Origin of the sequence: Hypericibacter sp., from assembly GCF_050729195.1 — a bacterium.
Taxonomy (GTDB): Bacteria; Pseudomonadota; Alphaproteobacteria; order Dongiales; family Dongiaceae; genus Hypericibacter.
Map to the genome: position 1 here is coordinate 1 of NZ_JBOHKS010000131.1, position 57165 is coordinate 57165.

The 57165-nt window shown below is 65.0% G+C and carries 50 protein-coding genes and 1 tRNA gene (1 of these 51 only partly in view); 41 read left to right on the forward strand and 10 right to left on the reverse strand.

Annotation, left to right across the window (positions count from 1 at the left end; all coding sequences use genetic code 11):
- On the forward strand, nt 1–243 hold a 243-nt coding region (locus ACREE8_RS09910; protein ID WP_431572824.1), incomplete at its 5' end, for a hypothetical protein.
- A 15-nt stretch (nt 244–258) separates the two neighbouring features.
- Here the strand turns inward: ACREE8_RS09910 and ACREE8_RS09915 are convergent.
- Nucleotides 259–999, reverse strand: coding sequence for an SDR family NAD(P)-dependent oxidoreductase (locus ACREE8_RS09915; protein WP_431572825.1), 741 nt, complete (start codon nt 997–999; stop codon nt 259–261).
- Nucleotides 1000–1212: 213 nt separating this feature from the next.
- Between ACREE8_RS09915 and ACREE8_RS09920 the strand changes: the two genes are divergently transcribed.
- The 9 genes from ACREE8_RS09920 to ACREE8_RS09960 all read left to right on the forward strand — a co-directional run bounded on the left by ACREE8_RS09920 (nt 1213) and on the right by ACREE8_RS09960 (nt 9549).
- Nucleotides 1213–2010: an SDR family NAD(P)-dependent oxidoreductase gene (locus tag ACREE8_RS09920; protein ID WP_431572826.1), complete on the forward strand. Its 798-nt coding sequence runs from the start codon at nt 1213–1215 to the stop codon at nt 2008–2010.
- 83 nt (nt 2011–2093) lie between these two features.
- The gene (locus tag ACREE8_RS09925) at nt 2094–3248 is read left to right on the forward strand and encodes an ABC transporter substrate-binding protein (protein WP_431572827.1); all 1155 of its coding nucleotides are present in this window, start codon (nt 2094–2096) and stop codon (nt 3246–3248) included.
- 3 nt (nt 3249–3251) lie between these two features.
- Nucleotides 3252–4379, forward strand: a complete 1128-nt coding sequence (locus tag ACREE8_RS09930; protein WP_431572828.1) for an ABC transporter ATP-binding protein — start codon at nt 3252–3254, stop codon at nt 4377–4379.
- The gene (locus tag ACREE8_RS09935) at nt 4372–5229 is read left to right on the forward strand and encodes an ABC transporter permease (RefSeq protein WP_431572829.1); all 858 of its coding nucleotides are present in this window, start codon (nt 4372–4374) and stop codon (nt 5227–5229) included. The genes ACREE8_RS09930 and ACREE8_RS09935 overlap by 8 nt, the downstream gene beginning before the upstream one ends.
- Nucleotides 5226–6005: an ABC transporter permease gene (locus ACREE8_RS09940; RefSeq protein ID WP_431572830.1), complete on the forward strand. Its 780-nt coding sequence runs from the start codon at nt 5226–5228 to the stop codon at nt 6003–6005. The genes ACREE8_RS09935 and ACREE8_RS09940 overlap by 4 nt, the downstream gene beginning before the upstream one ends.
- A 3-nt stretch (nt 6006–6008) precedes the next feature.
- Complete coding sequence (locus ACREE8_RS09945; protein ID WP_431572831.1) at nt 6009–6917, forward strand: response regulator transcription factor; 909 nt, start codon at nt 6009–6011, stop codon at nt 6915–6917.
- A 160-nt stretch (nt 6918–7077) separates the two neighbouring features.
- The gene (locus ACREE8_RS09950) at nt 7078–7965 is read left to right on the forward strand and encodes a polysaccharide deacetylase family protein (protein ID WP_431572832.1); all 888 of its coding nucleotides are present in this window, start codon (nt 7078–7080) and stop codon (nt 7963–7965) included.
- A gap of 49 nt (nt 7966–8014) precedes the next feature.
- Nucleotides 8015–9142: a C45 family autoproteolytic acyltransferase/hydolase gene (locus ACREE8_RS09955; RefSeq protein WP_431572833.1), complete on the forward strand. Its 1128-nt coding sequence runs from the start codon at nt 8015–8017 to the stop codon at nt 9140–9142.
- A complete protein-coding gene (locus ACREE8_RS09960) occupies nt 9136–9549 on the forward strand; it encodes a VOC family protein (protein WP_431572834.1) in 414 nt (137 codons plus the stop codon). The genes ACREE8_RS09955 and ACREE8_RS09960 overlap by 7 nt, the downstream gene beginning before the upstream one ends.
- 83 nt (nt 9550–9632) lie before the next feature.
- Here the strand turns inward: ACREE8_RS09960 and tam are convergent, their stop codons facing one another.
- The 3 genes from tam to ACREE8_RS09975 form a co-directional block, all read right to left on the reverse strand.
- Nucleotides 9633–10439 carry a trans-aconitate 2-methyltransferase gene (gene tam, locus ACREE8_RS09965; protein WP_431572835.1) on the reverse strand — a complete coding sequence of 269 codons (807 nt, stop codon included), beginning with the start codon at nt 10437–10439 and terminating at the stop codon, nt 9633–9635.
- Nucleotides 10440–10446: 7 nt separating this feature from the next.
- Nucleotides 10447–11118 (reverse strand): Fe2+-dependent dioxygenase, encoded by a 672-nt coding sequence (locus tag ACREE8_RS09970; protein WP_431572836.1) that lies wholly within the window; start codon nt 11116–11118, stop codon nt 10447–10449.
- Nucleotides 11119–11223: 105 nt separating this feature from the next.
- On the reverse strand, nt 11224–13917 hold the full coding sequence (locus ACREE8_RS09975) for a bifunctional acetate--CoA ligase family protein/GNAT family N-acetyltransferase (protein ID WP_431572837.1): 2694 nt from the start codon (nt 13915–13917) through the stop codon (nt 11224–11226).
- A gap of 195 nt (nt 13918–14112) precedes the next feature.
- On the opposite strand from ACREE8_RS09975, the gene ACREE8_RS09980 reads away from it, so the two are divergent.
- The 9 genes from ACREE8_RS09980 to ACREE8_RS10020 all read left to right on the forward strand — a co-directional run bounded on the left by ACREE8_RS09980 (nt 14113) and on the right by ACREE8_RS10020 (nt 24049).
- On the forward strand, nt 14113–14706 hold the full coding sequence (locus tag ACREE8_RS09980) for a 2OG-Fe(II) oxygenase (protein ID WP_431572838.1): 594 nt from the start codon (nt 14113–14115) through the stop codon (nt 14704–14706).
- A gap of 316 nt (nt 14707–15022) precedes the next feature.
- Nucleotides 15023–16099 (forward strand): ABC transporter substrate-binding protein, encoded by a 1077-nt coding sequence (locus ACREE8_RS09985; RefSeq protein ID WP_431572839.1) that lies wholly within the window; start codon nt 15023–15025, stop codon nt 16097–16099.
- A gap of 76 nt (nt 16100–16175) precedes the next feature.
- On the forward strand, nt 16176–17039 hold the full coding sequence (locus ACREE8_RS09990; RefSeq protein WP_431572840.1) for an ABC transporter permease: 864 nt from the start codon (nt 16176–16178) through the stop codon (nt 17037–17039).
- Nucleotides 17040–17047: 8 nt separating this feature from the next.
- Nucleotides 17048–17830, forward strand: coding sequence for an ABC transporter permease (locus tag ACREE8_RS09995; protein WP_431572841.1), 783 nt, complete (start codon nt 17048–17050; stop codon nt 17828–17830).
- A 10-nt stretch (nt 17831–17840) separates the two neighbouring features.
- Complete coding sequence (locus tag ACREE8_RS10000) at nt 17841–18905, forward strand: ABC transporter ATP-binding protein (RefSeq protein WP_431572842.1); 1065 nt, start codon at nt 17841–17843, stop codon at nt 18903–18905.
- Complete coding sequence (locus tag ACREE8_RS10005) at nt 18902–19519, forward strand: cysteine hydrolase family protein (RefSeq protein ID WP_431572843.1); 618 nt, start codon at nt 18902–18904, stop codon at nt 19517–19519. The genes ACREE8_RS10000 and ACREE8_RS10005 overlap by 4 nt, the downstream gene beginning before the upstream one ends.
- Nucleotides 19516–21783 carry an MGH1-like glycoside hydrolase domain-containing protein gene (locus ACREE8_RS10010; RefSeq protein WP_431572844.1) on the forward strand — a complete coding sequence of 756 codons (2268 nt, stop codon included), beginning with the start codon at nt 19516–19518 and terminating at the stop codon, nt 21781–21783. The genes ACREE8_RS10005 and ACREE8_RS10010 overlap by 4 nt, the downstream gene beginning before the upstream one ends.
- Nucleotides 21780–22712 carry a ribokinase gene (locus ACREE8_RS10015; RefSeq protein WP_431572845.1) on the forward strand — a complete coding sequence of 311 codons (933 nt, stop codon included), beginning with the start codon at nt 21780–21782 and terminating at the stop codon, nt 22710–22712. Before ACREE8_RS10010 ends, ACREE8_RS10015 begins: the two co-directional genes overlap by 4 nt.
- Nucleotides 22713–22879: 167 nt before the next feature.
- Complete coding sequence (locus tag ACREE8_RS10020) at nt 22880–24049, forward strand: DegT/DnrJ/EryC1/StrS family aminotransferase (RefSeq protein ID WP_431572846.1); 1170 nt, start codon at nt 22880–22882, stop codon at nt 24047–24049.
- Between the two features lie 28 nt (nt 24050–24077).
- Here the strand turns inward: ACREE8_RS10020 and ACREE8_RS10025 are convergent, their stop codons facing one another.
- Nucleotides 24078–24359 carry a hypothetical protein gene (locus tag ACREE8_RS10025; RefSeq protein WP_431572847.1) on the reverse strand — a complete coding sequence of 94 codons (282 nt, stop codon included), beginning with the start codon at nt 24357–24359 and terminating at the stop codon, nt 24078–24080.
- Nucleotides 24360–24536: 177 nt separating this feature from the next.
- Between ACREE8_RS10025 and ACREE8_RS10030 the strand changes: the two genes are divergently transcribed.
- The 8 genes from ACREE8_RS10030 to ACREE8_RS10065 all read left to right on the forward strand — a co-directional run bounded on the left by ACREE8_RS10030 (nt 24537) and on the right by ACREE8_RS10065 (nt 35582).
- Nucleotides 24537–25136, forward strand: coding sequence for a ribbon-helix-helix domain-containing protein (locus tag ACREE8_RS10030; RefSeq protein ID WP_431572848.1), 600 nt, complete (start codon nt 24537–24539; stop codon nt 25134–25136).
- A 188-nt stretch (nt 25137–25324) separates the two neighbouring features.
- A complete protein-coding gene (locus ACREE8_RS10035) occupies nt 25325–25651 on the forward strand; it encodes a hypothetical protein (RefSeq protein ID WP_431572849.1) in 327 nt (108 codons plus the stop codon).
- Between the two features lie 429 nt (nt 25652–26080).
- A complete protein-coding gene (locus tag ACREE8_RS10040; protein WP_431572850.1) occupies nt 26081–28258 on the forward strand; it encodes a type I secretion system permease/ATPase in 2178 nt (725 codons plus the stop codon).
- A 24-nt stretch (nt 28259–28282) separates the two neighbouring features.
- Nucleotides 28283–29611 (forward strand): HlyD family type I secretion periplasmic adaptor subunit, encoded by a 1329-nt coding sequence (locus ACREE8_RS10045; RefSeq protein ID WP_431572851.1) that lies wholly within the window; start codon nt 28283–28285, stop codon nt 29609–29611.
- A gap of 553 nt (nt 29612–30164) precedes the next feature.
- Entirely contained in the window at nt 30165–31499 is a 1335-nt protein-coding gene (locus tag ACREE8_RS10050; RefSeq protein WP_431572852.1) for a TolC family outer membrane protein, read from the forward strand.
- A gap of 477 nt (nt 31500–31976) precedes the next feature.
- Entirely contained in the window at nt 31977–33296 is a 1320-nt protein-coding gene (locus ACREE8_RS10055) for an ATP-binding protein (protein WP_431572853.1), read from the forward strand.
- Between the two features lie 263 nt (nt 33297–33559).
- Entirely contained in the window at nt 33560–34342 is a 783-nt protein-coding gene (locus ACREE8_RS10060; protein WP_431572854.1) for a M48 family metalloprotease, read from the forward strand.
- Between the two features lie 196 nt (nt 34343–34538).
- Nucleotides 34539–35582, forward strand: coding sequence for a glycosyltransferase family 2 protein (locus tag ACREE8_RS10065; RefSeq protein ID WP_431572855.1), 1044 nt, complete (start codon nt 34539–34541; stop codon nt 35580–35582).
- Here the strand turns inward: ACREE8_RS10065 and ACREE8_RS10070 are convergent.
- The 3 genes from ACREE8_RS10070 to ACREE8_RS10080 form a co-directional block, all read right to left on the reverse strand.
- Nucleotides 35576–36988, reverse strand: coding sequence for an O-antigen ligase family protein (locus ACREE8_RS10070; RefSeq protein ID WP_431572856.1), 1413 nt, complete (start codon nt 36986–36988; stop codon nt 35576–35578). The genes ACREE8_RS10065 and ACREE8_RS10070 overlap by 7 nt on opposite strands.
- Nucleotides 36985–38088 carry a glycosyltransferase family 4 protein gene (locus tag ACREE8_RS10075; protein WP_431572857.1) on the reverse strand — a complete coding sequence of 368 codons (1104 nt, stop codon included), beginning with the start codon at nt 38086–38088 and terminating at the stop codon, nt 36985–36987. The genes ACREE8_RS10070 and ACREE8_RS10075 overlap by 4 nt, the downstream gene beginning before the upstream one ends.
- A gap of 60 nt (nt 38089–38148) precedes the next feature.
- Nucleotides 38149–38222: transfer RNA gene (locus ACREE8_RS10080), tRNA-Cys, on the reverse strand.
- A gap of 229 nt (nt 38223–38451) precedes the next feature.
- Between ACREE8_RS10080 and ACREE8_RS10085 the strand changes: the two genes are divergently transcribed.
- The 3 genes from ACREE8_RS10085 to ACREE8_RS10095 all read left to right on the forward strand — a co-directional run bounded on the left by ACREE8_RS10085 (nt 38452) and on the right by ACREE8_RS10095 (nt 43027).
- Nucleotides 38452–39102, forward strand: coding sequence for a protein-L-isoaspartate O-methyltransferase family protein (locus ACREE8_RS10085; RefSeq protein WP_431572858.1), 651 nt, complete (start codon nt 38452–38454; stop codon nt 39100–39102).
- A 194-nt stretch (nt 39103–39296) separates the two neighbouring features.
- On the forward strand, nt 39297–40187 hold the full coding sequence (locus ACREE8_RS10090; protein WP_431572859.1) for a DUF2497 domain-containing protein: 891 nt from the start codon (nt 39297–39299) through the stop codon (nt 40185–40187).
- A 194-nt stretch (nt 40188–40381) separates the two neighbouring features.
- Nucleotides 40382–43027 carry a valine--tRNA ligase gene (locus ACREE8_RS10095; protein ID WP_431572860.1) on the forward strand — a complete coding sequence of 882 codons (2646 nt, stop codon included), beginning with the start codon at nt 40382–40384 and terminating at the stop codon, nt 43025–43027.
- A gap of 169 nt (nt 43028–43196) precedes the next feature.
- Here ACREE8_RS10095 and ACREE8_RS10100 read toward each other — a convergent pair whose 3' ends face one another.
- Nucleotides 43197–44438 carry an aminotransferase class V-fold PLP-dependent enzyme gene (locus tag ACREE8_RS10100; RefSeq protein WP_431572861.1) on the reverse strand — a complete coding sequence of 414 codons (1242 nt, stop codon included), beginning with the start codon at nt 44436–44438 and terminating at the stop codon, nt 43197–43199.
- Nucleotides 44439–44566: 128 nt separating this feature from the next.
- On the opposite strand from ACREE8_RS10100, the gene ACREE8_RS10105 reads away from it, so the two are divergent.
- The 7 genes from ACREE8_RS10105 to ACREE8_RS10135 all read left to right on the forward strand — a co-directional run bounded on the left by ACREE8_RS10105 (nt 44567) and on the right by ACREE8_RS10135 (nt 51673).
- A complete protein-coding gene (locus tag ACREE8_RS10105) occupies nt 44567–45217 on the forward strand; it encodes a hypothetical protein (protein ID WP_431572862.1) in 651 nt (216 codons plus the stop codon).
- A gap of 120 nt (nt 45218–45337) precedes the next feature.
- Nucleotides 45338–47059, forward strand: a complete 1722-nt coding sequence (ilvD, locus tag ACREE8_RS10110) for a dihydroxy-acid dehydratase (RefSeq protein WP_431572863.1) — start codon at nt 45338–45340, stop codon at nt 47057–47059.
- A gap of 59 nt (nt 47060–47118) precedes the next feature.
- Nucleotides 47119–48012, forward strand: coding sequence for a DMT family transporter (locus ACREE8_RS10115; RefSeq protein WP_431572864.1), 894 nt, complete (start codon nt 47119–47121; stop codon nt 48010–48012).
- 6 nt (nt 48013–48018) lie between these two features.
- Nucleotides 48019–48684, forward strand: coding sequence for a LemA family protein (locus ACREE8_RS10120; RefSeq protein WP_431572865.1), 666 nt, complete (start codon nt 48019–48021; stop codon nt 48682–48684).
- On the forward strand, nt 48684–49499 hold the full coding sequence (locus ACREE8_RS10125) for a TPM domain-containing protein (protein ID WP_431572866.1): 816 nt from the start codon (nt 48684–48686) through the stop codon (nt 49497–49499). Before ACREE8_RS10120 ends, ACREE8_RS10125 begins: the two co-directional genes overlap by 1 nt.
- 22 nt (nt 49500–49521) lie before the next feature.
- Nucleotides 49522–50145 (forward strand): TPM domain-containing protein, encoded by a 624-nt coding sequence (locus ACREE8_RS10130; protein WP_431572867.1) that lies wholly within the window; start codon nt 49522–49524, stop codon nt 50143–50145.
- Nucleotides 50146–50164: 19 nt separating this feature from the next.
- Nucleotides 50165–51673 (forward strand): M81 family metallopeptidase, encoded by a 1509-nt coding sequence (locus ACREE8_RS10135; RefSeq protein WP_431572868.1) that lies wholly within the window; start codon nt 50165–50167, stop codon nt 51671–51673.
- 9 nt (nt 51674–51682) lie between these two features.
- Here the strand turns inward: ACREE8_RS10135 and ACREE8_RS10140 are convergent, their stop codons facing one another.
- The gene (locus ACREE8_RS10140) at nt 51683–52147 is read right to left on the reverse strand and encodes an SgcJ/EcaC family oxidoreductase (RefSeq protein WP_431572869.1); all 465 of its coding nucleotides are present in this window, start codon (nt 52145–52147) and stop codon (nt 51683–51685) included.
- Nucleotides 52148–52521: 374 nt separating this feature from the next.
- Between ACREE8_RS10140 and ACREE8_RS10145 the strand changes: the two genes are divergently transcribed.
- The 4 genes from ACREE8_RS10145 to ACREE8_RS10160 all read left to right on the forward strand — a co-directional run.
- Complete coding sequence (locus tag ACREE8_RS10145; RefSeq protein ID WP_431572870.1) at nt 52522–53421, forward strand: proline iminopeptidase-family hydrolase; 900 nt, start codon at nt 52522–52524, stop codon at nt 53419–53421.
- Between the two features lie 49 nt (nt 53422–53470).
- Nucleotides 53471–55192 carry an ABC transporter substrate-binding protein gene (locus ACREE8_RS10150; RefSeq protein WP_431572871.1) on the forward strand — a complete coding sequence of 574 codons (1722 nt, stop codon included), beginning with the start codon at nt 53471–53473 and terminating at the stop codon, nt 55190–55192.
- Between the two features lie 78 nt (nt 55193–55270).
- Complete coding sequence (locus ACREE8_RS10155; RefSeq protein WP_431572872.1) at nt 55271–56320, forward strand: ABC transporter permease; 1050 nt, start codon at nt 55271–55273, stop codon at nt 56318–56320.
- Nucleotides 56320–57165, forward strand: partial view of an ABC transporter permease gene (locus ACREE8_RS10160; RefSeq protein WP_431572873.1) — the 5' portion only. The gene runs 126 nt beyond the window's last position; only the first 846 of its 972 coding nucleotides appear in the window; the start codon lies at nt 56320–56322; the stop codon falls past the right edge of the window. Before ACREE8_RS10155 ends, ACREE8_RS10160 begins: the two co-directional genes overlap by 1 nt.

A 57165-nucleotide genomic window follows, 5' to 3' on the forward strand; every position in this document is an offset into this window, starting at 1 on the left:
TATCTCTATGACCGCATCGGCCACGGCATCTTCACGCCCACCATGCATCCGCAGGTGATCGGCCGGGGCCATCGCCTCACGGTCCTCGAGGGGCTGATCGAGCATGTCCTGAGCAAGCCGGGCGCGCGCTTCACCACGGTGGGCGACTATTGCCGGCAATGGCGCAAGGGCAAGACGCCGAGCCTGCCGGCGGATGCGGTGCAACCAGGTTATCTCGAAGAGAAGATCAAGCGGCGCGCCTGACCTTCGGCAGCGGTTTCAGATATCGGTCCAGCCGCCATCGACGCGCAGATTGGCACCGGTGATGTAGGAGGCGGCGTCGCTGGCGAGGAAGGCGATCGCGCGTCCGACTTCCTCCGGCGCGCCCATGCGCTTCAAGAGCGTGATGTTCGCCTCGTCGACACGGAGCTTCTCCGTGTCGGCCGGCGACAGGCCGATCTTCTCATAGATCGGCGTGTCGATCGGCCCCGGGGCCACGCTGTTGACCCGGATCCCGCGCGGCGCCAGCTCGGTCGCCAGGGTGCGCACCAGCGACCGGATGGCGGCCTTGGTCGCCGAATAGATCCCCATCGTCGCGACACCCTTGGCGTCATAGGCGCTCGCCAGCATGACGATGCTGCTGCCAGGATTCATGAACGGCAGGCAATGCTGGACGATGAAGAAGTTGCCCTTGAGGTTGATCGCGAACTGGCCGTCGAACTCGTCCTCGGTGACTGCTTCCAGAGGCCCCGCCCAGGTGACGCCCGCATTGGGAACCAGGATGGAAAGGCTTCCGAACTGCTGTTCGACCGCCTCGGCCAGCCGCGCGATGTCGGCCATGGACCGGTTGTCGGCGACCATACCGGTCGCCTCAGGGCCCAGCTGCTCGGCGGCGACCTTGACCCGGTCGGGATTCTGTCCGGTGATGATCACCCTGGCGCCAGCCTCCAGAAGCGCTTTGGCCGAGGCAAATCCGATGCCCGTGGTGCCGCCGGTGATCAGTGCTGTCTTATCGGTCAATTCAAGATTCATCTCGGGGGTCCGATCTCGTGATGGCGATGGGGGATGGTTCAGCGAACGGCAAAGCCGCAGTCATTGGTTCATGAGCGCGCCGATATTGCGATGATCACAGGCTTTTCTGCCTAGTCCAGTAACCCGGTCGGGGTATTGGCGGATGGGCATCGGGCAGAGAGCATGCAAGGCGTGCTTGAAGCGGGAGGCGACGCGAGGACGATGGGTGGTTCGCGGGGTTGGGTCAGCGATAAAGTCGCCATCGTCACCGGTGCTGGCGGCGGCATCGGCAGTGCCACCGCACGGCTGCTCGCGCAAGAGGGCGCCACTGTCGTCCTGACCGACATCGACGAGACCTCGGGGAACGCTGCTGCCGCCGCGATCCGCGACGCGGGTGCCGCCGCCGAGTTCATGCGACAGGATGCGACCGATCCGAAGCGCTGGAACGAGGTCGTCGCGGAAGTCACGCGCCGTCATGGGCGGCTCGATATCCTCGTGAACAATGCCGGCATCCAGATCACGCGCGGATTGCTCGAGACCTCGCTCGAGGATTGGCGCCGCGTCCTGTCGATCAATGCCGAGGCCGCGTTCCTCGGGACCCAGGCCGCCATCAAGGCGATGCTGCCGCAGGGCACCGGCTCGATCGTCAATCTCTCCTCGAATTACGGCATCATCGCCGACGCGTTGAACGCGGCTTACTGCGCCTCGAAGGCCGCGGTCCGTCATTTCACCAAGGCGGCCGCCCTCGACTGCGCCGCGCGCGGCACCCGCATCCGGGTCAATTCGATCCATCCGGGCTGCATCGATACCGCCATGCTCGAGCGCGAGATCGTCGATGTCGCGGCCAAACGCGGCCCCGGCACGATCGACGCCGTACGCGAGGAGTGGCGCCGGATGGCGCCGCTGGGGATCGGCACGCCCGAGGATATCGGCTGGGCCGTCGTCTATCTCGCCTCGGACCGTTCCGGTTACGTCACCGGAGCCGAGCTGGTCGTCGACGGAGGACAGATCATCCGCTGAGCGCAAAGCGTTCTGGCAGCGGATCGGATTCAACAAGAGCGCGCCAGCGCCGTTGCTTCACAACAGATGGGAGGAGACTGACAATGAGTGACTTCAACAAAAGCACACTGCTTTCGGCGTTGGCCGCGAAGACGAGCTCGCTGAGGCTGTCGCGCCGCTACTTCATGGCGGGTGCTGCCACCCTGTCGCTCGGGGCCACGCTCGGCCGCATCGCGCCGGCCGCTGCGGCCAACGACGTGGTGTTCGTCGGCTGGGAAGGCTATGACACCGCCTTCAACGATCCGACGATCCTGGCAAAGCACGGCGCCACCTTTCAGGCGACCTACATCAATGCGATCGAAGACATCATCACCAAGCTGCATGGCGGCGGCATCGGCTCGGTCGATCTGACCACCTTCATCCATCAATATGTGAGCTTTGCCGGCTCCGCCGGGCTGCTCGACCCGATCGACGAGAGCAAGATCCCGAATCTGAGCAAGATCCATCCGCATTTCTCGGCATTCGACGATCTGCTGAAGGTCGGCGGCAAGCGCTATGCGGTGCCCTTCACCTACAGCTCGATCCCGCTGATGTATAATCCCGCGGTGGTCAAGGAAGCGCCGACCTCCTGGCTCGACCTGCTGAAGCCCGAATACAAAGGCAAGGTCGCGCCCTTTCCGGACGTGATGAGCATGTTCGTCACCTGGGGCCGCGTCGCCAACGGCACCAGCGATCCGACGCATATGACCAAGGCGCAGCTGGACAAGGCGATCGACATGATGATCCAGCTCAAGGCCAATTCGCGCACCGTGCCCTCGAGCCTCGGCGAAATCTCCGACATGTTCATCCGCGGCGAGATCGTGATGGGCATGGGCTGGGAGCCGATGGTGGCCTGGGCCAAGGACAAGGGTGTCGAGATCAGGATCGCTTACCCGAAGGAAGGCGCCTTCGGCTATATCGACACCGTCAATATCGCCAAGAACGCGCCGAACGCGGATCTCGATCACGAGCTGATCAACCACTGCATCTCGACCGAAGAGCAAAAGGCCTTCTCCGAAGCCAACCTGCTCGGGATCGTCAATGCCGAGGCGATGAAGCAGATCGACAATCCGCTGCTGAGGAACCTCTACTCGTTCGACGACCCGGCCGCCTATTTCAAGCACAACCCGGTGCCCAGCATGTTCCCGCTGCAACCCGATGGCGATTATGTCGTGTGGGACGACGTGCTGGCGGCCTATGAGCGCTATACGAGAGCCTGATCGATGCAGATGACGCGCGATATCGGGCGTCAGAGCTTCTCCGCTTCCGGCATGGCGGCATCCGCCCGTGCCGGAGTCGGGGTGGCGACGGCGTCGGAGCCATCACTGGTCCAGTTGCGGCAGGTCTCGAAGGCCTATGGGGAGGTGATCGCCGTTCATCCCCTGGATCTCGAGATCGCCGCCGGCGACTTCCTCGCGATTCTGGGTCCCTCCGGCTGCGGTAAGACCACGCTGCTGCGGATGCTGGGCGGCTTCATCAAGCCGACCAGCGGGACCGTTTCCATCGCCGGCGAGGACGTCACGGCCCAGGCGCCGGAACGCCGCTCGACCAACATGGTATTCCAGAGCTACGGCCTGTTTCCGCATATGAATGTCCGCCAGAACGTCGGCTACGGGCTGACGATCGCGGGCGTCGCACGGGCCGAGATCCAGAAGCGCGTGGACGAGACTCTGGCGCTGGTGCGGCTGGAGAGCCTCGCTAATTCCAGAGTGACCGAATTGTCAGGTGGCCAGCAGCAGCGCGTGGCCCTGGCTCGCGCACTCATCATGCGGCCCAAGGTGCTGTTGCTGGACGAGCCGCTGGCGGCGCTCGATCTGAAGCTGCGCAAGGCCATGCATACGGAGCTTCGTACCCTGCACAAGGCGGTCGGCGGAACCTTTGTCTTCGTGACCCATGACCAGGGCGAGGCGATGGCGCTGGCCAACCGGATCGTGGTCATGGACAAGGGGCGAGTGGCGCAGCAGGGGACGGCCGAAGACATCTATCTGCGGCCGAGCAACCATTTCGTCTCCACCTTCGTCGGCGAGGTCAATTTCATCGCCGGCACCAGGAAGGCCGGCCAGGTCGAGTTTGGCGGCGGCCGCTTCGCCGATCCCGGATCGGACGGCAAGGTCATGGTCGGGATCCGGCCCGAAAGCATCCTTCTGGGAGTCCAAGAGGGAACAACCGATTTCCATTTCAGCGGCGTGATCCGGGAGAAGCTGTTTCTCGGGCCCTTCGTCCAATATGTCGTCGAGATTCCCGGCGGCAGCGTCACGGTATACGGCCGCGCCTTGCGCCTGGGCGAGGGCGACCCGATCACTCTGGGCTGGTCGGCCACCGACCACTGGGTCGTCGACACCCATGGCTGAGCCGGCGACGCAGACACCGGGGTTGCGCGCCCTGTTGTTGGCGCCGGCCGCGGCGACGCTTCTGCTGCTGTTCGTCTCGCCGCTGATCTATTTCTTCATCGTCTCCTTTTTCCGCGTTTCGCTCTTCAACCTCGTGCCGACCTTCAGCGCGGTCAATTACCTGAAGGTCTTGTCCGACTACAGCGATTCGATCGCCTTCACGTTGGGCATCGGCATCGTGATCGCCGGACTGACCGTCACGCTCGCCTTCATCATAGCGCATCTCATCCGGTTCCGCGGCGGACGCTGGGGTGCCTTCGTGCTGGCCTGCACCATGCTGACGCTCTTCGGCGGCTATCTGGTGAAGATCTATGCCTGGAAGACGATCCTGGGACGGGAAGGGATCATCAATAACGGACTGATGGCGATCGGCGCGATCCAGCAGCCGCTGGACGTGCTGCTCTACAGCCCGGTGGCGGTGGTCCTGACGCTGGTCAACTACCTGCTGCCCTTCGCGGTCCTGCCGATCTATGGCGCCTTGCGCTCGGTCGACATCACCACCATCGAAGCCGCGCGCGATGTCGGTGCCAGCCCCTACCGCGTCCTCCATGACGTGGTGCTGCCGCGCTGCATCCCGGCCCTGGTCACGGCCTTCGCGCTCTGTTTCCTGCTGACGGCCGGCGATTATGTGACGCCGCGCCTGGTGGGCGGCGCGCGTTCGGTCATGATCGGCACCTTCATCGAGGGACAGTTCGGCATCCGGATGAATCTGCCGCTGGGTGCGGCGATGACCTTCTCGATCCTGGTGGCGGCGGCCCTGGTGATCGCGGCCTTCTGGTTTGGCTTGCGCTGGAGGCTCAGGCCGCGATGAAAGAGCAGTTGACAAGCTGGATCACGGGGGCCATCGGCGTTGCGGCGGTGCTCTTCATGGTATCGCCGCTGATCCTGGTGGTGCTGTTCGCCTTCGGCGATTCCGCCAAGATGACCTTTCCCTTGAACGGCCTCACCCTTCATTGGTTCGACGAATTGATGGCGCGCGGCGATTTCTGGGCGGCCCTGAAGAACAGCGCGATCGTGACGGTCTGGGTCGGTTTCGGTTCGACCATCATCGGCACCATGGCCGCCTCCGCCATCGCCCGTTTCAGCCCGAAATGGTCGGCGGCCAGTTTCTTCTTCTTCGGCCTGCCGCTGATGCTGCCACCGCTGGTGCTGGGGCTGGCCATGCTGGCGTTCTTCTCGGCTTCGGGTGTGAAACTGGGCCTCAGTACCGTGGTCCTGGCCCATCTCGTCTTCACCTTGCCCTTCGTGGTGCTGGTGGTCTCGGCCCGGCTGGCAAGCTTCGACCGCGCCGTGCTCGACAGCGCGCGCGATCTCGGCGCTTCGCCCATCCGGGCCTTCAGGACAGTGACCTTTCCCATCATCCGGCCGACGATCTTCGGCGCCGCCTTGATCGCGATGGCCCTGTCGCTCGATGACTTTGTGGTAACGTTCTTTCTGATCGGCGGGGGTAACACCCTGCCGACCCTGATCTGGGGCATGTTGAGGACTGGGCTCGATCCGTCGATCAACGCCCTCGGCAGTCTGGTGCTGGCCATGACCATGGGCACGGCCGGCTTGGCTCTCTGGCTGACACGCTATCGGAGTTGAGGCATGGCCATCATCCGCGAACTTCGCCCCGGACAGCGAAACCAGCCCGCCGCAGCGCCAGGGGCGGCGCCATCAGCGCCGCGGGCGGCCTCGCTGGCCGCGACCATCCTCGATCCGGTGGCGCTGGGCGGCCTCGTGGAGCATGTCGAGACTGACCGTTTCTTCGACCTGCTGCATGATGTGCTCAACACGGCGCTTCATATCGACAATCTGGTCGCGATCGTCTTCCGCAATATGGGATCGCCGCTGATTCTGCATCAGAAGTCGCCGCAGCAGCCGAACTTCTTCCGGATGATGTATGCGCAGGGTGCCTATCTGCTGGATCCGTTCTATCTCGCGAGCAAGGACGAACGGCGCGCCGGCATCCACCGGCTGAAGCATCTGGCGCCGGACCGCTTTCTCGAAAGCGAGTTCTACAGCAACTATTACGCCAAGGTTGCGATGATCGACGAGATCGGGCTGCTCTGCCCGTTCGACGACGATCTGACGATCCATCTCTCGTTGGGCCGTCGTTTCGGCTCGCAGCGTTTCAGCGCCCGCGAATTCACGGCCTTCGCCCATGTCGAGCCCTTGCTGGCGGCCTTGCTGCGCCGCCAGGCCCGACACCCGATCGAAGCCTGGCGCTATATCGCCCGGAAGGAGCGGGGCCAGGCCGACGGGACGGTGATCAATATCGCCCAGGACTGGCTCAAGGATTTTCACGCGACCGCGCGCGAGACCGAGATCGCCGCGCTCATCCTGCAGGGCCATTCCAATATCTCGATCGGACAGGCGCTCCGGATCAGCGGGGAAACCGTCAAGGTGCATCGCAAGCATCTCTACGCGAAGCTCTCGATTTCCTCGCAAACCGAGCTCTTTCTGCTGTTCATCGACCGGATCAAGCGGTATTCCGCGTCCGGGCAACGGCCCTAGGGCATACCGTCCGGTGGGTATTGGTCGGCCCGACAGGGAGACCATACTGGCAGGGCAGGGGAGCCGATTTCGGCCGTGCGACAGAGCTTCATAGGGCTCGAGACGAGGCATTCTCCGGCGTCGATCGGTTGACGATGCCGGCCAGCAAGGAGGAACGGCGATGACGATCGGATGTGCATTGACCTTCGACTTCGACGCCATGTCGGTCTGGGTCGGTTCCTACAAGGCGCGCAATCCCAGCATGGTCTCGCGCGGCGAGTTCTGCGCCGTGGCGATCCCGCGCATCCTCGATTTGCTGGCCAAATACAAGATACCGGGGACTTTCTGCGTGCCGGGCCATACTGCGCTCGCCTATCCGGACCTGATCAAGCGGATCCATGCCGAAGGGCATGAGATCGCGCATCATGGTTGGGTCCATGAGAACCCGGCCGATTTCGACGAGGCCGGCGAGCGTCGCAATATGGAGCTCGGCCTCGAAGCCCTGCAGAAGGCGGCCGGTGTGCGGCCCAAGGGCTATCGTTCGCCGTCATGGGATTTCAGCGCCAACACCATCAAGATCCTGCTGGATTACGGCTTCAGTTATGACTCCAGCCTGATGGGCGGCGACTTCATCCCCTATTACGCCCGCATGGGCGACAAATATGATGACAAGACGCCCTATGTGTTCGGCGTGAATGTCGATCTCGTGGAACTGCCGATCACTTGGCTGCTGGACGATTTCCCCCATTTCGAGTTCGTCGACAAGGACACCTATGGATTGTCCGCGGCGTCCAAGGTCGAGGAGATTTGGAAAGACGAGTTCGATTATGCGCGGCTTCATGCGCCGGGCGGGCTGTTCAATCTGACCATGCACCCGCAGGTGATCGGGCGCGGCTACCGGATGATGATGCTGGAACGGCTCATCAATCACTATCGGAGCTTCCCGGACGTGAAGTTCACGACCCTGATCGACTATGTCGAAAGCTGGCGCGCGAAGAATCCGCTGGCGGCATGGCGCGATTCCGGGGCCATCCAAGCGCAGCCGAAGTTCCAGCGGCAAATGGCCTGAGCCTCGGCTCGGCACCCATCGATCCTTCCAGCGTCACGGGTTGGCTATCATGAGTTACGTCTTTCGCTCCACGGCTGTGGAACCGCGCGCGCGGGGCATGGAGTTCGGCGCCAAGCATGCCCGGCAGATTCAAGCGACGATCGCCGCCTATTGCAAACTCTTTGCCCGCGCGACCGATCGGGCGGTCGAGCTCGAGCCTTTCGGCCGCGAGGCCCTGGCGGCGACGAAGGCCTTTGCGCCCAAACTGCTGGAAGAGATGGAAGGCATGGCGGCGGGGGCCGGAATCGATCCGGCCCTGATCGGCGCCATCAATGCCCGCACCGAGATTCTCGCAGCGTTGGGCGCGAAGAACCGCGGCGAATGCTCCGCCGTGGTGCGCGTCGACCGGGGCGGGGAAGGCCCAGCAGCCGTCCAGACCTGGGACTGGTATGCCGAGTTGGCCGATCAATGGCTGGTCTGGGAGATCCCCCAGGCCGATGGTAGCTTGACCACGACCGTCACGGAGTTCGGCGTCGTCGGCAAGATCGGCGTCAACAGCCGGGGCCTGGGCGTGCTTTTCACCATTCTCCATCACGAGCGCGACGGCGAGCGGATCGGCGTGCCCGTGCATGTGGCCTCGCGCGCGGTCCTCGACAGCGCCGCGAACATCAACCGGGCCCTGCAATTGCTGGCGCGCGCCGACGTCTCGGCCTCCAGCTCGGTGACGGTCATCAGCACCGAGGACGATCTGGGCGTGGCGGCGTCGGTCGAGCTCTATCCGGGCGGCCCCGATTTCGTGTTCCCGGCGCCGGACGGGCTGCTGGTTCGCACCAACCATTTCTTGTCCGCGCGGGCGCAAGCGGGCGATACCGAGCCGCGCTCCTTCCCCGACACCTTGCTGCGCCATGATCTGCTCGTGCGGCGCTTGTCGGGCGTCAAGCGGCTCGATGTGGCGCAGATCCTGACGGCGATGAGCAGCCATGTCGGCGGCGACGGCGCGGTCTGCTGCCATCACGATCCCTTGCAGCATCCGACCGCCCAGTTCGAAACGCTCGCGACCGTCGTGCTCGACGTGGCCGGCGGCAGCCTGCAGGTGTTCGAAGGCGGACCCTGCCGGCAGCCGGCGGTCGTGGCGCCTTTCCTTGCCCATCGCCGAATTTCAGCCCAACAACCAGCCAAGGATGCCATTCCATGCTGAATCTCAAACGCATCGACAACATGGACATTCTCACGCGGAATGTTCAGCGCCTGGTGGATTTCTATCATGGCAAGCTCGGGCTCGGATTCTTCCTGCCCTATGTGGCGGAAGAGGAATGGGCGGCCATCGATTGCGGCAATGTCACCCTCTATATCTTCAAGACGACGCGCGGCGAGCATGAGCCGCGCCGGACCGCGGTCAATCTCGAGGATAAACCTGGCTTCGATTCCTTCGCCTTCGAGGTCGACAATCTCGACGTCGCGATCAAGGAACTGACCGGCAAGGTCGAGTGGGTGACCAAGGAGCCGATCCACTGGCATCATCCGAGCGGCACGCATTACCGCTACCGGCCGTTCTTCGATCCCGATGGCAACATGCTCTATGTGACGGAGCCGCATAAGGTCTGAAGCGGAAGCGGCACGGATCGAACGACAAAAGGCCCGCATCTTTCCTGGTGCGGGCCCTCGTCGTTTGCGCGTTCCGAGATCGTTCAGGCCGGCTTCACCCCCACGATGAAGATCCGGCGGAAGGCGAAGAGCGTGCTGCCATCGGCCTCGGGCGGGTAGGCGGCCCTGACGCGGGCGGCATAGTCGGCCTCGAAACGCGTCCGCTCCGCGTCGTCGAGCGGCTCCATGAAGGGCCGCAGGCCCGTGGCCCGCGTCCAGGTCACGACCGGATTGTCGCCCTGGAGGCGCATGAGATAGTCGATCTCCCAGATATCGGCGGCGCTCGTCATCGAGGCCATCAACCTTGCATAGAAGGCGGGCTCCGCCACCCGCATTGGGCGATCGATCTGGCCCGCGAGCTTCGTCCGCCAGGGCCCGGCCCTGGCCGTCTCCATCATCAGCGTGTGGGAGGGTCGGTCGAAATTGCGGGGCATCTGTACCGCCAGCACGCCGCCTGGCTTCAATTGCCCGAAGAGATGGGCGAACAGATGCTCGTGATCGGGGAGCCATTGCAGCACGGCGTTGGTGAAAAGCAGGTCGGCGGGCGCGGGCGGGCGCCAGCTCGCGGCGTCGCCTTCGACGAACTCGACGCCGGGCAGCGCCGCGCGGGCCGAGGCCAGCATCGCCGGCGAATTGTCCATGCCGAGGAGCCGGGCCCGCGGCCAACGCGCCCGCAGCAGGGCCGTCACATTGCCGGCGCCGCAGCCGACATCGAGAACGAATTCCGGTTCGTCGAGCGGAATGCGGTTGATCAGATCGAGCGCCGGGCGCTCGCGCTCGCCGGCGAACCGCTTGTAGAGCGCGGGCTGCCAGTCGGGCTTCGCGGTCGCAGGCGCCGGCGAAGGACTCATCAAGCTCTCAGGTATCCGCCCACATGCGGATCAGATTGGCGTGGTTCTTCTGCACCAGATAGGTCTCCTCGGCATCGGGCTGCTTTTCATGCAGCTTGCGCCGGACCAGATCCAGCTCATAGAGCACCTCGCGCCGGGCCGGATCGCGCACCAGGCTCTGGATCCAGGTGACGGCGCAGAGCCGTTCGCCCCGCGTCAGGGGCGCGACCTCATGCAGGCTCGAGGCCGGATAGACCACGGCCGAGCCCATGGGCAGCTTCACCTGTTGCGGGCCGAAATTGGTGTGGATGACCAACTCGCCGCCGTCATAGTCGTCGGGCTCGCAGAGGAAGAGCGTCACCGCGATATCGCTGCGCACGGGGCTGTCACTGCCCATCACGCCGTTATCGACATGCGGGCCGTAATGCATGCCCGGGCGGTAGCGGCTGATGAGGCAGGGGCGGATATGCTTGGGCAGGGTGGCGCGCTTGAACTCGATGCTGCGCAGGAGCATCTCCCGCACGCGCTTCTGCACCTCGGGCTTGTTCTTGTCGGTGCGGGCCAACTGCTCGTTCTTTTTGACGCGCCGGGCCTGGCTGCCGGCGGTGGCGACGCCGTCCTCGAAGCTGCTCTCGGCGACCAGCTTGGTGAGCTCCACCACCTCGGCGGCGGTCATGATGTTGGGAATGAGATAGATCATCGAGCGGTCGCTGGGCCTCTGGGCGTGGCAAGGAATGGGCGCTTCGGTGGCCGATATCTTGGCCGGCGGCCGCGGGCGCGGCAAGCCTTCATGGAGGGCGCCGCCTTACGAAGCCGGGGCCTCGGTCCTGGCCAGATCGAGCGTGACGCGAACGGCATCCGGGCGGCCGGATTCATATTCGATCCGGAATCCCAGGCGCCGGCAGATATCGATCATGGCGACATTCTCCATGAGGACGATGCCCATCATCCGGCGGATCCCGCGATCCTTCGCATAGGCGATCATCCGCTTCATCAGCCGCGTGCCGATACCCTGGCCGGCCAGCTCGTCGCGGAGCGCGATGGCGAACTCGCCCATGTCGTTGTCCGGGTCCGCGCTGATCCGCACGACGGCGAAGATCTCGGCCTTGCCCGGCGGCCCGCCCGAGACCAGCGCCAGGGCCATCTCGCGCTCATAGTCGATCTGGGTGAGCCGCGCCCGGACATAGGAGGGCAGCTCCTTGATCAGCGTGAAGAAGCGCATGCGCACGGATTGCGGCGACATATGCGCGAAGAGCGTATCCAGTTGCGGCGCATCCTCCGGCAGGATCGGGCGGAGCAGGAGAGGCTCTCCGTTCGGCATGGGGAAAGCCTCTTCCAGCCGGCGCGGATAGGGACGGATGGCGAGGCGCGACGCGCCCGGCTTCGACGTGGCTTTGAGGCGGATCCGGCTGTCCACCGCAAGCACGCCCTTCGCGTCGGCCAGCAGCGGATTGATATCGAGCTCCACCACCTCGGGCAGGTCGACCGCGATCTGCGAAAGCTTGACCAGGGTGAGAGCGATGGCATCGAGATCGGCGGCCGGCTGGTCGCGGTAACCTTGCAGGAGACGATAGATCCGGGTACGGGCCATCAGCTCCCGGGCCAGGGACATATTGAGGGGCGGCAAGGCGACCGCACGGTCGGCCACCACTTCCACCGAGACGCCGCCGCTGCCGAACAACACCACGGGCCCGAAGGTCGCGTCGTCCGTGAGGCCGAGAATGAGCTCATGGGCGCCCGCGCGGTTCACCATCGGCTCGACCGTGAAGCCCTCGATCCGAGCCTCGGGCTTGGCGCGCGCCACCCGCTCGCGCATCGCGGCCAGGGCGGCCGCGACGTCGCTCGGACTCTCGAGATTGAGCATCACGCCGCCGACATCGGATTTGTGCGAGATGTCGGGCGAGCGGATCTTGAGGGCGACGGGCCGGCCGATCCGGCGCTGGGCGTCCATGGCGTCCGCCCCGGTCGTCACGACCAGACTCTCCACGGTCGGAATGGCGAACGCCTTCAGGATCGCCTGCGACTCCGGCCCCTGGAGCAGCGAGCGGCCTTCACCGAGCGCCGCTGCAACCGACTTCTGCGCCGTCGCCAGATCGACGGCGAACTGCTCCGGCACGGAAGGCGGCGTCTGGATCAGGATCTCCTGGTTGCGCCGGTAGCGCACCAGATGCATGAAGCCGCGCACCGCCTGCTCGGGCGTCTCGTAGCTCGGAATCTGCGCCGCCGCGAGCAGGCTTCTTGCGTCGCGCGCATCCTGCTCGCCGATCCAGCTCGCCAGCACGGGGCGCTCGGACTTCCGCACGGCTTCGATTACGGCCGCCGCGGTCTTGACGCTGGGCGCGATCGCGGTCGGGCAGTTGAGGACCAGCAGCACGTCGGATCCCGGATCCGTCAGTAGCGGGGCGATCGCCTGGGCGTAACGTTCGGGCGGCGCGTCGCCGATGATGTCGATCGGGTTGCCATGCGACCAGGTGGGTGGCAGCACTGCGTCGAGCATGACCTGGGTGCCGGGCGAAAGCTCGGCCAGTTTTCCGTCCTGGGCCGCGAGCTCGTCGGTCGCGAGAATGCCGATACCGCCGCCATTGGTCAGGATCGCCAGCCGGTCGCCCGTGATGCGCCGGCCGTTACCGAGGGTCTCGGCGGCGGCGAAGAGCTCGTCGAGGCTGAAGACGCGCAGCATGCCGGCGCGGCGGAAGGCGGCGTCATAGACGGTGTCCGACCCGGCGAGCGAGCCGGTATGGGAGGCGACGGCCTTGGCGGTCTGGGCGAAGCGCCCGGCCTTGATGACGATGACGGGCTTGCTGCGCGCGGCAATGCGGGCGGCCGACATGAATTTACGGGCGTTGGTGACCGCCTCGACATAGATCAGGATCGAGTGGGTGTTGGGATCGCCCGCCAGATAATCGAGCATGTCGCCGAAATCGACGTCGGCCATCTCGCCCATCGAGACCATGCAGGAAAATCCGAGCCCGCGCGGCTTGGCCCAGTCGAGCACCGAGGTGATGATGGCCCCGGACTGGGACAGGAACGCGATCGGTCCCGGCAACGGGTCGAGATGCGCGAAGCTGGCATTGAGCGACAGGCCCGGCAGCATCAGGCCGACGCAGTTGGGGCCGAGGATGCGCAGGAGATGCGGCCGCGCCGCGTCGCGCAGGGCCTGGCTCAGGGCCTGGCCCTCGGCACTCGATCCGAAGCCGGCGCTGATGACGACCGCGGCCTTGCAGCCGACGGCACCCAACTCGGCGATGACGCCTGGAACGCTGCGCGCGGGCGTGGCGATCACGGCCAGATCGGGCACGAAACCCAGCGCGCCGGCATTGGGCACGACTGGCGTGCCGAAGATGTCCGCATGACGCGGATTGACCAGGCCGACCGGCCCCTTGAACCGATGCAGCAGGTTTCGGGTCAGCACGCCACCGACGCTGTCGCGCTTCGGGCTGGCGCCGATCAGCGCAACGCTCGACGGCTTCATCAGCTTGTCGAAATTGCGGATGCTCATGAGGGGCCCATCACCATTGTCGGTTTGCGATCCCACCGGTCATTAAACAGGATCGCACCCATCGATGGCAGATTATCGCAGGCCCTTTGCCGCACCCACAGCGTCTCCGATTGGGAACGACAACGGGCCGCGGCTTCCATGGACCGGTTGGCAGCGCGATGCTAGGTTCCGCGAACCCTTGATCCTGATTGCAGCATGGTTACAACACCGACGCCCAATCCCAATCTGCATGTGACGGCGACCGTTCGCGGCTATTTCACGCCCCGCGAATGCGAGCGCATCGTGGCGCTCGGCAAGTCGCAGCTGGCGCATGACGCGACCATCATGACTCCGGCGGCGGGCGGTCCCACGATCGACCGCAGCAAGCGATCCAACAGCGTCACCTGGTTCAAGCAGGGCGATGCGGCCACCCAGGCGCTCCAGGCGAAGCTGGGACGGCTGGTGCAGGACGTGAACAAGGATGTCTATCACTTCGACCTGACCGGCTTCGGCGAGGCGCTGCAATTCACGCGTTATGAAAGCATCGGTGATACTTATACCTGGCACCAGGATCTGGGCGTCGGCAACACCTCGACCCGGAAGATCTCCGTGGTCGTCCAACTGAGCGACCCGGCGACCTATCGCGGCTGCGATCTCCAGTTCTACAAGGAGGGCGAGCCCGCTTCGGTGGAGCGCAATCAGGGTACGGTCCTGATCTTCCCTTCCTGGACCCTGCATCGCGTGACGCCGCTGGAGGAGGGGGTGCGCTACAGCCTGGTGGCCTGGATCGGCGGCGAGCCCTTCCGTTAGCCCTGGCGCGAAGCCGGCGCCAGGCCGGTCAAGATTCAAATCTCGATCAATGCGATGCCGGATGGACCTCACACCGACGCAGGTGTCGATGCGCCTCGAGCGATCCTCGCGGTCTGCATGAGGCACGAACCTCTAGCGTGATGATCAAATTACAATTTTGCGCTGGATGGGCGGGCGACGGCGAGTCTGGGGTCGGCGTCGGTTTCAATTCTTTATCGCGCTCCCCGAGTGTGCTGGCCGCTCCAACCGGCCATTGACCGGCACTGAGCATCGGGCCATAGATTCTTGGGAAGAAACAATAATCGGAGGACCCCCCATGATTTCTCGTCGTGCCCTGATGGGCACCGCCGCCGCCACCTTTGCCGCCGCGGCCACCCTGGCTGTCAGCCCTCGCGCTCGGGCCGCCGGCGATCTTCGTGTTCTGAACTGGCAGGGCTACGGCACCGACGAGGCGTGGGCGCTCGAAGCCTTCAAGAAGAAGACCGGCCTCACTGTCGTGCATGACTATTTCAATTCCGAGCAGGAGATGCTCACCAAGCTGCGCACCAGCCCCGGCGCCTATGACGTCGTGCTAATCAACAGCACCTATACGCAGCAGGCCAGCGGCGAAGGACTGATCCAGCCGATCGATACCTCGAAGATCACCAATTTCAGCACGCTGCTGCCGGCGATGCGCGACTCGGTTTATCTGAACACCGACGGCAAGACCTACGGCATCGCCTGGGTCTGGGGCATGACCGGCATCGCTTTCAACGCGGATACGGTGAAGCCGGCGCCCACCTCGGTCGAGGTGCTGTGGGATCCGAAATTTGCCGGCCGGGTCTGTCTGCGCGACGACGCCATCGAGGTGGTGAGCTTTGCCGCCATCGCCACCGGCCAGGACATGAATCATCCCAAGGATCTGGACAAGATCAAGGCCAAGCTCATGGCCCTCAAGCCCCAGGTGAAGACCTTCTGGGCCTCCGAGGACGAATGGAACAAGTTCTTCGCGGCCAAGCAGTTCGACGTCTCGACCTATTGGAGCGGCTCGGCCGCCCGCAGCAAGACCAACTCGAAGCTGCCGGTGGGTTTCATGATTCCGAGCGAAGGCGGCATCGGCTGGTTCGACGGTCTTTCCATCGCCAAGGGCGCGCCCAATGCCGACGGAGCCGCGGCCTTCATCGATTATATGGTGAGCCCCGATTTCTACTATGAATGGGCGACCAAGATCGGTGCGCCGGCCTCGGCCAATCTGAAGGCCAACGCGACCCTGCCCGACAGCGATGTCGGCAAGCAGATCCATGGCGACGCGGAGGCGATCAAGCGGCTTACCTATATGGCGCCGCTGAGCGATCAGGAACGTCAGGCTTATGGCGACCTCTGGTCGGAAGTGAAAACCGCGTTGGCTCAGTAAGCCTTATTGCCGGAAAGGCGTGGGTGCGCGTTCGGCGTGCCCGCGCCTTTCTCTTTTTCGAGGGATTTCCACCGCCATGATGCAGGAAGCACGCCGACGCGTCGCCATCGGCTTCCTGACGGCTCCCGCCTATGTCTGGCTGACGGTGACCGTGCTGCTGCCGCTGTCGGCGATGCTGTTCTTCAGCTTCCTGACGGTGGCGCCGATCAACGGGCGCGAGGCCCAGCTTACGACCGAGCATTATCTCACCTTCATCGACAAGGATTTCTACCGCACGCTGACCTGGCGCTCGCTGCGGCTGGGCTTCGATGTCACGCTGGTTTGCGTGCTGATCGGCTATCCCGCGGCCCTCGCTCTGGCGAAATATGTCCGCGGCCGTTGGCGCGAAGGAATCTTCCTCCTGATCATCCTGCCGTTCTGGAGCAACGGGCTGGTGCGGGTTTATTCCTGGACCATGGTCTTGCGGGAAGGTGGCGTGTTTGATCGGGCGATCCATTGGCTGGCCCCGGATGCGCCGGTCTTCAGCTTACTGTTCACCTATCCGGCCATCGTCATCGGTCTGGTTCACAGCTATCTGCCCTATGTCATCCTCACCTGCTACATCTCGCTCGAGGCGCTCGATGACAGCCTGACCGAAGCGGCGCGCAGTCTCGGGGCCTCGGCGGCGCAGGTCTTCCTGCGCGTCATTCTCCCCTTGAGCCTTCCCGGGCTCTTTGTCGGCGTCGTCCTCACCTTCATCCCGGTGATCGGCTCCTTCATGGAGCCCCGGATCCTGGGCGGCCGCGCGGGCATCATGCTCGGCACGGTGATCGAGGACCAGTTCACGACGGTCTTCAACTGGCCGCGGGGTGCAGCGCTCTCCTTCATCATGCTGGGGATCGTGCTGCTGATCTTCGCCGCCAGCGCGCCGCTGCTGCGCGGCCGTCTCAAGGGCCTGTGAGGCGGACCATGCGCAATTTCGGAATCTGGACCATTCGCGGTTATCTGGGGCTGATGCTCCTGTTCCTCTACCTGCCGATCGTGGTCATGGTGCTGCTCTCCTTCAACCGGTCCCAGTTCTATGAGCTGCCGATCGTCTGGGACACGGTCTGGTACCAGTCGCTCGCGCATAACGACCGCCTGATTCGTGCCGGCCTCAACAGCATCGGGCTTGCCCTGGCCAATACGGTCGTCGCGACCACGCTTGGCACCATGGCGGCGATCGCCTTCGCGCGTTACAGCTTCCGCGGCAAGATTCTGCTGGAGATCCTGCTGTTTCCGCCGATCACCATTCCCTGGCTGATCATCGGCATCTCGATGCTGATCTTCTTCTTCTGGGTCGGGATCGGCCGTGGGCTGCATGCGATGCTGCTCGGCCACGTCGCCTTGTCTTTGCCCTATGTGATCATGGTCGTCGGCGCCCGGCTGAAAGGGCATGGGCCCTTCCTGGAGGAGGCGGCCGCAACCCTCGGCGCCTCGCCCTGGCAGGCCTTCTGGCGCGTGTCGTTGCCGGTCATGGCGCCCGGCGTGGTTGCGGCCGCGCTGTTCGCCTTCGCCATCAGCTTCGACCAGTTCGTCATTTCCTATTTCCTGGCGCCTCCCGGCACTTCGACCCTGCCGGTCGAGATCTATGCTGCCATCCGCAAGGGCTTTACACCGGAGATCAATGCCATCTCGACCATCATCATTCTGTTTTCCATGGGCCTGATGCTGATCTTCGCCAGGCTTTATCGTTTCGGCGGCGAGCGGTGAGGGGCCGTCCATGAGCACCGTGGATGTCATCGGCGCGATCAAGCGCTATGGCAAGGTTGCCGCTCTCGACGAGGTGTCGGTGCGCTTCGGCGACGGCGAGTTCTTCGGCCTGATCGGCCCGTCGGGCAGCGGCAAGACGACCCTGCTTCGGGCGATCGCCGGTTTTGCCGATCTCGATGCCGGCGAGATCCGGATCGACAATCAGCCGGTCGGCGACCGTCCACCCCACAAGCGCGACATCGGGATGGTGTTCCAGAATTACGCGCTGTTCCCGCACCTGACCGTGTTCGAGAACATCGCCTTCGGACTTTCGGTCCGTGGCCGGCCGAAGGAGACGATGCGCAAGGAAGTGGCTGCGATGCTGGAGCTGGTCCGGCTGTCGGGTTTCGAAGGCCGCAAGCCACGTCAGTTGTCGGGCGGGCAGCAGCAGCGCGTGGCGCTGGCGCGTGCTCTTGTTACGCGCCCGCGCGTGCTGCTGCTGGACGAGCCCTTGGGGGCGCTCGACAAGCGGTTGCGGCAGGAGATGCAGATCGAGCTGCGGCTGATCCAGCGCGAGGTCGGCATCACCACGGTCTTCGTCACCCACGACCAGGAGGAGGCGCTGACGCTGTCCGATCGGATCGCCATCTTCAATGACGGCAAGATCGTGCAGATCGGAACACCGGGCGAGGTCTATGAGCGGCCCCGGTCGGCGTTCGCGGCGGGCTTCCTGGGCGACGCCAACCTGTTTCAGGGCGCGGTGTCGGACAGCCGCGGCATCGAGATCGGCGGGCTGGGGACTCTGCGGACCACCGATGCGTTGCCGGCGCCGGGCACGCCCGTCAGCGTCGCGGTGCGGCCGGAGAAGATCCAGGTCTGGGTCGAAGGGCTGGCGACGCCGGGCGCCGATCTCAACCGCTTCCGGGGCAAGGTGCAGCGCACGGTCTATGCCGGAACGAACCTGACCTACAAGATCGAGGTCGGCACGCATGTCGTGACGGTGTTCGAGCAGAACCGGGCGGCCCATCCGCTGCCGGTCGGCACCGCGGTCAATGTCGGCTGGCTGCCGGTTCATAGCGTGGTGGTCGCGGCATGAGCGAATTGACGCGACCGTTGAGTCCCTCGGCCGTGCATGTGGTGATCGACATGCAGCGCCTGTTCCTCGAAGGGGCAGCCTGGGGCTCGCGCAACACGCAGACGCTGGTGGCGCCCATCCTGAGGTTGCTGCGCCACCGGCCCTCCGCCGCGGTCTTCACGCGCTTCATCACGCCGCGGCGCAAGGAGGACGCGCCCGGCAGCTGGAGCTATTTCTACGATCATTGGCCGAGCGTGCTGCAGGACAATATGGATCCGGCCTTGCTCGATCTCGTTCCGGAATTCCTGGGCTTCGTTCCGCCGGGCGAGGTCGCGGACAAATTCACCTATTCCGCCTTCGCCGACGGCGATTTTCCCGGCCGGCTGCGTCGGCGCGGGGCGGACACCTTGATCTTCAGCGGGGTCGAGACCGATGTCTGCGTCCTGCTCACCGCGCTCGATGCGGTCGATCGCGGTTACCGCGTGGTCATCGCCACCGATGCGGTCGGCAGCACGGTCGACAAGGCGCATGAAGCGACGCTCGATCATGTCTATCCGCGTTTCGACAAGCAGATCGAGCTCGCCTCGGTGGCCGAGATCATGGCGGCCTGGTCGCCCGCGGAGGGCAAGGCATGACGGCAAAGCTCGTCCCCGAGAAATCGGTCTCGCCTGCGCGCGATTGGAACAGCTGGGACAGCGTCTATCCAGCGGAGTTCTGCCATCTCTCCACGGGCGTGAAGATTGGCGTGGCGGCCTATGCCGGCAGCCGCAACAGCTTCACGCGTTTTCCCCCCGGCGCCGGCGTCACGCTGGGGCCGCGGCATATCGACGGCAGCCGGATGACGCTGACCCTGCGCCATGCCGGCACGGAGATCGAGCTTTCGATCGACAAGCCGGCCGATCATCTGCTGCGGGGCCGCTGGCGCACGCTCAAGCTCGGCGAATGGGGCCTGCGGTTTTGGGTATTGCTCTGCCTGCGCTGGGAGCCGCCGGGAGAACTGGGCGCGGTACCCTGGCGCTATCTGCCGGAGAGCGGCCATCTGGTGGCGGAGCGCGGCGCGGCGCAGGCGATGATGCTGGCCGAGCGCCTGCCCTTGATGACCACCTTCCATGATCCGGCCGGTCCGGAAGCCGGCGATGGCTTCGCGACGCTGGCGGACGAGATGCAGCGCCACGGTTATTTCTACCTGGCCTCGCAAGGCACGGGCGGTCGTTTCGCCGTGATGCGGTTCAATCTCGAAGAGATGCCGCAATGCCGCTTCGCGGTCGGCGTGGGCGGCGATCCCGCGCAGCTCGCACGCGATCTGGGCGAGGCGGTGGCCGGCCCGCCGCAGTCCGCTTCTCCTGAACCGGTGGCCCAGGGCCGCTTCGCCGGCGCCTTCGATGCGGTGCGCGACGTGGTGGGCTGGAACACAGTGTGGGATCCCATCAACCGGCGGCCCTATACCAGCCTCAGCCGCAACTGGGTGGCGCAGAAGTTCGGCGGCTTCGGCGTCTGGCTCGACGACATCCTCTATCACGCGCTGATGGCGGGCGCCTTCGACGGCGAGGTGGCGCGGGAAAATCTCGAGGCGGTGCTGGCGGGCTCGCAGCCGGCCGGGAATCTTCCCTGTCTTCTGACCGGCAACGATGCCTGGGTCGATCGTTCGCAGCCGCCGATCGGCGCCTTCATCGTCTGGATGATCTATCTCCGGCTGCGCGATCGCGGTCTGCTGACGCTCGCCTATCGGCGCCTGCTCGCCAATCACGAATGGTGGTGGCGTCTGCGCGACGGCAATGGCGACGGGATGGTCGAGTACGGCACCTCGGCCGTCGGCGGCGGGCTCTATCGTGGCACCAAGCTCGCGGCTAAGGATGAATCGAGCATGGACAATTCTCCGGTCCATGACGAGGCGCGGCTGGTGCCGGAAACCGGCACGCTCGATTGCGCCGATGTCGGGCTGAACAGCCTGCTGGCGCTGGATGGCGAGATGCTGGCGAAGATCGCGCGCGAGCTCGGCGAGACCGCCGAGGCAGACGCGCTCGACCTGCGGGCCGCCGACTTGCGCGATCGCATCGCCGACCGGCTCTGGGATGCGAGCCGGGGTGTCTTTGCCAACCGGCTCTGGTCGGGCCGGTTCGTGAAGAGCCTGGCCCCCACCAGCTTCTATCCGATGATCGCCGGCGCGGCGCGGCCCGAACAGGCGGCGGCGATGGTGGCGACGCTGCAGGACGTGAAGAAATTCGGCGGCACCTGGCTGTTGCCTTCCGTCACCCGCGACGATCCCGCCTTCGACGACAATGTCTATTGGCGCGGACGCATCTGGCCGCCCTTGAACTTCCTGGTCTGGCACGGCTTGCGCCGTTATGGCTTCGATCGGGAGGCGAGGGAGCTGGCCGACAATGGCTGGCGCCTGTTCCAGGGCGAATGGCGCCGTCATCGCCGCTGTCCGGAAAACTTCAATGCCGTCACGGGTGCCGCGATGGATCAGCCCGATACGGATTCCTTCTATGGCTGGGGCGCCTTGATGCCGTGGCTCGCCGCCGCCGAGATCGCCGATTTCAATCCCTGGCATGGCTGGGAGATCACGCATGAAGGCGCGCCCCTCCGCCATGGGCCGTTCCGGACACCGGCAGGTCTTGCGACATTGTCGGGAGAAGAGGGCGTCCTGACGCTTTCCTTGAACGGCGCGCCCATCCTCGCCACCAACTTGCGCGGGCGCATGGCTGCGATCGAGATCGAGGCCGAGCGCATCGCGCTGACCGTGCCGCCCCTTTCGAGCGAGGGATTCTGGATCGAGATCCGTGGCCGCGACATCGGCGCGGCCATGATCGAAGGACGCCGCATCACGCCGGCCGGCCGGCGGATCGTTCTTTTGCCGGCAAAGATGCCCCATCGCCTGGAGGTCAGCTTCGCGTGATCCTGGTTTTCGGGTCGCTCAACGTCGATCTGGTGGTCCCGGTCGCGCAATTGCCGGTCGCCGGCGAGACCGTGCTCGGCGAAAGCTATCGCATCGTCGCAGGCGGAAAAGGCGCCAATCAGGCGCTCGCGGCGCGGCGGGCGGGTGCCGAGGTGCGGATGGTGGGCGCCGTCGGTCAGGATGCCTTCGCCACGGTGGCGTTGCAGGACCTGGCGGCGGCCGGGGTCGATATCGATGGCGTCGCGCGCGTCGACGCACCGACGGGGGCTGCCTTCATCGGCGTCGACCGCCAGGGGCAGAATCAGATCACGGTTGCCTCCGGCGCCAACCTCCGGGCCCGGTCGGAACAGGTGCGGGACGGGTGGTTGCGGCCGCCAGGGTTGCTGCTCCTGCAGATGGAAGTGCCGGAAACCGAGAATTGGGCCCTGTTGAAGCGCGCGCGAAAGGCCGGCTTGTCGACGCTCCTCAATGTCGCGCCGGCGCGATCTCTTCCGGCCTCGGTATTGCCCCTGATCGATTGGCTCATCGTCAATGAGCTCGAGGTGCTCACTGCCGCCGCCGCAGGTGGCCGGGCCCCCCAGGATCCCTATCAAGCCGGTGCCCGTTTGGCGAACAGCGGAACCCCGACCCTGGTTACGCTCGGCGCCAAAGGCGCTGTGGCTTTCATGAAGGGCGAAGCCTGGCAGATCGATGCCTTGCCGGTCCGTGTGCTGGATACGACCGCCGCCGGCGATGCCTTTGTGGGTGCCTTTGCGGCGGCCCTCGATTCGGCGGCCCGGTTGCCGGAGGCCTTGCGCTGGGCCAGCACTGCCGCCGGCCTCGCTTGTACCGTGGCCGGCGCACAGCCGAGTTTGCCTGCGCACGCAACGATCCTTGCGCGGCTCGCGGAGGTCGCTCCGGCTCGCGCCATTCCGGTGCCGGTGACATAAGGGCGATGCGGGCCCGCGGGCAGGGGGCGGCTGCGATATTTGTTTCGGTTGGATTTGCGTTTTGTTGTCACCCCGTGACCATGGGCCAAGCTATCATCGAGTCTTGTTGCAACATTCGATCGCGGCGGCGGGCCCGCTGAAGCGAGTCGAAAATTTCCCCGGTATCCGTGACCCAGTCCCTTCGCCCCATTCCATTCATCGATCTCCAGGCGCAGCGCGCGCGGCTCGGCCGCCGGGTCGAGGAGCGCATCGAGCGTGTCCTGGCGCATGGCGCCTTCATCATGGGGCCCGAGGTGGGCGAACTCGAACGCCAGCTCGCAACGTTTGCGGGCGTTCGGCACTGCATAACCTGCGCGAACGGCACGGACGGGCTGCAGATGGCGTTGCGCGCGCGCGACATCGGCCCCGGCGACGCGGTCATCGTGCCGGCTTTCACCTTCGTCGCGGCTGCTGAAGCGGTTTCGCTGGTGGGAGCGACCCCGGTCTTCGCCGACATCCGGGAAGAGGATTTCAATCTCGATCCGCTGAGCATTGCCCCGGCGATCGCTGCTGCCCGGAGCGCCGGCTTGCGGCCCGCCGGCATCATCGCGGTGGATCTGTTCGGACAGCCGGCGGACTATGAGCGGCTCGAGACGATCGCCGCCGAGCAGGGGCTCTTTCTCATCGCCGACGCGGCTCAGAGCTTCGGCGCCGCCTTGAACGGAAAGCGCGTGGGCCGCTTCGGTCATGTGACCGCGACCAGCTTCTTTCCGTCGAAGCCTCTCGGCTGCTATGGCGATGGCGGGGCCCTGTTCACCGATGACGACGCGCTGGCCGCGGTGATGCGAAGCCTGCGCGAGCACGGGCAGGGGGCCGATCGCTACGATCATCAGCGCGTGGGGCTGAATGGCCGCCTCGACAGCATCCAGGCGGCGGTGCTGCTGGCGAAGCTGGAACTGTTCGAGCCGGAGATCGCGGCCCGGCAGGAGATCGCCGCGCGTTACGACCGCGCGCTGGCCGCGCATGCGAATCTGCCCAAGCTGCGGCCGGGCGCGCTGTCGGTCTGGGCCCAATACACCATCCGCCTCGCCGACCGCGATCGCGTGGCGGCAGCGCTGAAGGCAGACGGCATTCCCACGGCCATTCATTATCCGCGACCGCTGCATCATCAGCCGGCTTATGCGGGATTGCCGATCGCGGGGAATGGATTGACGCGGAGCGAGAAGCTGGCTGGCGAGGTTCTAAGCCTGCCGATGCATGCCTATCTCGATGCGGCGACGCAGGATCACATCGTGGCGTCTCTGCAACGCGCCGTTGCAGGTTCCGACGTCGGGCGGACCGCGTCGGGCTATCGCTAGCCCGATCTTTTCGTCAGTCCGGCCCCCGTCAGATCAGGCCGACGCCTTCCTCGTCCACGGCGAACATGCCCGTGATCGGCGCCAGCGAGGAGCGCAGCTTCTTGCGCTTCACGATCTTCTCCTGGGCGGCCTGCGGGAAATCGGTCAGCAGGATGATCCGCTTCGCCATCAGGATGTCCATGAGGTCTTCATAGACACGGATCATCTCCATGTCGGAGCGGGTGAAGTCCACGCGCCCCGACTGCGTCTCGGCATCGGGGGTGAGCCCCGCCAGCTTGACGATGGAATGACCTTTGTCGGCGTCTTTCATGAGCGGCGATCTCCTTCTGCCCGGCGCGCATATTAGCAGGGTCGTGTCGTTAACATTTAGCGAACCCTGGACCTCGCTCGTCTGAGGGCACCAATTCCCCTTTGATTCCGTCCCTGTCTCTTTCTACCTGACAGAAGCCGCACCGCACACTATGATGTGGGCTGTGGGTGGGGAACTATGCGACATCGAATCGTTCAATTCGAAGGGCGGCGCTATTCCGTCAAGCTGGAGCCGATCTGGTGGGAGCGGCTCGAGGATCTTTCGCAGCAGCAGGGTTTGCGGCTGAACCAGCTCATCGGCCATGTGGCCCGCGGTGCGACGGAGGAGATAAACCTCACCGCCGCAATCAGATCCTATTGTCTTTCCAGAACCTTAGAGCAACTTAATCGCGTTGAAGGCGAGCTCGAGGAACGCAGCCTCACCAACCAGGGCGTGCCGCTGGGGCTGATCGTCGATGCTTGTCCGAGTCCGGCCTTGATGGTGTCGCATAACCAGTCGATCCAGCGTGCCAACCAGGCCGCCGTGCAATGGCTGGGCGTCGAGGCGGCGGCGCTCATCGGCCGGATGATCGGTCATTACATTCAGATTAAGTCTCAGATTCCATTGGATAAAATATTGCAGGAATTCGAGAATGGGGCACACCATGTCTATCAGGGGCGGATCGTTTACCTGCGCCCGGGGCGCGTCGTGACGGCCAGGGCCAATATCTGCCCCGGCGTGATCGACCCCGTCGGTGGGTCGTCGTTCCTGCTCCTGGTCGACCGCGGCCCAGGCTAGGGTTTCTGCATGAGGGGCCCCGCCGGAGGCTGCTAAGTCCGTGTCAGGCCTGCCAGATGCGACAAATTTGCGCTAAATTCTGTTGAAATCGGGTGCGGCTGACTCTAGGATTTAATGGCGTATAAACCCTAACCATCCCGTAAGGTTTTGCGGACCGGGCATGGCGAAGGGGCTGAGGAGCCGAGGCTATGAGTATCGTCGATGACGGTGGCGAACTGAAATTCAACGCGGCGCCCCAGGCGCCGGTGGCGAATGCCGACGCCGACCACATCACGCTGTCGCTGAATGATCTCTTGCCGGATTCGAACGGCGAGATCGTGGTGATGAATCCTCAGGGCCATCTGCATCTCAATATCGTCACCGATCTCCAGATCTCCGAGAGCGGCGTTGCGGACAGCCATTTCACGGCTGACGGCACCGATGTGAACGGCCTCTCTTTCTATGCCTTCGAGGGCGGGATGCGGTTGTACTACTCGCCCGAAGTCGAGATCACGATCGCGCCGCACATCGCCTGATCTCGATCGGCTCCCTCCATCGGGAGCGTCGGTTGTTTTGCTTCTATCAGTGCTGACGCCGCCGCGGTGAGGGAACGGAACCGCGGTCGCGATTGTTCTATGGGTGGCGACGTCGCGTTTGGGGGCTCAGGCGCGACGCAACCGGCTTCTTCGTGATGACCTCGAGCAATGACAAGACAGTAATCTTGTCTCGTGATCGCTGACGCGGCGTTCATGGACGCAGAAAAGAGGCATGCGAGCGCGCCATGGTTTTGCCGTAATGCCTTAACCCGATTGCCGAATTCCGAAAAAATGAGCGATCACTCTTCCGCGCAGACGGCAACTCCGATATAAGGCTGCCCTCTCCTCGGCCACAGAGCGGTCACAATTAACGATAATCTAAGACGCGACCGTCAGATTGGGGCGACTGGTAATACAAGGACAGATCAGATGGATTCGGCGGTTCAGAAGGCCCCAGAAGCGGCCGTGCCTGTCGAGTATTCGGGCCCGGTAGAACGCGACGATCCTCTCCTTCAGACCCTGGTGATTCTCTCGCGCCTCTATGGCGCGCCGCGGTCCCCCGCGGCCCTGGCGGCAGGCCTTCCTGTTGCCGCCGGAGGACTGACGCCGCCCCTGTTCCTGAAGGCCGCCGAGCGCATCGGCCTCGCGGCCAACGTCTCCAAGCGCACGCTGCCCTCGATTCCCGACCTGGCATTGCCCTGCGTCCTGCTGCTGAAGGACCGCCAGGCTTGCGTGCTGCTGCGTCGCGACGGCGAGTTCGCCGAGATCGTGACCACCGACAATATCGACGGCAGCAAGCGCGTCTCGATCGCCACGCTCGAAGATCTCTACAGCGGGAGCTGCATCATTGCGCGCCCGAAGATCCGGATGGACGCCCGTTCCGGCGACATTTCGATCGAGCATCACGGCAACTGGTTCTGGGGTTCGGTCCGCAGCTTCTCGACCATCTATGTCGAGGTGATCATCGCCTCGCTGCTGCTGAACATCTTCGCCGTGATCTCGCCGGTCTTCGTGATGTCGGTCTATAACCGCGTCGTTCCGAACCGCGCCTTCGACACCCTTTGGGTGCTGGCGATCGGCGTCTCCGCCGCCTACTGCTTCGACTTCATCATGCGCACCTTGCGCGGCTACTTCCTCGAGCGCACCGGCAAGGCGCTGGACCGGAAGATCTCGGCGCGCATCTTCGGCCAGGTACTCGGCATCCGGATGGACTCGGCGCCGCAATCCTCGGGCGCCTTCGCCAACTACATCCAGGGCTTCGAGCCGCTGCGCGACTTCTTCACCTCGGCGTCGCTTGCCGCCATCGTCGACCTGCCGTTCCTGTTCCTGTTCATCTTCGTGATCTCGCTGATCGCGGGCCCGATCGCCATCGTGCCGCTGGTCATGATCCCGGTCGTGATCGCCGTCAGCATGATCGTGCAGATTCCGATGCGCAAAGCCTCGGAGAAGGCCTACCGCCAGGGCGCCCAGAAACACGCGGTCCTGGTCGAAACCATCTCCGGCCTCGACACGATCAAGGTGGCGTCGGCCGAAGGCCATCGCCAGCGCGACTGGGACGGCTTCGTCGATGCGCTCGCGACCACCTCGACCAAGTCGCGCTTCTGGTCGTCGATCTCGGTCAATTTCGTCTCGCTGTCGCTGCAGTTCACCACGCTCGCCACGATCATCTGGGGTGTCTATCGCACCGCCGAGGGCGAGATGACCATGGGCGCCATGGTGGCGACCTCGATGCTGGTCGGCCGCGCCATGGCCCCGCTCGGCCAGATCGCCGGCATGATGGTGCGGCTCAATCAGTCCTGGAGCTCGCTCAAGGGCCTCAACAAGCTGATGACCCTTCCGGTCGAGCGACCGCTGGGCAAGGACTTCCTGCGCCGGCCGCATGTCGAAGGCGCGGTCGAGTTCCGTGATGTCTCGTTCCGCTATCCGGGCCAGCAGGGCAAGGCGCTGGATTCGATCTCCTTCAAGATCCAGCCGGGCGAGCGCGTGGCGATCGTCGGGCGCATCGGGTCGGGCAAGACCACGATCGAGCGCCTGGTGGTCAATCTGTTCGAGCCGGAGGAGGGCGCGGTGCTGGTCGACGGCACCGACATCCGCCAGCTCGATCCGGCCGACCTGCGCCGCAATATCGGTTGCGTGCTGCAGGACGCCCATCTCTTCTTCGGCTCGGTGAAGGACAATATCGGCATCGGCGCGCCTTATGTGGACGAGGCCTCGGTGCTGCGGGCGGCGACGGTCGCCGGCGTCGACGAGTTCGTGCGCAGCCATCCGCATGGCTATGACATGCAGGTCGGCGAGAACGGCCGCTATCTGTCGGGCGGTCAGCGCCAGGCAATCGCCATCGCCCGGTCGCTGCTGATGAACCCGACCGTGCTGGTCTTCGACGAGCCGACCAGCCATATGGACAACAGCACCGAGACGACGTTCAAGAATCGCCTGGCACAGATCCTGCCCGGCAAGACCCTGCTGCTGGTCACACATCGCAACTCCATGCTTTCACTGGTCGATCGTCTGATCGTGATCGACGGCGGCAAGGTCGTGGCGGATGGCCCGAAGGCGGGCGTGCTCGACGCGCTCATGAAGGGCCGCGTCAAGGCCGCTGAAGGCTGAGATTTTTAGGGGATACCGACCGACATGACCTCCCTGCAGCATTATGACGATTGGATCGATCCGTCCGAGCTCGATCGCCGCGTCACGCGACGCTTCGCCCACATCCTCCTGGGCTTGGTCTTCGTCATCGTCATCTCGTTCCTGATCTGGGCCGACCAGGCGGTGCTCGACGAAGTGACCCGCGGCGAGGGGCGCGTCGTCCCGTCCGGCCAGACGCAGGTGATCCAGAACCTCGAAGGCGGCATCCTGGCCGAAGTTCTGACCAGCGAAGGTCAGATCGTCGAGAAGGGCCAGGTGCTGATGCGCATCGACAACACGGCCGCGGAATCGCGCCTGCGCGAGCTCAAGCAGCGCTATTTCAGCGGGCTGTCGACGGTCGCCCGCCTCGATGCCGAGATCGCGGGCGTCACCGATCCCGAAGCGGTCAAGTTTCCCGACGACCTGCTGCAGGGCGCGCCCGAAGTGGCTCGCGCCGAGCTGGCGCTCTTCAACATCCGCCAGCAGCAGCTCCAGTCGCAGCTTGCGATTCTCCAGGACCAGCTGTCCCAGCGGCAGCAGGAACTGGCCGAGCTGCGCGGCAAGGCCGACAATCTGCGCGGCTCCTTCGGGCTGGCGCAGAAGGAGCTCGACATCACCCGGCCGCTCGCGGATCAGGGCGTCGTCTCCAAGGTCGATCTGCTGCGGCTCGAGCGCCAGGTGAACGACCTCAAATCCGACATCAATGCCGCCGATCTCGCCCGGCCCCGCGCCGAGGCCGCGGTCGAAGAGGCGCGCAAGCGTCTGAACGAGCGCCTTGTGACTTTCAAGACCGATGCTTCGCAGGACATGACCAAGGCCAAGCTGGAACTGTCCGCCACCACCGAGGAGATGGGGGCCAACCAGGATCGCGTGACCCGTACCGAGGTGCGTTCTCCGGTCCATGGCACCATCAAGGAGATCAAGATCCGGACCATCGGGGGCGTCATCCAGCCGGGCCAGAACCTGGTCGAGGTGGTGCCGATCGAGGATACGCTGCTGGTCGAGGCGCAGATCCGCCCGTCCGACATCGCCTTCATCCGCCCGAAGCAGGCGGCGGTCGTCAAGGTGACGGCCTATGATTTCTCGACCTATGGCGGCCTCGATGCCGTGGTGGAGGAGATCAGCGCCGACACGATCCAGAACGAGAAAGGTGAGCATTTCTTCCGCATCCGGCTGCGTACCGATAAGAACTTCCTCGGCTCCACGGAAAAGCCTCTGCCGATCATTCCCGGCATGACGGCCTCGGTGGACATCCTCACCGGCCATAAGACGGTGCTGGAATATCTGCTGGCGCCCGTCATGCGCGCCCGCGACACGGCGTTGCGCGAACGCTAAGCCAAGAGGGGCGACAGGGCAGGGCCGTCACGGCTCTGCCGGCCCCGGCCGGGTGAAGCTCCGGCTATGCCATCCCGCTCCCTGGCAGGCCGTTGCTGCACTGCAGCGAACCGGCCGTCGCCCCCTGATTTTGGTATAATTTCCTAGTCCCTAGATCTGCCGCGACTGGCTTCGGGCGCCCTTTATATCGGGCCGCTCTCGGTCCGGGCGACCGCCCGCGCGATAGGACCGCCCGCGCGATAGGAAAGAATATTTCGGCGCCTTATTCTGAGCGCTGTTGCAAGGGAGGCACATCGACGTGACAGAGACCTGTCGGAAAAGTCTATTTTTGGTCATTCTAAAGGACATGCAGCAATTTCTTGCGTCGCTGTGGCCGTAAAAGGGCGTGCATTTGTAAATAGGTAATGCTAGTTATCGGGCAGTCCCGCCTTGACCGGCGGGGAGGGGGCTCGCTTCGCTTTCCGCGACGAGAGCCGTAGATCATGGGGGCTGGTGCGCCGGGTTCAACCGGTGAGTCCCCGACCATATGACCAGGTGTGGGGGCCTGAATCCAATGAAGCATCGCAAGTCTATTCTTCTCGCTGCCGTTGCGGCGACGGCAATGTTTGCCATGTCCGACAACGCCAGAGCGATCACGCTTGAAGAAGCGGCGGCGCTCGCGGTTTCGACGAACCCGCGCGTCGGTGTCGTGTCGAACGATCGCAAAGCGGTCGATCAGGAGCTGCGCCAGGGCGAAGCTCTTTACTATCCGCAGGTCGATGTCCGTTTGGACGGCGGCCCGGAATGGTCGAAGAACAACACGACGAACAACAGTGACGGCGGCAGCGCTCTCCGGACGCGTGCCGACGCGTCGGTCACTGTCAGTCAGCTGATTTTCGACGGCTTCTTCGCCGACAGCGAAGTCGCCCGTCAGCAGTCGCGCGTGCAGTCGGCGGCCAATCGTGTCAGCGAGACCTCGGAAGACGTTTCGCTGGATGCGGCCCGCTCTTACATCGAGGTCCTGCGCAACCGCGAGCGTCTCGCGATCGCCGAGGATAACGTTGCGATCCATCGCAGCACTCTCTCCGACGTGCAGCTCCGCGCTCAGTCGGGCGGCGGCAACATCGCCGACGTTCGCCAGGCGGAAGCCCGCCTTGCTTCGTCGGAAGCGGCTCTGACGCAGATTCGTGGGGATCTCGCGGATGCCGAATACGCGTTCATGAAGACAGTTGGCCAGGCACCCGATTCGCTGACGGTGCCGACGGTGCCGGCCGACATGCTGCCGCAGAGCCTGGAAGATGCGGTGGCGCAATCGATCGCCAACAGCCCGACCATCGGCTTCTCTCGTTCCGACGTGGAAGTCGCCGCTCATGACGTCGAGCAGCAGCAGGCCTCCTACTGGCCGGATGTGCGCCTCGAAGTTTCCGCCAACAACAACACCAACGCTGGCGGCACGACCCGCAGCGACCAGGATGCCTCGGCACTTCTGGTGGCTCGCTGGAACCTCTATCGCGGTGGTGCGGATACCGCTCGTGTCCACGAGTTCAAGCACCGCCTGACCGAAGCGACCGATCAGCTGCTGACGAATGAGCGGCAGGTCGCCGAGGACGCGAAGGTGGCCTGGAATGCCATCCAGACCGCCCGCTCGAACGTCGAAATCCTGCAGCGCAGCGTCGAGGCGTCGCGGAATACCCGTGACATCTATCGTCAGCAGTTCGACATCGGCCAGCGCGGCCTGCTCGATCTGTTGGACGCCGACAACGAGCTGTTCCTCAACCGTGACGCCTTGGTGACCGCGACCTACGCCGAGATGGTGGCCAGCTATCGCCTTCTCGCCACGATGGGCGTTCTGACCAAGGGCCTCAATGTCACGAAGCCGGAAACCTCGATCGTCCCGACCTACAACTGAGACGTCGAATCGTCTGCGCCAACGGGCCCGCCTGCGTTCAAGCAGGCGGGCCCAGGCCAGGAACCGGCCCGGTACCCCCACTCACGCCAGCGGCCGGCATACACTGATCCCCCGGATCCCCCGATCCGGGGGATTTTCCTTTTTGGGCTCCTTTTGATGCCGGTTCCGGCGCTCGTCTTTCCCCGGACGGTCTAGGGGGAGGCCTTCAGCCCTGCTCCAAACGATTAACCCTGTTGGATTTTAGGGGTTTGGAAGCGAATAGGCGGAATGATCGAGGAGACGCCGTCCGTTCGCCGCCCGGTCCCTCACAGCCCGCGCCGCAAGATGGATTTCGGCGCCGGAATAGGAGCGCTGGGGAAGGGCGTTCGCGGGCCAATGAACGGCGTACTTTCAGGTCTCTATGACGTCGTTTTGCATGCCTCGATCATGGGCCTCTTCTGCCTATGGATCGGATGGCAGCGATCTATCGTCGATGCCATGTCGATCGTCCGCCGCTCGGCGATCTGGGGCGGGACCTTTGCCGTCATGGCGATGCTCTCGATGCTTCAGCCGACGGAGCCCTATCCCGGGCTTCATGTCGACGTTCGGGCGGCCATGATCGCGCTCAGCGTGCTCTTTGGCGGCCCCTTGGCCGGCCTGCTGACCGCCGCCGTGGCTCTGGTGACGCGGGCCGCGGTTGGCGGTCCGGTGATGATGGCCGGCCTCGCTTCCATCACCCTGTCCTATCTCGTGGCGACCGCCTTGATCGCGTTGCTGCGCCGCGAAGATGGGCAGCCGGGCCCGTTGCGCCTCTTGATCCTGGGCGCCCTCGTCGGGTCCGTCGGCCCCTTGGCGGCCTTCCTGACCGAAAGCGGGCCGCGGGCGCTGGAACTCATGATGGCGGGCGGGTTGCACCAGGTGATCGCGATCGCGATCACGATGCCTTTGTTCGCCGCGATCATCCTCGAGACCGACCGGTCACGCCGCTCCCAGGAATCCTTGCGCACGCATGAAAGCGAATTGCGCGCGACCAATGCGAAGCTGTCGGAGCTGGCGGCACAGCTCGAGCGGCGCAACGGCGAATATATGGCGGCACTGGATCGGGCGGAGGCCTTCGGGCGCGCCAAATCGCAGTTCATGGCCAATATCAGCCACGAGTTCCGCACCCCGTTGAACGCCGTCATCGGTTTCTCCGATCTGCTGCTGATGCAGGCGGCGTCCGAGCCCGAGGCGAACAAGGAATATGTGCAGTTGATCCGGGCCTCGGGTGAAAGGCTGCTGGAGATCGTCAATGACGTCCTGACCGCGGTACGCATCGACGGCACCGGCTTCGAGGCCGAGCTGCGCGAATTCCCCCTGGCGAGGGTCATGCGCGAGGTGATCGGCTTCATGGAGCCGGTTGTCAGCGAGAAGCGCCAGCGGATCGAAAGCGATATCGACAATGGCTTGCTTGCTTATGGGGATGCCAAGCTGCTGCGTCAGGCTTTGATCCATGTCATGGGCAACGCGTCGAAGTTCGGGCCGCGCGACGGCTTGATCGAGGTTCGAGCCCGCCAGCCCGATCGGGGCGGCATCGAGCTGGCGATCCTGGACCAGGGGCCGGGGATTGAAGGCGAAGCGATCGAAGCGGCATTCCGGCCCTTCTGGCAGCGGGACGGATCGGACACCCGGGAGCATGGCGGGCTCGGGCTGGGCCTGACGATCGCCCGGCATTTCGTCGAGCTGCAGGGCGGCAAGATCGAGATTTCGTGCCGTCCCGGCGGCGGAACTTGCGTGCGGATCCTGCTGCGGCGGGGCACAGCCGCGCTCGCGGCCTGATTATTTCTGAAAATAATACACTCATAAGTAGCAGTTAACTCGCTCTTTCCTCCGGATTTCCCATTCCGACAGGGCGGCCCTTGACGGGATATCCCGCAAAAGTAGTAAACTGACGCTGTGTGTGAGTGTCGCATGACGCAAGGAGCCGCGCCCGACAGGGGCGGTTCCAGCCCGACAGAAACCAACGGCTGAAGAACAGCACTGTCGGCTTTGGGTAGATTTCCGCCTTGCGTCATGGGGCTTCTCGCGGGGGAGACGACGCCATGAAGATGGCTCCGATTGCCGCGCTGCTGTTGCTGATCACCTTGACCGGTTGCGCGGGCGCGCAGTTCAGGCTGCCCGCCATCAGCGACGCCGACGTCAATCGCGCGAGCCTGGCCGTGGCCGGCGAACCTTCAAATCTTCCCAGACATTACCGAACCGCCGCGGAAAACCGAGAGATCGTCAATCGGGTCGCGGCCCGGCTCGAAGCTGCGGCGCCCGGCCTCTGCGCCTACGCGCATGCGCCCCGTTGCACCTTCAACGTGGTCTATGTCGCCGACGATACCGTGAACGCCCAGACGGACGGCAGTCGGATCGAGATCTATCGCGGCCTCATGGAATATCTCGACACCGAGGACGAGGTGGCTGCGGTCGTCGGCCATGAGATGGGTCACGAGATCGCCCAACATGTCGAGGAGAAGCAGCAGAACGCCGCGATCGGTGCGGTTCTTGCCGGCATCTTGATGGGGGGCGCCATGGTCGCGACCGGTTATCAGGATCCGGACGCGCTGAACAACTCCGTCGGATTGGGCGCATCGGTGGGCGCTCTGTCCTACTCGAAGGAAGAGGAGCGCGAGGCGGATCTGCTCTCCTGCTATCTGTTGGCTCGCGCGAATTACGACCTGCAGAAGGCCGGCAGGGTCTGGGTCGTCCTGTCGAAGATGAGCACGGAAACCCATGCCTCGATGTTCGACGACCATCCGGCGGGGCCGGAGCGCGTTGCGGCCTGGGACAAGGCGATCGCCGAAGTCGAAGCGAGCCCGAACAAGCTGCCTCAGGAATAGAGCCCACTCGGGGCTGGCCTTTTGAATTTGCCGCTCCGGCGGGTCTGCCCTAGGTTCGTCCCCGAACGGGTGCAGACGGGAGCCGGTGCGATGGCCTTGACCGCCGAACAACGAGGCCAGGATGGTCGCGGGTGGGCGAACTTGATCCTCCGAACCGGCTGCACGCACGGAGTTCCGTGCCGAGCGGACGGCGGACATGACAGTCGCTGACATCCAGGCGATCGATTACGGGACTGACGCCGGCGCGGACCATGCCGCCGAGCTCGTCCTGGTCGCGATCACCACGCGACAACGACCGCGCATGCTGGCCCATTGCCTCGCGGTCTGTCTTGCTGCCGAAAGGCCGCCGGCAAGCGCGGTGATGTTTCTCGTGGTCGACAACGATCCGGCCGAGAGCGGCCGGAGCGTCGTCGCTGAGGCAGCCGCCGCAAGCGGCATTCGGATCGACTATGTCATGGAGCCGCAGCCCGGGATTCCGGCGGTGAGAAACCGCGCCCTCGACGCCGCGGCCGCCCTGCAAGCGAGATGGCTTGCCTTCATCGACGATGATTCGTTTCCGGAGCCGGGATGGCTGGTGGCCTTGGTCGGGGCCGCACGACGGGAAGGGGCGCAGCTCACCGGCGGCCCCATCCTGTTCGGCCCGCCGCAGGAGCCGATCGGTATCTGGCGCCGCTTCCTCTGTCGCGGCCTGGTCGCGAGCTCGCGCCGTCGCCAGCAGTGGCGCCTCCGCTTCGCTCGCGGCAACGCCGACAGCACCATCATCACCACGGCCAACTGGTGCGCCGATCTTCCCTGGCTGATAGCGCAGGGCCTGCGCTTCGACAGCCGGTTCGCGCGCTCGGGCGGCTCCGATACCGCCATGGACCGAGCGATCCGCAGCAAGGGCGCCAAGGTGGTCTATGAGCCGGCGTCGGTGGTGACCGAGATCCTTCCGGCGGAACGCCTGACGCTGCGCTATCAGTTTCTGCGTCGCATGCATTCCGGGATGGTGCGCAGCTATCAGCGGCGGAGCGCGGGCCGCTTCGGTCAGGCCTTGAGCCGCGCGATCATCGGGGGCGCGGCTTCCCTGATCGGTGCCGGAGTCCTTTTCCCAATAGGGGCGCTGGCGACGGTGGCGAGCCCGACGGCCGGCGCTCAGCTTGTCATCGGCGCAACCCGCATGGCCGGACGCGGTATCGGCTTCGTCCGCGGCGTGCTCGGCGAGCTGCCGCAGCAATATCGCAAGGTTCAGGGCTACTGAGGCCGAGTGGCGGAGCCGGCGATCCGCTCGATGGCCTGACCGATGCTTCCGCGACCGAGCATCAGCGCGAAGAGCAGGACGAGCCCCTGCGTGATGATCTCCATCCGGTTGGCGCTTTCCGCGATGGCGACGATGCCGACATAGGCCAGGCTGCCGGCGGCAAGGGCTGCCAGCAGGACGCCGACGTCAGGGTCGAGCGCTGGCGCCGTCCGTCGCCGGCAGGCGAGGGCGACCGCTGCCAGATGACCGGCGATCAAGCCCGTGCCCACGATTCCGACCGCGACCAGGAACTCGAGATAGGCGTCGTGAAACTGCGTCTTTCCCTGCAGCGCTGTCACGCCGACATGTTCCTTCACCAGCGGCCCCACATCGGTTCCCCATCCGAACAGCGGCTTCATCGCGATCAGCTCGCGGGCGGTGACGAAGAGGGGGAGCCGGGGATCGTAAGCCTGGAAGTCGATCGAGGATCGGTCGAGCCTGCCGGTCACGATTCCGGCGAGCAATTCGGCATTCGCCGTCACGCCGCCATTGTCGGAAAGACGGGACGCGATCTGGCTCGAGAAGGCGGCGAGCCCGACGGCGGCCAGGACGGCGACCGCCGCCGCGGCGCCCCACAAGACGGAACGTCGCGCGCCGCCGCGGCGAAGCGACCCGACGAAGAGCGTCACCAGCCAGACCAGGCCCGCGACAGTCGCGGCGATCCAGTTCGTCCGGCTCTTCATTTCGATCAGCGCCAGGAAATCCAGGGCGCAGACGAGCGCGAGGAGGCCGCCGACGACGAGCCGCACCGGTGGCGGCCAGCGCCGGGTCGCGACCGCAAGGACCAGGAGCGATCCGCTGGCCAGCAGCGTCAGTCCGGCTTCGATCGACAGATAGTTCCGATTGCCGCCGCCGGCACCCCACTCATACTCCCCGAACAACGACAGACCGGCCGCCCAATCGGCATTCCAGAACAGCCTTGCGGATGAGCCCGCGATGAAGATGGCGGCAGCCAGCAGGCAGAGTCGTTCGAAGCTCATCATGGGGAAGCGCAAGGCAATCGCCACATGGACCGCGACGAAGGGCGCAAAGGCGACGAAGGCGAAATTATCGATGGCCCGGATATGCCGGCCCGGGATTCCCTCCAGCTCGGCCCGGACCGCCATCGCCAGCAGATAGAGGATGATGAAAAGGGAGAAGATCAGGATGGGCCTGCTGCGCAGCTCCTGGCGGAGAGCGACGATCGGCAGGGCCGATATCGCGAGAATCCCCAGCAGCACATTTCCCGGGCTGTTCCCGACGGCAAGGCACCCGGCATAGAGCAGAACGAGTGTGAGCGAGGTCGGCGCCAGGCGTTCGATGGCCTTCGCATCGAGCACCGTCAGTGACCGGAGAAAACTGATGGCGCGCGGCTCCGCGGCGTTCATCGGCCGCCACCCTGCCAGAGCTTCTCATAGACCTTGGAGATTCCCTCCGCCTCGGTCTCGACCCGGAACAGCGCGGTCGCTCTCTGCCGCCCGGCAACGCCCATGGATTGCATCCGCTCCGGCTGCGTCATCACCTCTTCCAACGACGCGGTCAGTTCGTCGAGATTCCCGGGCTGGGCCAGGAAGCCGTTCTGGCCTTCCTCGATCATCGCCTCGTAATTGCCAGTGCGCGTGGCGACGACCGTGGCGCCCGATGCCATCGCTTCCAGGATCGTCACGCCGAAGGGCTCGTACCGTGCCGCGGCCACGACGATCGACAGCCGGCGATACCACGCTGCAACCTCGGCCCATTCGATCTCGCCGAGAAAGCGGATGCGCGCCGAAAGGTTGGCCGCCGCAATGCGCTTGACGAGATTGGCCTGAAAGGGCCGGTCCCTGATCTTGCAGGGTCCGACGATGACGGCGGTGAAGTCCGGGTGGTGGGGAAGCAGCCGCAGCATCGCCTCGACGAAGAGGTCGGTCCCTTTCCCGCGGCGGACGCGCCCGAAGATGCCAATGCCATAGCGGCCGGGTAATTGGGCCTGGGCCCATTCCTGTCCACGATCTGTCGGCGGACGAAAATATTCGGTGTCGACGCCGTGGGGCACGATCCCGGCCACGTTGGGTCTCAGACTCGCCGCACGCTTCGAGGTCGCGATGACCGCGTCCGCCCGGGCGATCAGAAAACGCGGCCAGAAGGAGTGCACATGGAGCGCAACCGAGGTGAAGACGATCCGGATCGGCAGGCGGAGCAGGTCACGCGCCAGCCAAGCCACCTGCAGCTCCACATTCCGCCGCACATGCCAGATGCGGAAAGGCCGCCCCGCCGGCGGACGGCGCGAGATGGCGAGGGCCGCGGCCAGGGAATGGGCTGATGGACCGTCGGGCAGGGAACGTCCCACCAGCCAGAGCCGGTGACGGACATCCTGCCGTGGAAGCAGGGCCCCGATCGTGGTCGACACGCCGGTATAGTTGCGATGGAGATTGGCGACGATCAGCTCGGGATCGGTCACCTCGGTCCAGGCGCGAGCAGGCCCCGGATTCGCCGCTTCAGGTGACAAGGCCGACCCCCATGCGCCCAGCCACCCCTTCCAGACCGCCGACGGCTCAAGTCTTGTATTTGGAGGCCCGGACCGGAATCGAACCGATGTACGAGGATTTGCAGTCCTCTGCATAGCCACTCTGCCACCGGGCCGGAGGGCGTCCGGAGGCGCTCCCGAAGAGGGCGGCCACCGGCGGAGCGCGATGTATAAGCGGGGGGCTGGGACAGGGTCAAGGCGCGGGATCGGCCTTTGCGGTCAAGGGCTTTCCAGGCGATTGTGCAAGGGCGGGCCGCCATTGTATATCCGCTGGGCCTCGAGCCTGCGGGGGACCTGCCCGGAAAGGGTCCGGCGTGGCGCTTTGAAGGCCAGGAGAGGGATTTCATGGATTACTCGGCCCTGCGTCGTCGCATGGTGGAAAGCCAGCTGCGCACCAACAAGATCACCGACGATGCCGTGCTCGATGCGATGGGCGAGGTGCCGCGTGAGCTGTTCGTGCCGCGGGCCCTGAAGAGCGTCGCCTATCTCGACGAAGACCTGCAGATCGCGCCCGGCCGTTATCTGATGGAGCCCATGGTGCTGGGCCGCCTGCTCCATCTCGCGGAGGTGAAGGCGAGCGACCAGGCCCTGGTGATCGGTTGCGGCAATGGTTATTCGGCCGCCGTCCTGGCCCGCTTCGCCAACAGCGTCGTCGCGGTCGAGAGCGATGCGGCGCTGGCGCAGAGGGCCCAGGAGCTTCTGGCCGAGCTTGGCGCCACCAATGTCAGCCTGGTCCGCGGGCCCCTGACGGCCGGACATCCGGCGAAGGCGCCCTATGACGTCATCCTGATCGACGGAGCAGTCCAGGAGATCCCCGATCCCATCGCCGCGCAGCTCTCCGTCGGAGGGCGCCTCGTGGCGGTGCTGCAGGCCGACGGCCCTGGCCGCGCCATCCTGGCGACGCGAGCCGAGGCGGGGCTCTCGCAGCGGGTGGTTTTCGACTGCTCCGTGCCGCCCCTGCCGGGCTTCGCCAAAGCCCCCAGCTTCGTGTTCTGACCGGCGGCTTCGAGGCTCTCGGGCCTGTCGACTCGGGGAGTCAGCCGCGAACCCCTCACAGGCAGCCGCTATCCTGTTGAAGGGGAGCGCCGATCCCACTTTGCCTGGGCTCCGGCACGTTTTATGGTAAATTAACTGTTTACGGTCGAAGACTTGACGGTCCCGTGCAATCACGCGCGGTAAGGAGCCAAACCATGAGCCAGGCGCGCGGCGCGCAAGAACCAACGATGGAGGAGATCCTCTCCTCGATCCGCCGCATCATCTCGGAAGATGGGAAGCGCGGCCCGGAAGGAGCGCCTGAAACGCCCGAGGCACCAGCGCCTGCCGCCGAGGCGCCGCAAGCGCCCCCGGTGACATTGCACGCGGTCTCGCCCGCGGCCGAGCCGCCCGCCGATGCCGATGATGTCCTGGAACTGACCGAAGTCGCCCCCGAGGAGCCGGCCGACCCCGAACCGCTGGAGCTGGTCGAGGAGGTCGCCGCGCCGACCTTGCCAGAGCCCGAGCCGGCCCCGGCAGCCGCAGCGTCGCCCGCAGCCCTCGAGCCGGTGCCTGAGCCGCCCTCGATTCCGGCCGCAGCACCGGTCCCACCCTCGGCACCGGTTCCGCCACCCATGCGCGCCGCCTTGGCGCCGGTAGCCGAGCCGGAACTCGAACCCGAGCCCCTGCCGCAGACTGAACCCGAACCCGCGCCGGAGCCCGAATCCGAGGCCCAAATCGAGATCCAGGCCGAACCAGAACCGGAGCCTGAGCCCGACGTGCAAAACAATCTCGAACCGCTCGAAATTTCCGTGGCGCCGCCGGCGGCAGCGCCCCGACCCCAGCCTTCGATGACGGGCGGCAGCCGCCTGATGTCGGAGGCCACCGAGATCGCCTCGTCGGCGGCTCTGTCGGTCCTGGCCCAGGTGGTCCAGCCCGGACGCGGCTTTACCGAGGAAGGCCGGCGCATGGTCGATCAGATCATGCGCGACCGGCTCGAGGTCCATCTGCGCGATTGGATGGATGCGAACCTGCCGGGTCTGGTCGAGCGGATCGTCCGGGAAGAGATCACGGGGCTGGTCGAGCGCTCTCTCGGCCGTCGCAGCTAGCGCCGATCCTGGCGGGCCTCAGGGCTCGGCCTGGACTATCCCGTTAACCCAGTTGCCGGTCTGGCGCGGATGCCGTCCGCGTCGCCGCGAGGGGTTGCGTCCGACCCCTTGCCAAGGCTAATCCCCTGCGTTCGTTCCCAATCTGCACGCCCGCGACCGGCACACCCCTGAGCCTTAAGGAAAGCGCCCCGACGATGCTCGAGAAGACCTTCAATCCCGCCGAGGTCGAGGCCAAGCATTACGCCAGATGGGAAGCCGAAGGCGCCTTCGCCGCGGACACGAATTCGAACGCGAAGCCCTACACCATCATGATGCCGCCGCCGAACGTGACCGGCAGCCTGCATATGGGCCACGCGCTGACCTTCACCCTGCAGGATGTGCTGATCCGCTATGAGCGGATGCGCGGGCGCGACGCGCTCTGGCAGCCGGGCACCGACCATGCCGGCATCGCCACCCAGATGGTGGTCGAGCGCCAGCTCGAGGCGCAAGGGCTCCATCGCAGCGATCTCGGCCGCGAGGAATTCATCAAGCGGGTCTGGGAGTGGAAGACGGAATCCGGCGGCACCATCACCCGCCAGCTGCGCCGCTTGGGCGCCTCGCCCGATTGGGCGAAAGAACGCTTCACCATGGACGAGGGCCTCAACCGCGCGGTGCGGAAGGTGTTCGTCGAGCTCTACCGCCAGGGGCTGATGTATCGCGACAAGCGGCTGGTCAATTGGGACACAAAGTTCCATACCGCGATCTCGGACCTCGAGGTCGAGCAGCGCGAGGTCAAAGGCCATCTCTGGCATTTCAAATATCCGATCGAGGGCGAAGGGGGCCGCTTCATCGTGGTCGCCACCACGCGTCCCGAGACCATGCTGGGCGACAGCGGCATTGCCGTGCATCCGGACGATCCGCGCTACCGGGATCTGGTAGGCAAGCATGCGATCCTGCCGATCGTCGGCCGCAAGCTGCGGATCGTGGCGGACGAATATGCCGATCCGGAGACGGGCAGCGGCGCCGTCAAGATCACGCCGGCCCACGATTTCAACGATTACGAGGTGGGTCGCCGGCACGATCTCGAGCGCATCAACATCTTCGATGCCGACGCCCATCTGAACGAGAACGTCCCGGAACCCTATCGCGGCCTCGATCGCTATGAGGCGCGCAAGAAGGTTGTCGCCGCGCTCGAAGCGCTGGGACTGCTCGAGAAGATCGAAGACCGGGTGATGACGATCCCCTATGGCGACCGCTCCGGCGTCGTCATCGAGCCCTGGCTCACCGACCAGTGGTATGTCGACGCCGCCACCCTGGCGAAGCCCGCAATCGCGGCGGTCGAGCAGGGCCGTACCAAATTCGTGCCCGAGCAATGGACCAAGACCTATTACGAATGGATGCGCAACATCCAACCCTGGTGCGTCTCGCGCCAGATCTGGTGGGGCCATCAGATCCCGGCCTGGTACGGACCCGACGGCAAGGTGTTCGTCGCCGAGGAAGAGGCGACCGCGAAGGCCGAGGCGAGGGCGCTCTACGGCAAGGATGTTCCGCTCAAGCGCGACGAAGATGTGCTCGATACCTGGTTCTCGTCGGGCCTCTGGCCGTTCTCGACCCTCGGCTGGCCGGACCAGACAGCGGAGCTCAAGCGCTACTATCCCGGCGATGTGCTGGTGACCGGCTTCGACATCATCTTCTTCTGGGTCGCCCGGATGATGATGCTGGGCCTGCATTTCATGAAAGATGTGCCGTTCCGCACCGTCTATATCCACGCGCTGGTACGCGATCAGCACGGCCAGAAGATGTCGAAGGCCAAGGGCAATATCGTCGACCCTTTGGAGTTGATCGACAAATATGGCTGCGATGCGCTGCGCTTCACGCTGTCGGCGCTGGCGGCCCCGGGCCGCGACGTCAAGCTCGCGGAATCGCGCGTCGAGGGCTATCGCAATTTTGCGACCAAGCTCTGGAACGCCACGCGATTCTGCCAGATGAACGGTGCCCAGCTCGATCTCGCCTTCCGGCCGGGTGCCGCGAAGCAGAAGGTCAATCGCTGGATCCTCGGCCGGCTGGCCCTGGCGAAACAGGAATTCGAGACGGCGATCGCGGGCTACCGCTTCAACGACGCAGCGAACAGTCTCTATCAATTCACCTGGGGCCAGTTCTGCGACTGGTATCTCGAATTCGCCAAGCCGATCTTCGGCGGCAGCGACGAGGTGGCGACGGCCGAAACGCGCGCGACCGCGGCCTGGGTGCTGGGCCAGGTCTGCCATCTGCTGCATCCGATCATGCCCTTCATCACCGAGGAGATCTGGGGACAGCTCGGCGGCAACGGCGAGCTGATCCGCGCCAACTGGCCGGACTATCCCGCCGACATGGGCGATCCCGAAGCGATGGCCGAGCTGGACTGGGTGGTCCGCCTGATCTCGGAGATCCGCACGGTGCGCGCCGAGATGAATCTGGCGCCGTCTGCGCAACCGCCGATGCTGGTACAGGGTGCGGGCGCTGCGGCGCAGAAGCGCCTCGCCACCTATGGCGACCTGATCCGGCGTCTTGCACGCGTGAGTCAGATCGATCCCTTGGTCGGAACGCCGCCCAAGGGCGCCGTGCAGATTCCTCTCGACGAGGCGGTCTTCGTCCTGCCGGTGGCCGATCTCATCGACGTCGCCAAGGAGAAGGCGCGCCTGGCGAAGGAGCTGGGCAAGGTGGAAGGTGAGATCGCGAAGATCGAGAAGAAGCTCGGCAATGCCGATTTTGTCGCCAAGGCCCCGCCCGAGGTCATCGAGGAGCAGCATGAGCGGCTCGCGGATTCAAAACAGTCGCAACGCCAGCTCAAAAGCGCACTGGAGCGGCTGCTGGGGCTGTGATTTAGGCTTTCCTCTCCGCCCGCGTAGCGGGGGAGAGGGTAGGGTGAGGTGGACCTTTCTTGCGAGCACACCCTCACCCAGCTCCGAGTAAGTCTCCGCTTCGCTCCGACTAGCTCTTCGCATCTCTCTCCCTCACGTCCGTGAGGGAGAGGAAAGAGGAGCTACATTCTCACCCCTTCGCGATCACCTGATCCAGCGCCTTCAGCGCGCGGTCGAGTTCCTCCGCGCCGTTGTAGTGGGCGAGGCCGATGCGCACGACGCCTTCCTGGGGCACCGTGCCGAGCGCCTCGATGCAGCGCTTGGCATAGAAATCGCCATAGCCGATCGCGATCTTCTGGGCGTTGAGGGCTTCCGCGATGGCGCGCGAGTTCATGCCCTGAACAGTAAACGAGATCGTCGGCGCGCGCCGGCCGGTCGCGCGGGTCTGGCCGATGATCCGCACCTTCTTCCGCTCGCGCAGGAAATCGAGCGTCTGGTTCGCGAGCGTTTCCTCATGTGCGCCGATCATCTCGAACACGCGCTTGGCGCGGCTGAGGAGGCTGTTCTCCGGCGCCTTGAAATGGTGGGCATAGAGCCCGTCGATGTAATCGGCGATACCCACGAGCCCGGCCGTGAACTCGTGGTTGGTGCCGCCCGGCAGCAGCTTCAGCGGGATATCGTTCTCTTCGATGAAGAAATGCTGTTGGCTGCGCGCCTTGAGCAGATGCTCACGCTTGCCATAGAGCAGGCCCTGATGCGGCCCGAACACCTTGTAGAGGCTGAAGGCGTAGAAATCGACATCGAGCGCCTTGACGTCGATATGGCGGTGCGGCGCGCAGGCCACGCCGTCGACCATGACCAGCGCGCCCGCCTGATGGATGCGCCTGGCGAGGCGCTGCACGTCATGGATCGTGGCGACGATGTTGGAGCAATGGGTGAAGCAGACGAGGCGCGTGCGCGGCCCCAGCAGCCGTTCCAGTGCCGCCTCGTCGAGTTCGCCGGTGACGGGGTCGATCTGCCATTCGCGGATCACGACGCCGTCATCGGCGAGGCGCCGCCAGGCGCCGATATTGGCCTCATGATCCTGGTTGGTGACGATGACCTCGTCGCCGGGCTTGAACCAGCTCCGGATCGACTGCATCAGGAGATAGACATTGAGCGAGGTGGAGGGGCCGATCGACACTTCCTCCGGCTCGGCATTGATCATCTCCGCCATGAGGCGCCGCCCGGCCGCGATGCGGGCCGCCGCATCCGCCGACGGACCGAAATCCCAGCTCGGCTGGATCTGGACCTCGCGCATATAGCTGGTGACGCGGTCGATCACGCTTTGTGGCACATAGGAGCCGCCGGCGTTCTCCAGCATGATCCAGCCATTGGCGAGCGGCGGAAACTGCCGCCGCACGAAATCGAGGTCGAGGGAAGGCGGGTTCATGACAGGAAACTCATGGAGGAGAAAAGGGCGGGCGAGGCTAACGGGCCGGTTCGGGTAGGGTCAAGGGCAGCGGCCTCACTCTTTCGGCGGAGCTTTACGCGATCAAAGGCCGGCCCGATGATGGAACCATGCGGGGGCTGATCGGACTTTCGCTGCTCTGCCTGATCCTGGCGCCCTTCGCGCAAGCCGGGGCGGCCTCCTTTACCGTCGAAGGGCTGACCTTCAGCGACGAGCTGGGCGGGTTCCGGCTCATTGCGGTAACCGGCACCGGGCATCTCGACGATCCCTTTGTCGTGGTGGAGGAGCTCGGCGGCCAGGGTCCGGCGATCCTTCAGATCACCGGCCTCAGATCCACCTTCGGCAATCGCTGCAATACCCAGCATCTGACCGGCTTCGCCATGACCAAGATCGTCCGGAATCTGAGCAACCAGCCTTGGCATGATTTCCGGATGGAGCTGCGCGAGACCGAAGAGCGTTCCAGCCCCTATGGCGACGGGCTGTCCTTCGGCCAGGGAGCGACGGGCCGAACGGTGGCATCCAGCAGCTTCGGTCAGATCCGCGTCATCGACGAACCTTATGACGGCCTCACCTTCGAGGATGGGAACGTGCCGCCGGGCACCTCGGCGGATTTCCATTTCCTGATCACCGACGAGACGCCGGCCCGGCGCATCCTGCTGGTCCAGGACCTGTCGCCACCCTCGGCCTCCCTGCCGTCAACGCCAAAGACCTCGCCCTGGCCCCACCCGATGCTGGCGCAGCGGCCCGAAACCGCGCCGTGACCCGTTCGGGACGCAGGGCAGGCTTGCGGGCTTTAGGGGCTGGCGAGCCTCCGGATGCGCCGGTAAGGTGACGCCCGCAAGTCCTTGAGAGAGCAAGGTTCACTAGAGCGAAGGCCTGTCATGACCACGACATTCGACAAGAGCAAGCTGCCTAGCCGTTACGTCTCCGTCGGCCCCCAGAGCGCCCCGCACCGTTCCTACTACTACGCGATGGGAATGACCGAGGCGGAGATCGCCCAGCCCTTCGTCGGCGTGGCGACCACCTGGAACGAGGCCGCACCCTGCAACATCTCGCTGATGCGCCAGGCGCAGGCGGTGAAGAAGGGCGTGAAGGCCGCCGGCGGCACGCCGCGCGAATTCACCACCATCACCGTGACCGACGGCATCGCCATGGGCCATGCCGGCATGAAGTCCTCTCTGGTCAGCCGCGAGGTGATCGCGGATTCGGTCGAGCTCACCATGCGCGGCCATTGCTATGACGCGCTGGTCGGCCTCGCCGGCTGCGACAAGTCGCTGCCGGGCCTGATGATGGCGATGGTCCGCCTCAACGTGCCCTCGGTCTTCATGTATGGCGGCTCGATCCTGCCCGGCCGCTTCCGCGGCAAGGACGTGACGGTGCAGGACGTGTTCGAGGCGGTCGGCGCCCATGCCGCGCACAAGATCGACGATGACGAGCTGCATGAGCTCGAATGCGTCGCCTGTCCCTCGGCCGGCTCCTGCGGCGGCCAGTTCACCGCCAACACCATGGCCTGTGTCTCCGAGGCGATCGGCCTCGCCATTCCAGGCTCGGCCGGCGCGCCGGCACCCTATGATTCGCGCGACGCCTATGCCGAGGCCTCGGGCCAGATGGTGATGAAGCTGATCCAGAGCCAGCTCCGCCCGCGCGACATCGTCACGCGCGAAGCGCTCGAGAATGCGGCGATGATCGTGGCGGCTTCCGGCGGCTCGACCAATGCCGGCCTGCATCTGCCCGCGATCGCACATGAGGCCGGGATCGAGTTCGATCTCCACGATGTCTGCGCGATCTTCCGCAAGACTCCCTATATCGCCGATTTGAAGCCGGGCGGACGCTATGTCGCCAAGGACATGTATGAGGTCGGCGGCGTGCCGATCCTGATGAAGGCGCTGCTCGACGGCGGCTTCCTCCATGGCGACTGCATCACCGTCACCGGCAAGACCATCGCGGAGAACCTGGCCTCGGTCGTGTTCCCCAAGAACCAGGACGTGATCCTGCCGACCTCGAAGCCGCTGTCGCCGACCGGCGGTGTGGTGGGCTTGAAGGGCAATCTGGCGCCGCAGGGCGCCATCGTGAAGGTTGCCGGCATGAAGAAGCAGCAGTTTTCGGGGCCGGCCCACTGCTTCGATTGCGAGGAGGATTGCTTCAAGGCGGTGCAGGAGCGCCGCTACAAGGAAGGCGAGGTGCTGGTCATCCGCTATGAGGGCCCGCGCGGCGGCCCCGGCATGCGCGAGATGCTGGCGACCACGGCGGCGATCTATGGCCAGGGCAATGGCGACAAGGTGGCGCTCATCACCGACGGGCGCTTCTCCGGCGCCACGCGCGGCTTCTGCATCGGCCATGTGGGGCCGGAAGCTGCGGTCGGCGGGCCGATCGGACTGATCAAGGACGGCGACATCATCACGATCGATGCCGCGGCCGGCATTCTCAGCGTCAATCTCAGCGACGCCGAGCTGGCGGAGCGCCGGAAGAGCTGGAAGCCGCGCCGGCACGATTACCAGTCGGGTGCCCTCTGGCGCTATGCCCAGACCGTGGGCGACGCCGAGAAGGGCGCTGTCTCCCATCCGGGCGGCAAGGCCGAGACCCACAGCTTCGCGGATATCTGATTCGTTTCGGACAAGCTGGTCGGACGAGCCGGCGATTAACGGGAACCCCAGGGACGGTCGTGCAGGAGCAGAACCGTCCGCTGGGGTTTCTCGTTCTGGCGACAGCGACGGCCTTCACCGCCACGGCGGGCGTGTTGCTGCGCTGGCTCGATGAGCCCGCGGGATGGCGAACGATCTTCTATCGTTCGCTCTTCTTTGCGCTGACGCTCATTGTCTGGATCGCCGTGACGCGCAAAGGCCGGATGATCGATGCGATCCGCAGCGTCAATGTCAACGGCCTGCTCTGCGCGCTGGTTTTCTCGATCTCGACCATCTCCTTCATCTTCGCGCTTTTCCTGACCACCGTTGCGCGGACCACCTTTCTCAATGGCTTGACGCCGCTCCTCACCGGCCTGCTCGCCTGGTTCGTTCTGCGCGAGCGCATCTCCCCGGCAACCTGGTTCGCGATCGTCCTGGCGCTGGTCGGTGTCTTTCTCATGACATCGGAGGATCTGACGGGCGGCAATCTGATGGGCGACGCACTCGCCCTGGGCTCGTCGATCACGGCTTCGGTGATGTATGTGTCGATCCGGCGCGCCCGTGCGATCGACATGGTGCCTTCCTTTGTTCTCGCCGCCTTTATAACCGCCGCACTGGCCGCGCCCTGGATCAAGGACTTTTCGATCTCCGCGCATGATCTTTGGATCTGCGCCGCGCTTGGGATCTTCCAGCTTGGCTTCCAGTATGTGCTGCTGGCGGTGGGAGTGCGGCATCTGCCGGCGGCCGAGGCCGCACTCACCACCCGGCTCACGCTGATCTTTGCGCCGCTCTTCGCCTGGTTCGGGGCGGGCGAGGTGCCGGGACAGGCGACCCTGGCCGGTGGCGCCGTCATCGTCGCGGCGATCCTGCTGCACGGGTTCTGGACCTTGCATGGCGAGGCACGGCGGGCCAAATTGCGGCCAACAGGAGGCTGATTCCCTATGATCGAAGTCCTTGGCCATCATAAGACGCAGGGCGGATGGCGCCTGTCGCTGGGCCTTCTGGCGCTGCTGCCGCTGTTTCTGCTCGCCGCCTGCGGCGTCAATTCGATCCCGACCTATGAGGAACAGGCCAAGGCCGCCTGGAGCCAGGTGTTGAATCAGTATCAGCGCCGCGCCGATCTGGTGCCCAATCTGGTCGAGACGGTGAAGGGCTATGCGGCCCATGAAAGCGACACGCTCCAGGCCATCGTCGAGGCCCGCAGCAGGGTCACGCAGACCCAGGTCCCTGCCGACATCCTCACCAACCCCGACGCCTTCAAGGCGTTCCAGGATAACCAGGCGGCCCTCACCGGCGCCCTGTCGAAATTGATGGTCGTGGTCGAGGCCTATCCCGACCTGAAGGCCAATCAGAACTTCCTGGCGCTGCAGTCGCAGCTCGAAGGCACCGAGAACCGGATCGCGGTTGCCCGGCGCGACTATATCGAGGCGGTGCGGGTCTATAACACCGAGCTCAAGACCATCCCCGGCCGCTGGTGGAAGTCGCTGCTCTATCCGGACGCCCAGCCGATGGAGAACTTCACCGTCGCGGCCGACATCATCAACGCGCCCAAGGTCGATTTCGGCACCGGGACCACCGGCTCCACCGGCAGCGGGTCGGGCAATTGATGCGCGCTCGCGGGGCGATCCCGGTCTGGCGCGGGCTCTGGCCGGCACTTCTGCTGCTGGCGGCGATGCTCGCGACGCAGGGCGTCTCGGCGGCGGATCCCAAATGGCCGACCTTGACGGGCCGTGTGGTCGACGAGGCGGAGCTGCTGTCGGGCCCGCAGCGCGCCGAGCTTGATTCCAAGCTGGCGGAACTAGAGACCTCGAGCGGCACCCAGCTCGTGGTGGTCACGCTCAATTCGCTGCAGGGGCTCGAGATCGAGGAATATGGCGTCGGCCTGGGCCGGCATTGGGGCATCGGCCAGGTCGGCAAGAACAACGGCGCGATGCTGATCGTCGCGCCGAACGAGCGCGAGGTGCGGATCGAGGTCGGCTATGGGCTCGAAGGCGTGCTGACGGACGCGATCACCTCCAGCATCATCCAGACCGACATTCTGCCCGCCTTTCGTTCCGGCCATATGGATCAGGGAATCGTTGCCGGCACCGACAGCATCCTGAAGGCGCTCAATGGCGACTATGCGCCGAGCAAATGGTCGGGAGGCGATACCGCCGAGCTCCAGACCAAGCTGCAGGAGCAGATGCAGCACAACAATGATTTCTTCTTTCCCTTCTGGATCGTCCCGGTCGCCTTCATTTCGTTCTGGCTCGCGATCGTGATCCTGGCGGTGCGGTTCGGGAAGAAGGGCAAGGGCACGACCGGTTCGGGCTGGAGTTCCAGCAGCTCCTCCAGCTCGTCCAGTTCCTTCAGCTCCTCCGGCTCGAGCTTCTCGGGCGGCGGTGGCTCCTTCGGGGGCGGCGGCTCCTCGGGGCGCTGGTGATCCGCATGATCGAGGTGACCCGATGCCCCTTCTGAGCCAATCCGAGCGCGACCGCATCGAAGCGGCGATCCGCGCGGCCGAAGCCCGCACCAGTGGCGAGCTCGTCACCGTCGTGGCCGACCGGGCCGATCCCTACCTCTTCGTCTCGCTGCTCTATGCCGTCGCGGGGTCGTTCACGATCGCGCCGGTGCTCTGGGGATTGGACGTGACGACCAAGTTCCTGCCGCTCTATGTGGTTCAGGTCATTGCCTTCCTGTTGCTTCTGCTGTTGCTGCGCTGGCGGCCGGTGCTGATGGCGCTGGTGCCGGATTCGATCCAGCGGCTTCACGCCGAGCGCCTCGCCCGCGAGCAGTTCGTCAATCTGGGGCTGGCCGATACGCCCGAGCGCGCCGGCATCCTGCTTTTCGTCTCGGCCGCGGAACGTTATGTCGAGGTCATCGCCGACCGCGGCATCCATGAAAGGGTCACGGTCGGCGTCTGGAGCAAAGCGGTCGCGGCCTTCGCCGAGCCGGTCAAGCAGGGGCGGATCGCCGATGGCTTCCTGGCGACGATCGAGATCTTGGGCAGCCAGCTCGAGCGGCACATGCCGGCGGAGACGGGCAATCCCAATCGCTTCCCCGACGTACTGATCGAATTGCGCGGATGATGAACCAGGGATCGATCTGATGGCGCGGCTCGCGATCGGTGGCTTCGTTCACGAAACCAACACCTTTGCGCCCACCAAGGCGCGCTTCGAGCATTTCGCCATGGCCGATGGCTGGCCGGCGCTGGTGCGGGGAGAAGCCCTGGTGGAGGCGGTCAAGGGGATCAACCTGCCGGCCGCCGGTTTCGTCGAGGCGACGCGCGGGCTCGGCCATGAGCTGGTGCCGCTCACCTGGTGCTCGGCGACGCCCTTGGCCCATGTCGAACGCGAGGCCTATGAGCGCATCGCCGGCATGCTGCTCGACGACATCAAGCAGGCGCTGCCGCTCGACGGTCTCTATCTCGATCTCCATGGCGCGATGGTGGCCGAGCATCTCGAGGATGGCGAAGGCGAGTTGCTGAAACGCATCCGCGCGCTCGTCGGCGACAAGCTGCCGATCGTGGTGGGGCTCGATCTCCATGCCAACGTGACCGAGGCCATGGTGCGGCACGCCACGGCGCTGGTCGCGTTTCGCACCTATCCGCATGTGGACATGGCGGAGACGGGCGCGCGGGCGGCGCGGCTGCTGGATCGCCTCATCGGTGGCACGCCCTGCTTCCGCGCTTTGCGCAAGGCGCCCTTCCTCATTCCGCTGACCTGGCAATGCACCCTGATCGAGCCGGCGGCCTCGATCTATCGGCGGCTCGAGGAGCTCGAGCAGGAGCCCGGTGTTTTGTCCCTGTCCTTCACGCCGGGCTTCCCGCCGGCCGATATCCGCGAATGTGGTCCCGCGGTCATCGCCCAGGCGACGACCCAGGCCGCGGCCGACCGGGCGGCCGATCTGCTGGAACAGCTGGTCGAGAAGAGCGAGCCTGCCTTCGCGGGGCGCCTCTGGAAGCCTGATGAAGCCGTCGCCGAGGCGATGGTCCGGGAGGCGCGGTCCGCCAAGCCCGTCATTCTCGCCGATACGCAGGACAATCCTGGCGCCGGCACGAACTCGGACACCACGGGCGTCTTCGCCGCCCTGGTTCGCGCTCATGCCAGGGACGCGGTCGTCGGGCTTGTCTGCGATCCGGAGAGTGCGGCGCGCGCGCATGACGCGGGCGAGGGGGCGGTGATCGAGATCGGGCTGGGCAACAAGTCGGGGCTTCCGGGTCTCACGCCCTATGAAGGCCGTTTCAGGGTGGAACGGCTCGGCAGCGGTAGCTTCACCGCCACGGGGCCCTTCTATCTCGGCTCGCGCATGCAGCTCGGGCCGATGGCGCTGCTCGAGCATGAAGGCGTGCGCGTCGTGGTGTCGAGCCGCAAACAGCAGGCGGCCGACCGCTCCATGTTCCGTCATGTCGGGATCGAGCCGGAGCGCCAGAAGATCCTGGCGCTCAAGAGCTCGGTGCATTTCCGGGCCGACTTCCAGGCGATCGCCGAGGAGATCCTGGTGGTGGCCTCGCCGGGCCCCAACCCGGCCGATCACCTGCAGCTGCCCTATAAGCATCTGCGGCCGGGTCTGCGGCTCATGCCGTTGGGGCCGGCCTTCGCAAGCCCCGAGCGCTAGCGCGAACGTTCAATCGGCGGTCATTGCTTTCGCCGCTGCACGAAGCTCCTCCGTCAAGGCCTCGGCTTCCGCCATCCGACCGTGGAAAGCCGCCGGCGTGTTTTGGAAGAGCTGGACCTGCCAATTGTCGTGCCGTCGCACGGCGACGAGCGATTGGATGGCGTTCAAGGCCGGATTGATGTCGCTGGCACCGGGCGCGACCATGGCCGCTGCGGCGCGCAGCAGCATGACCTTCGGCGCAAGGCATCGGATCTCGCGAACCTTGGCGACGAAGCGCGGCGTGGGGTGATCGCGGAAGATCGGGCCCAGATGGTCTTCGATCGGCATCCGCCCATTGACCGAGCTGCCGTCGAAACCCACCATATTGCCCTCGATGGCGAACAAGCCCGCCATGCCGCGGGCGTCGCGGTCGTTCCATCGGTCCAGCAGCCGCTCATAGAGCGCGCGAACCGTCTCTTCCGGCGATGGCATCATCTGAACTGTCCCGTGGTCGTTCGGAGCGGCAATGCCAGTTCTTCCGAAGGTTTCGGCACCCTATCGTCCCGGTCCGGCCCAGGGCAACGGCCGGCCTGCACGGACCCAAGATTGCCACGACCGGTCCTTGAGACCGGTCCGAACCAATGAGGTTCCACCGCCGGTTTCGTTCACGAAGGGCTGATCGGCCCAGCCTCCGTCTTCCGGGCAGTTGACCGGTTGCGGGGGATCGGGGAACATCACCCCAACAACAACGCGGCAATGCAGGGACCGCGCCTTCGTAACCTCGTCGAAGCTTGCGATCGACTTGCCCTGATCTGGGAGACGGCGGAGCACGTTCTGGTTGCGAGCGACTCCGAACGACAGGAACGAACATGACGGTTCCGGCTCGCGAAGGCCGCGCGGACTTCCGCGGAAATCAGACTTGGTACCGGGTGACCGGCGATCTCAAGAGCGGCAAGCCGCCCGTGGTCATCCTTCATGGCGGTCCCGGCGCCGCCCATAACTACACCGACAGTTTCAAGCACCTGGCCGAACGCGGACGCGCGGTCGTGCATTACGACCAGCTGGGCTGCGGCCTCTCGACCCATCTGCCGGAGAAGGGCGCCGATTTCTGGACCGTCCAGCTCTTCCTCGACGAGTTGGACAATCTCCTGGCGCATCTCGGCATCGCCTCTTCCTATCACCTGGTCGGTCAATCCTGGGGCGGCATGCTGGGCGCGGAACATGCGGTTCGCCGGCCCAAGGGCATGCGCTCGATCGTGATCGCGGATTCGCCGCCCTCGATGGTGCTGTGGGTGCAGGAAGCCAACAAGCTGCGCGACGCGTTGCCCACCGATGTTCAGGCGACGCTGCTGAAGCATGAGAAGGCTGGCAGCACCAATTCGCCCGAATATGCGGCCGCCATGCGCGTCTTTTACGACCGACATGTCTGCCGGGTGACGCCCTGGCCCGATGAGGTCGCCAAGAGCTTCGCGCAGATCGAAGCCGATCCGACCGTCTATTTCACCATGAACGGGCCCAGCGAGTTCCATGTCGTGGGCACGCTGAAGAATTGGGCCATCGTCGATCGGCTCGACCGTATCACCGCCCCGGTGCTGCTGGTGTCCGGGCGCCATGACGAGGCGACGCCGACCGTGGTGCAGCCTTTCAAGGACAAGATCAAGCAGGCTCGCTGGGAGATCTTCGAGCAGTCGAGCCATATGCCGCATATCGAGGAGACGGCGCGTTGCATGAAGGTCGTGGGCGATTTCCTCGACCAGCATGACCGCTGACCATAACCAAGCCCGACCCCACAAACCGGGCAGAAAGGGAGAGCGAAATATGAGCTGGAGAAAATCGACGCTGGGAGGCCTCGCGGTCGCCGGCGCCCTGCTATCCTGGAACGGCGTTGCCGCCGCCGACGAGCCGGCGGCACCGGGAACGATCCTGACGCCACAGCAGACGCAGGTCGCGGCGCTGATGGCCGAGCATAAGGGCGGAACGATGCGCCTGGTGGCGCGCTCCGCCCAGGGCACGATCGACCCACATATCAATTATACGCTGCAATACTGGCAGTTCTATCAGTCGCTCTATGACGGGCTGGTGACCTTCAAGCATGCCGGCGGCGCTGACGGCTTCACCGTGGTGCCGGACCTGGCCGAAACGATTCCCGCACCGCAGAACGACGGCAAGACCTATGTCTTCAAGCTGCGCCAGGGCATCAAGTTCTGGGACGGGCGGGACGTTACCGTGAAGGATGTGGTGGCCTCGTTCCAGCGCATCTTCAAAGTTTCGAGCCCGACCTCGGGCACCTTCTATAACGGCATCGTCGGGGCCGACAAATGTCTCGCGGAACCCGCCACTTGCACGCTCGATGGCGGCGTCGTCGCTGACGAAGCCGCAGGCACCGTCACCGTCAATCTGATAGCCCCCGATCCCGAGTTCTTTTACAAGCTCTCGGTCCCGCATGCGGTGATCCTGCCGGCCGATACGGCAACCAGCGATCTCGGCACCGTGCCGGCGGTCGGCACGGGTGCCTACATGATCGAGAGCTTCGATCCCAACAAACAAATGAAGATGGTGCGCAACCCATACTTCAAGGAATGGAGCGCCGACGCGCAACCCGACGGCTATCCCGATGTCGTGCTCTATGATTTCGGTCTGACCGACGAAGCCGAGGTGACGGCGGTCCAGAACGGCGAAGCCGACTGGATGTTCGACCAGCCCCCGACCGATCGCCTGGGCGAGATGGGCACCAAATACAAGGACCGGGTCTTCATCAACACGCTGACGGCCTGGTGGTACGCCCCCATGAACGTCAACATCCCGCCCTTCAACAATGAGAAGGCGCGGCAGGCTGTGAGCTATGCCATCGATCGCAAGGCGCTGGTGAATCTGTTCGGCGGTCCGGCCCTCGCGGCCCCGGTCTGCCAGGTCCTGCCCCCGGGCTTCCCGGGACATGTCGATTATTGCCCCTTCACGAAGAACCCCGGCGCGAAATGGTCGGCACCGGATCTGGAGAAAGCCAAGGCGCTGGTGAAGGAATCCGGCACCGCGGGGCAGAAAGTCACCGTGATCGTCGAGGACACGGCCATCTCCAAGAGTATCGGTACCTATCTGCAGAGCATGCTCAAGGATATCGGCTATGACGCCAGCATGAAGGCGCTCTCACCGAACATCCAGTTCACCTACATCCAGAACACCAACAACAACGTCCAGATGAGCGTGTCGCAGTGGTATCAGGACTATCCGGCGGCGTCGGACTTCCTGAACATCCTGTTCGGCTGTGACTCCTTCCATCCGGGCTCGGATTCCTCGGTCAATATCGCCGGCTACTGCGACAAGGCGATTGATGCCAAGATGAAGCAGGCGCTCGCCCTGGCCGTGACCGACCAGGCCGGCGCCGACAAGCTCTGGACCGAGATCGACAAGGCGGTGACCGACGCCGCTCCTGCCGCGGCGCTCTTCACGCCGAAGCATATCGACTTCGTCTCGAAGCGCCTCGGCAACTTCACCTTCAATGCGCAGTATTATTGGGTCATCACGCAGTCCTGGGTGAAGTAAGGACCGAGTGATCAAGGATGCGTCGACCCTGGCGGTCGCACCGGATGGTGCGCCCCGCCAGGGCGGCGACCGCATGATATGACTGACGATACCGCACCTCTGGGCCGCCTCACCAAGGCGCCGGCCCCGTTGACGCGCACCAGCCGCGGCCCCTGGGTCACGGCCTTCCTCAAGCTCTGGCATGACCGGGCGGCCATGGCGGCGCTTGGCGTCGTGATCCTGGTGGTGCTGGCCTGCCTGCTGGCGCCGATCTATGCCGATCATGTCGCCCATACCGATCCGTTCCACTCCAATCTCGACGGGCAGATCGAGCGCAACGGCGAGATGGTGCCGGTCCTCGAGCCGTCGACCGAGGGGTTGGGGTTGGGTTCCACGCCGATCGGTCCGACCTGGGAGCTTCGAGGCTTCTTCCTCGGTGCGGACAACCAAGGCCGTGATGTGTTCGCGCGATTGCTCTATGGCGGCCGCAACTCGCTGTGGATCGCTGGCGCCTCGACCGTCATCTGTCTGTTTTTCGCGACCTTGATCGGGCTCGCCGGCGGCTATTTTGGTGGGCGTACCGATTGGATATTGTCTCGCCTGCTCGATGTGCTCTGGGCCTTCCCGGTTTATCTGCTGGCAATCTCGCTTTCGATCGTGCTGATCGCCAAGGGCATCGAGATCGGACCGATCACCATTACCGCCGACAGTCTCTGGCTGCCGATCTGCATCATCGGCATCGTCTATGTGCCCTACGTGGCGCGGCCCATCCGCGGCCAGGTGCTGTCGCTGCGGCAAAGCGAGTTCGTGCTGGCAGCCGTGGGGCTGGGCGTGCCGGGCTGGCGGATACTCATCCGTGACATCCTGCCCAACGTGACGACGACCCTGATCGTGTTCGTGCCGCTCTTGATGGCGCTCAACATGCTGACGGAATCGGCGCTGTCGTTCCTCTCCATCGGCGTCCAGCCGCCTGACGCCAGCTGGGGCACCATCATCCAGGATGGGCAGGCGCTGCTCTATACCCGCCCCGTCGTGGCACTGGCACCCGGCATTGCCATCGTCATCACCGTGCTGGCCCTCAACATCCTGGGCGACGGCGTGCGCGACGCGCTCGATCCGCGCGCCAAGCTCCGCTTGAGGAGCGCCTGATGCTGGGCACCGTGGTTCAGCGCGTCAGCCAGATGCTGTTCGTCATGTTCGGCATCAGCGTGCTGGTGTTCCTGATCTTCTTCGCCACACCAGGCTCGGACCCCGCGTCGCGCATCGCCGGGCGCAACGCCTCGCAGGAAACCCTGGCCGCGGTGCGGGCCGACTTCGGCCTCGACCGGCCTCTGCCGGTTCAGTATGTGCTGATGATGAAGCGCCTCTTCATCACGCGCGACCTGACCTCTTTCGTCAATCGTGGCTGGAAGGTGGTGCCGGCGGTCATGGATGTGGCGCCGGTGACGCTCTCGCTGGTGACGGGAGCGGCCGTGCTCTGGGTGATCGGCGGGATCATCATCGGTTTGCTGGCGGCCTCGACCAAGGGAAGCTGGCTCGATCGCGGCTTGATGATCCTCGGGCTGATCGGCGTCTCCATGCCGGTCTATTGGCTGGGCGAGGTGATGAATCTCCTGACCCAGAGCCGCTTCCATGACAGCTGGCTGTTCTCCTGGGTGCCGCCGCTGGGATACAAGCCTCTGAGCGAAGATCCCAAAGGCTGGTTCCTCACGCTCATCATTCCGTGGATCACGCTGGCCGTCCTTTATATGGGGCTCTATGGGCGCGTGCTGCGCGCGAGCCTGGTCGAGGCGGGGCAGGAGGATTATATCCGCACCGCCCGTTCCAAGGGCCTCAGCGAGACGCGGATCATGATCTATCACGCCTTTCGCACCTCGCTGATCACGGTCGTCACCCTGTTCGGGCTCGATTTCGGCGCGCTGGTCGGCGGGGCGGCGCTCCTGACCGAGGTGGTGTTCGGGCTGCAGGGCGTCGGCAAGCTCACCTATGACGCG

Excerpts from the sequence above, each read along its gene's own strand:
- ACREE8_RS10140 (WP_431572869.1), bottom strand. The coding sequence starts at position 52,147 with ATGATGCCATCGCCGGAAGAGACGGTTCGCGCGCTCTATGAGCGGCTG.
- ACREE8_RS10100 (WP_431572861.1), bottom strand. The coding sequence starts at position 44,438 with ATGAACCCGCCTTCCCTCGACCTCGATTTCGTGCGGCGGCAGTTTCCG.
- ACREE8_RS09955 (WP_431572833.1), top strand. The coding sequence starts at position 8,015 with ATGAGTTACGTCTTTCGCTCCACGGCTGTGGAACCGCGCGCGCGGGGC.
- ACREE8_RS10025 (WP_431572847.1), bottom strand. The coding sequence starts at position 24,359 with ATGAAAGACGCCGACAAAGGTCATTCCATCGTCAAGCTGGCGGGGCTC.
- tam (WP_431572835.1), bottom strand. The coding sequence starts at position 10,439 with ATGAGTCCTTCGCCGGCGCCTGCGACCGCGAAGCCCGACTGGCAGCCC.
- ACREE8_RS10065 (WP_431572855.1), top strand. The coding sequence starts at position 34,539 with ATGACAGTCGCTGACATCCAGGCGATCGATTACGGGACTGACGCCGGC.
- ACREE8_RS10125 (WP_431572866.1), top strand. The coding sequence starts at position 48,684 with ATGCGCGCTCGCGGGGCGATCCCGGTCTGGCGCGGGCTCTGGCCGGCA.
- ACREE8_RS10030 (WP_431572848.1), top strand. The coding sequence starts at position 24,537 with ATGCGACATCGAATCGTTCAATTCGAAGGGCGGCGCTATTCCGTCAAG.
- ACREE8_RS10055 (WP_431572853.1), top strand. The coding sequence starts at position 31,977 with ATGTCGATCGTCCGCCGCTCGGCGATCTGGGGCGGGACCTTTGCCGTC.
- ACREE8_RS09975 (WP_431572837.1), bottom strand. The coding sequence starts at position 13,917 with ATGAGCATCCGCAATTTCGACAAGCTGATGAAGCCGTCGAGCGTTGCG.
- ACREE8_RS09980 (WP_431572838.1), top strand. The coding sequence starts at position 14,113 with ATGGTTACAACACCGACGCCCAATCCCAATCTGCATGTGACGGCGACC.
- ACREE8_RS09990 (WP_431572840.1), top strand. The coding sequence starts at position 16,176 with ATGATGCAGGAAGCACGCCGACGCGTCGCCATCGGCTTCCTGACGGCT.
- ACREE8_RS10070 (WP_431572856.1), bottom strand. The coding sequence starts at position 36,988 with ATGAACGCCGCGGAGCCGCGCGCCATCAGTTTTCTCCGGTCACTGACG.
- ACREE8_RS09970 (WP_431572836.1), bottom strand. The coding sequence starts at position 11,118 with ATGATCTATCTCATTCCCAACATCATGACCGCCGCCGAGGTGGTGGAG.
- ACREE8_RS10000 (WP_431572842.1), top strand. The coding sequence starts at position 17,841 with ATGAGCACCGTGGATGTCATCGGCGCGATCAAGCGCTATGGCAAGGTT.
- ACREE8_RS10010 (WP_431572844.1), top strand. The coding sequence starts at position 19,516 with ATGACGGCAAAGCTCGTCCCCGAGAAATCGGTCTCGCCTGCGCGCGAT.
- ilvD (WP_431572863.1), top strand. The coding sequence starts at position 45,338 with ATGACCACGACATTCGACAAGAGCAAGCTGCCTAGCCGTTACGTCTCC.
- ACREE8_RS10145 (WP_431572870.1), top strand. The coding sequence starts at position 52,522 with ATGACGGTTCCGGCTCGCGAAGGCCGCGCGGACTTCCGCGGAAATCAG.
- ACREE8_RS10120 (WP_431572865.1), top strand. The coding sequence starts at position 48,019 with ATGATCGAAGTCCTTGGCCATCATAAGACGCAGGGCGGATGGCGCCTG.
- ACREE8_RS10045 (WP_431572851.1), top strand. The coding sequence starts at position 28,283 with ATGACCTCCCTGCAGCATTATGACGATTGGATCGATCCGTCCGAGCTC.
- ACREE8_RS10060 (WP_431572854.1), top strand. The coding sequence starts at position 33,560 with ATGAAGATGGCTCCGATTGCCGCGCTGCTGTTGCTGATCACCTTGACC.
- ACREE8_RS09985 (WP_431572839.1), top strand. The coding sequence starts at position 15,023 with ATGATTTCTCGTCGTGCCCTGATGGGCACCGCCGCCGCCACCTTTGCC.
- ACREE8_RS10155 (WP_431572872.1), top strand. The coding sequence starts at position 55,271 with ATGACTGACGATACCGCACCTCTGGGCCGCCTCACCAAGGCGCCGGCC.
- ACREE8_RS10105 (WP_431572862.1), top strand. The coding sequence starts at position 44,567 with ATGCGGGGGCTGATCGGACTTTCGCTGCTCTGCCTGATCCTGGCGCCC.
- ACREE8_RS10050 (WP_431572852.1), top strand. The coding sequence starts at position 30,165 with ATGAAGCATCGCAAGTCTATTCTTCTCGCTGCCGTTGCGGCGACGGCA.
- ACREE8_RS10040 (WP_431572850.1), top strand. The coding sequence starts at position 26,081 with ATGGATTCGGCGGTTCAGAAGGCCCCAGAAGCGGCCGTGCCTGTCGAG.
- ACREE8_RS09950 (WP_431572832.1), top strand. The coding sequence starts at position 7,078 with ATGACGATCGGATGTGCATTGACCTTCGACTTCGACGCCATGTCGGTC.
- ACREE8_RS10095 (WP_431572860.1), top strand. The coding sequence starts at position 40,382 with ATGCTCGAGAAGACCTTCAATCCCGCCGAGGTCGAGGCCAAGCATTAC.
- ACREE8_RS09930 (WP_431572828.1), top strand. The coding sequence starts at position 3,252 with ATGCAGATGACGCGCGATATCGGGCGTCAGAGCTTCTCCGCTTCCGGC.
- ACREE8_RS10085 (WP_431572858.1), top strand. The coding sequence starts at position 38,452 with ATGGATTACTCGGCCCTGCGTCGTCGCATGGTGGAAAGCCAGCTGCGC.
- ACREE8_RS09935 (WP_431572829.1), top strand. The coding sequence starts at position 4,372 with ATGGCTGAGCCGGCGACGCAGACACCGGGGTTGCGCGCCCTGTTGTTG.
- ACREE8_RS10090 (WP_431572859.1), top strand. The coding sequence starts at position 39,297 with ATGAGCCAGGCGCGCGGCGCGCAAGAACCAACGATGGAGGAGATCCTC.
- ACREE8_RS10135 (WP_431572868.1), top strand. The coding sequence starts at position 50,165 with ATGGCGCGGCTCGCGATCGGTGGCTTCGTTCACGAAACCAACACCTTT.
- ACREE8_RS10150 (WP_431572871.1), top strand. The coding sequence starts at position 53,471 with ATGAGCTGGAGAAAATCGACGCTGGGAGGCCTCGCGGTCGCCGGCGCC.
- ACREE8_RS09920 (WP_431572826.1), top strand. The coding sequence starts at position 1,213 with ATGGGTGGTTCGCGGGGTTGGGTCAGCGATAAAGTCGCCATCGTCACC.
- ACREE8_RS09945 (WP_431572831.1), top strand. The coding sequence starts at position 6,009 with ATGGCCATCATCCGCGAACTTCGCCCCGGACAGCGAAACCAGCCCGCC.
- ACREE8_RS09940 (WP_431572830.1), top strand. The coding sequence starts at position 5,226 with ATGAAAGAGCAGTTGACAAGCTGGATCACGGGGGCCATCGGCGTTGCG.
- ACREE8_RS10005 (WP_431572843.1), top strand. The coding sequence starts at position 18,902 with ATGAGCGAATTGACGCGACCGTTGAGTCCCTCGGCCGTGCATGTGGTG.
- ACREE8_RS09925 (WP_431572827.1), top strand. The coding sequence starts at position 2,094 with ATGAGTGACTTCAACAAAAGCACACTGCTTTCGGCGTTGGCCGCGAAG.
- ACREE8_RS10130 (WP_431572867.1), top strand. The coding sequence starts at position 49,522 with ATGCCCCTTCTGAGCCAATCCGAGCGCGACCGCATCGAAGCGGCGATC.
- ACREE8_RS09960 (WP_431572834.1), top strand. The coding sequence starts at position 9,136 with ATGCTGAATCTCAAACGCATCGACAACATGGACATTCTCACGCGGAAT.
- ACREE8_RS10035 (WP_431572849.1), top strand. The coding sequence starts at position 25,325 with ATGAGTATCGTCGATGACGGTGGCGAACTGAAATTCAACGCGGCGCCC.
- ACREE8_RS09995 (WP_431572841.1), top strand. The coding sequence starts at position 17,048 with ATGCGCAATTTCGGAATCTGGACCATTCGCGGTTATCTGGGGCTGATG.